Raw genomic sequence first — 57,671 nt, forward strand, 5'->3', positions numbered from 1 at the left:
TTCGTGGCGGGCCAGGACGTCGTCGAGGGCTGCGTCCAGTGCTTGGACGTCCAGCTCTCCGCTGATCCGGAAAGCGATCGGCATGTTGTAGACCGGGGAGGGGCCTTGTAGTTGGTCGATGAACCACAACCGTTGCTGGGCATACGACAACGGAACGCGCTCGGGGCGCGGCATGGCCTGCAGCGGCGAGCGAGCGGGCCCGCCACGATGCGAGTGCAGATAGTCGGCGAGACCCTCGACCGTGGACGCGTCGAACAGATATCGCACCGGTACTTCTCTGCCCAGCGCGAACTGCAGCCGCGCGCTCACCCGGGTAGCGGTCAAGGAGTTTCCACCCAGGGCGAAGAAATCGTCATCGAGCCCCGCTCGGCCCCGACCCAATACCTCCGCGAACACCTCGGCGACGATCTTCTCGACCCGAGTCTGCGGCGCCCGGAAGGGCGTGGCGGCAAACATCGGTGCCGGCAAAGCCTTACGGTCGATTTTGCCCGAGGAGGTCAGCGGGAACTCGTCGAGCACCACAATCTGCGCCGGCACCATGTATTCGGGCAACCACGCGCTCAACCGCTGCCGGACGGCGTTGATCTCGGTGTTGGTGTGGGGGGCATTGGCGTGGGTGGTGATCCGATGGTCTCCGGTGGTGGGCAGGTAGAGATCGGTCAGCGGTGGGGCGTGCCGGCGGTGGCGGTCGGTGGGGGTGATGAAAACGGCATCGAGGGTGCCGGGCTGGGCGCCCCAGGTAACGGCAACGTGGTAACCGGTGGTTTCGCCCAAGCGGTGCAGCTGTTCGGGTGTAGTGGTGTCGGAAGTCGCGGAGGACCGGGCGAGCGCGTCGGCCAGGGGTAAGCCGTCTGCGAGGGCGCGTTCGATGCGGACATCGGTGATCAGTCCGGTACGGGGGATGCCGGTAATGCGCACGGTGGCGGGATGTCGGGAGATCAGCTCGGTGTGCAGTCCGCGCAGCCCTGCGAATCGGGTCCACGCCCAAGAGGGTGCTGTTGCCAGTGAGCGGACCGGAGTGGGCGTTCTGTGGACGATGACGTCGTAGCGGTACCTGTTGAGTTCGTTGTCGGCCGATCCGCGTTTGACCTGTATGTCGATTCCGGCCACCGACGGACGACCGGCGGCCCAGCCGGTGAAGAACTCGGGGGCCAGCAGCAATTCGGGTTCGCTGAGCACGGCGAGCCGGACTTGCCGGCGGATCTCGGCGGCGTCGGTGGTAGCGGTGGTGGCGGTGCGGGCCAGCGCGACCGCCGTGTGAAACGCTGCCTGCAGGGTGTGATTACGGACGTCGCCGATGAACATTGCCCCACCGGGGGCCAGCAGATCCATAGCGGCATCGCTCACCTCGGTCAGATAATCCTTATTGGGGAAGTACTGGACGACCGAGTTGAGAATGATCGTATCGAAGTAGCCCCGCGGCAATGCCTCGGTGACGTGAGCCGGCTGGGTCAGCAGCTGGACTCGGTCACGCCACGGGATCTGCAACTGCTCGAGCGAGTGCGCGAGATTGTCGATCGCCACCGCTGACACGTCGGTGGCAACATAGCGCTCACACCGCGGGGCGATCTGTGACAACACCAGCCCGGAGCCCGCACCGATCTCCAACACCCGCCGCGGCTGCAGCGCGAGGATCCGATCCACCGTGGCCGCACGCCACTCCAGCATCTCCTCGAGCGGAATCGGATCATCGGTGTAGCTGCTGTTCCAGCCCCGGAAATCCATGCCGAACTCCGACGACGCCACCTCGGCGTCGTACAGCTCGTTGTTCATGTGCCGCCACTGTCCGACGATGTCGGCATCGTGATCGGTGGCGGTGTGATCGAGGGTGATGTAGGCGATGAGGTGGGCGCCGGTGCTACTCCGGTGCATGGTTGCGGCGGCCTGGGTGACCTGTGGGCAGGCCAGCAGCGTGTTCTCGATTTCGCCGAGTTCGACGCGTTGCCCGCGCAGCTTGATCTGGGTGTCGGCGCGGCCCACGTACATCAGGGTGCCGGTGGAGGTCCAGCGCACCAGGTCACCGGTGCGATACACACGCGTCCCGGCGTCCCCGTAGGGGTTGGCCACGAATCGTTCCGCGGTCAACTCCGGCCGGCCCACATAGCCGCGCGCCAGCGCGGGCCCGCCCAGATACAGCTCGCCCACCACCCCGACGGGGGTCGGGTTCAGCCGCGCATCGAGCACGAGCGCGCATATCCCTGGAATCGGGGTGCCGATGCCGACCGGCTGCTTCGACGACAGTGGCGCAAGGGTGGCGCCGATGGTGGTCTCGGTGGGGCCGTAGCCGTTGAACATCTGCCGTCCCGGAGCCCAGGCGGCCACCAACTCCTCCGGGCAAGCCTCCCCGGTGGTGACCAGTGTGCCCACCCGGTCCAGCCGGGCCCGATCCAGCGAAGACAGCACCGTCGGGGTGAACACCGCCGCGCTGACCTGCTGGTCCCGCAGGAATGCGGTCAACGCCTCCCCGGCATACACCTGCGGTGGTGTCACCACCAGCGCCGCGGCCGACCCGGCTGCCCACAACATATCGAAGATCGACGCATCGAAACTCGGCGCGGCCACCATCGAAATCCGCGCATCTGCGCCCAGCCCGAACACCGCCCGCTGCGCCGCGGCCAACCCCAGCAGACCGGCATGGCTGACCGCCACTCCCTTGGGGGCACCGGTGGATCCCGAGGTGAACATCGCATAAGCGGTGTTGTCCACCCTCAGCCCAGCCTGCCGATCGGCGTCGGTGATCGCCTCCGTGGACCGCCCGGACACATCCGGAGCGTCGATGCGCACTATCGGACGCGCCGCGGCCCCGGCTACCGTGTCGGACCCGTAGGTCAATACGCACACCGCCCCCACCGCGTCCAGCACCGTGGAGATTCGCTCGGCTGGGTGGGCGGGGTCCAGCGGCACATACACCCCGCCGGCCTTGACCACCGCCCACCACGCCACCACCAACTCCACACGGCGATCCATCGCCACACCCACCGCGCGCTCCGGGCCCACGCCCTCCTCGATCAGCACCCGCGCCACCCTTGTCGACCACCGATCGAGCTCGCGATACGACACCTCCCGGGCACCGTCGACGACTGCCGGCGCGTCCGGGCCGGCCGCCACCGCCGCCGCCAGCAACTGCGGCCCCAACCCGACCGGCGCCGCTACTCGGGCACCGGACCACACCGACAGCACCAGATCGCGCTCGCTGGTGGACAGCAACGACACCTCTCCCACCGTCACCGACGAGTCCGCCACCACAAGGCGGTCGAAAAGCATTTCCAAACGGGTTATGTGCCTGTCGATGTCGTCGGCGGCGTACCGATCCGGATTCCACATGAACTGAATTCGCGGCGTGCCATCACCCAATTGGGGATAGATGTTGATTGCGCAGTCTTGTATGGGGTAGGTGGTCAATACGTTGTACGTCACTTCGGAAGAACCGAAATGCAACGGGGTGGCGAAGTCGAGAATGTTGATCGCCGGGCCGAATTCGATGTTCATGTCGGGTCGGGTTGCCTGGGCGATCAGGTCCGGCCAGCGCCGGAATTGTTGGTGCCGCAGCGCGCCGACCAGGGACTCGGCTACCCGATCGGTCAGTGCGCCGATGGTGTCGCCGTCATGGACTCGAATGAGCAGCGGCACCATGTTCGAGACCATTCCCGTACATTTTTTCAGTGCCGCGGTCGTGCGTGCCGACACCGGCAGAGACAACGAAACATCTTGCTGTCCTGTGGTTTTCGCGATGAACACCGCTACTGTCGCGACAACCCTTGCGACATCGAGTCGGACAGGCCGGTTCTCCTCGAATCGATGCGTGTACACCAGTTCGCGAACCAACGGGTGGCGTGGTGCCACCGGCCTGCGCGTCCCGCCCAGGTCGGTGATATCCAAAGGTTCACGCACGACGGTTTTCCAGTACTCGGCATCGGCACGACTGCGCGAAGACTGCTGATACTTCTGATCCGCGTTGCGGATCAGATCGAATTCGGAGAAGTCGACTTCGCCGGTCTCGGGCGCTGCTCCCGAATAGACGGCCGCGATGTGCCGGACCATGGTGTGGGCGCCGTACCCGTCCAAGAGAACGTGGTGTGTGCGCAGGTAGAAATACGACAGATCGTCGGTGATGCGCAGCAGCGCAAACTCGGTGAGTCGGTCACGGACCAGATCGATCGGACGGCGGTAGTCGTTGTCCATCCAGCCGCGCGCAGCGGATACCGGGTCGCGCTCGGCGCGCAGATCGATACAGCGAATGGTCCGCGGAAACGAGCGATCGACTACGAAAACCGGTTCGCCGTCGTCGAGGGACAGCCGCGCGCACGGTGTGCCGAACCGCGTTGCCGCCGATTCGCACGCAACCATGAGCCTCTCGGCGTCGACATCGTGATCGATCGCCAGGAAAACGGCAACGTTGTAAGGGACTTCGGGCCGGAGTTGCTGGGCAGCCCATATCGACCTCTGAGCGGCGGTTAAGGACCCCAGCACCTCCGGATGGACACCGTAGTTGAGCATGATGGCGAATTCCGTGTAGGTCTTCGAAGCGTCGAATTCCGGCAACCAGACGACCGATTCGGTGATCTCATGCCGGCTGTAGCGGTGATCGCGATGGCGCACAGTGCACCCATAGCCGTGGTCACGAGGGCCGATGCCGATCGGTTCAATCGAATGTTCATCGGGCAGAACTGGCTACCGCGATCTGCGGGCTTCCGGGGAGAACGGCTGCCTGCCTGCGCAACTCGAGGGTGATCGCCGGGTCGGCGTACCGGGCCAACGCGCGCATCGCCGACGGGCCGTAGGCGCGCAACGAGCTGATCAACGCGTCGTGCCAGTACGGAAAGATCACCAACGGCAGCGCCGGCGCCAGCATGACGAGGTGCAGTAACGAAGGCGGACGCGACAAGTCGATGATCAGCAGTTTCGCGGCGGCGCGGGTGCCTTCCGCGAACACCCGGGCAGCCAGCGGTGGTGGCAGATGGTGCAGGGACTGCACGAACACGGCGAGGTCGTAGTACCCGTCGGGCGAGTCGATGGCGGTCGCGTCCATCTCGCGCACGGTGGCCCGCGGATGACTGCCCAAATCACCTGCGGCGATGGCAGCGACAGAGGCGGGTTCGATGTCGGTGACCGTGACGTCGGCGGTGGGATGCATCTCCAGCAGCGCGCGCGACAGCCCACCGTGGCCGGAGCCGAGTTCCAGGATCTTGGGCTCGCGCACGTCGGTGACCTCGTCGAGCACGATGCGCGCGAGCTTCCGATGTATCCCGAAAAACCGTTCGCCGCGGTCCAGAGAACGAATTATCTTGCGCTTGCGATCATCGACGTCGTCGCGGTCGAGGTACTCCAGACGATCGGTTTCCAACCACCGGTCCAGCCACGACGCATCCGGTCCGCCGCGCGGCATGCGGTTGATGTCGAAGGTATCGGTGGTCATAGCGTTCACCCCCGCGTTACGGGAACCGTTATCGGTGGATGTGGCCATTCCGGCTCGGCGGTTGGCTGCGACCAGCCGCATCAGGAACGAGGGCCGCGCGAGCCGGGCCGGCGGGTCGACGAAGTGCATCACTCGAAGGACCGCTTCGGCGACGGCCGGATCGTTCGCGGCGGCAGCCTGTGCCTTGTCTATGGGCCAGTTCACCAAGTGTCTCGGCACGCGACGCCATCCACCTCCCTGGGACACGGTGAAATCGGTGAACCGATTTCCCCGCCACACCGGGGCGATCTGTTTGGCGGTCGCTTTGAAGAATCGCCGGCTCACCTCTCCGTCGCGATCGGCCAGGCAGTCGTGCAGCGCGACGGCCTGCAGCGCGGCCATGGTCATGCCCTGCATATATACGGGGTTGAAGCTGCAGATCGCATCGCCCATCACCAGCAGCCCCGCGGGGAAGTGACGCAGCTTGTCATAGCGTCTCCATGTGCTGGCCGGGTAGTGCTGCGCAGACACCCCGCCGAGCGGCTCGGCGGACCGCAGCGCGTCGATCAGGGTAGGTGGCGCGAATTGCGCGGCACATTCGATTACGCCGGACAGGTCACGGGGAAGTTTGTACCCGCCTACGCCGAACAAGGTCAGGATCCAGGTGTCGTCCTCGTAGGCCACAGCCACCACCCCGGCCGGTCGTTCGGGCAGCGGACTGACCGAGAAACCCAGTTTCTCGCCGATCGTGCCCGCGGGGACCCGCAGAAATTGGCTGGCATAGTTCAGATGCACCGGGTAGCTCTGCTCGATCGGTCGCTCGCAGCCGAGGTTGCCGAGGAACGCCGGCGTATGCCCGGAGCGGCCCATCGCATCGACCACCAAGTCGGCATCCAACACGGATTCCTCACCCGTGTAGCGGTTGACCACCCGCGCGCCAGTAACCCGACGGTCCCGGTCGGTCGTGGGCTCGACGACGGCATGGCTGTCCAGAATTCTCACGTTCTCGATGGCGCGGACTCGCCGCCTGACATGGGAGTCCAAGAATGGTCGGCTGGGTTGATAGACGACCAGCGAGGCCGGGTCGGCAAACTTGTCCGCGACATCGAGCTCATGCCGGCCCAACCGGACATATACCTGCGATGGCTCATTGGCCAGGACTTTCGCGCCTGCCGCGACGAGTTCGTCGAGCACGCCGGGAAACAGCTGATCCAGGACGGTCGATCCCCTACTCAGCAGAGCATGGAAATGCCGTGCCTGGGGCACACCTCGCCGCTGCTCAGGACCGTCCGGCAGCGGATCCCGCTCGACGAGCGTGACCACCTCGTAGAAGTCCGACAGCACCCGGGCGGCGAGCAGCCCGGTCATACTCGCCCCGCAGACGATGGCTCGTTGTCCGAGTTTGCTCATAGCGCTCCCTGCCGCAACTTCGCCGTCGTCCTCCTCGGCGAGAACGTTGCCCGTCGACGCTTCGTCCTATTCAGCAAGCACGAACAGCAGGCATGCCGGGTTCAAATCGTCGAATCACCGGTAGCTTCGTCACGCCAGCTGATCTCGATCTCGATTTCGGTCTCGTCGCCGTCGACCTCGATTTCGAGCTCCACATGGACGCGCTCGGGGACGACGATGTCGATCGTGTCCCCGCCGGATCCCAGCTTCACCTCGGAGCCACCGGCAAGCGCCTGTCCGATCGCGATGAGCCGCTCGGCCACTTCTTCACGCGACAGTTCGGACTTTCTGTTGATCTCCAGCTTCGGCACGACAACTCCTGCCTCGATGCGAGACGGATCGATAACTGAACAATAGCTGGTGCGGGGGCGATGTCAGAGCGAACCGAGAACCCCGACTGTGCCGGTTTCGTCGAGGTTGTCGGCATCGTGCGCAGCCAAAACAGGCAACGGTCGGACGTGTCTGTGGGGCGCACGGCGAGTGCACCTCCGCGGCGGCACACAGGGCGCGGAATTCCCATCGGCGGCATTGAGATCCGGCATCTCTGCAGAAAGTGCCCAGGTGACACAGAGGGCGTCACTGGTCGTCCACTGCGTGGGCGAGTGCGCTCGAACGCGTGGACGTCCGGAGGTGGCACCGGTGACCGGAAACGGTGCACCTAAGAGGACCTCTTTCAAACCGTGAAGGTTTGAAAGAGCCCGCTTTGGTACGCCTAATCGGAACGCTTTCAAACACGCCGCGACCCCTGGAGCGGCTCATCGCCAAACTCGGTGAGCAGCCTGCTGGCGCTCAACGCACGAAGCTCGTACACAAGGTGACGTCGGCGAAACGTGAGCGACGGTCGTACAAGCCGAACCGAAAATTATCGCCGGAAGAGATACAGAATCTGGTTGCGCAGTACGAAGCTGGGTCGTCGATCGCTGATCTCGCTCGCCTGTTCGGAATGCATACGCAAACGGTTGACGCTCATCTGAAACGGCAGGGCGTAGAGAAACACGGGGCCTTCAGGCTGTCCTCTGAACAGGTCGATAAGGCAGTAGAGCTGTATGCCAATGGCTGGTCGACGATTGAAATCGCCAAGGAATTCAATATCACCACCAACACTGCCAACAGGAGCCTTATCCGCGCGGGCGTGACTCTGCGTAGTGCACGAGAGGGTCGATGGTACACGAAACGTAAGACAACGCGCCTCAAGAAAAGGAATAGCTGATCGACCAGGCCCCGGCTGAGCAGTAGCGATCCCTTACTGCTCAGCCGGATTTCCTCGGTCGCAGCCCCTATGCGATGTCTTCCAGAAGGTGATGCCCGATCAGCACCTGCCTATCTACAATTTGGGATACGTCAATATTTCGCCGCAAATCCTGCCATCTTTTCTAGGCATGCTTTTAGCGGCGCAGGCATAGTTTCCAGATTTACCGCATAGGCCGCAGCTCGATAGTGAGCCATCTTTTTCGTTCGCAGCTGGCCGCCGACAGCTGTCAGCTGAGCGACGAAATCAGGCCACTTCTCAAGCTCTGACTCAATATCGTCATGCCAGAGTGTAAAGTCTGCCGTCGACATCGAATCACCCTCGAACTTGGCGCCCGACGTAACACCGTTAGGAAGCCAATCAATGACTTCCTCTGTCTGTTTTCGATTACTCTCCAATGCTTCGAGTTGCTTCGACGATCCCGGCTCGTATTTTTCGCTACGCAACGAGCACATAGCGTCTCCATCGACAACTACATATATCGGCACCGCGAGCGCCTGCAAGATTGCACTGGGTACGCGAAGGTTCCCTTTGCCTCCCATGCAGAGCACTGATACACCCGCAGCATCAAGTGGCATCCCGCAGCGCTCAGCTAGAGCTTCGATCACAACCTTGTCAGTATCGCCCTCGACGAGTACAACACGATCGGAGAAGAATCCCTCCGAAAAGGAGGTAGGCAACTCCTTGGTTACGACCTTACTCACAGACTCTTCACTCTTGCCAATATCCGCGGCGATCTGAGCAAATGAAGTGCTTTTAATTGTCGATTGGTTGCCGACGATCCCGAATCGCCGCAAGGCTGAAAACTGCTCTGGACGTACGAAGTACGGGCTGTGGGTGGCAACAATCACCTGAACGTTCGGTTCCTGTGCCAGATTCGTCAGCACGCGAGCAAACGTTCGTGCTCTCACTGGGTGCTGGTAAATCTCGGGCTCCTCGATGCAGATGATCAGCGAGGGAAGTTGTTCCAACTCTGCGGCCAGCCGAGCATCGGCATCCTCGACCTCTTCGCCGTCCTGGATGACATGGCTGTCTGCGGCGCTCGCGGCGTCCGGAACCATCGCCTGCAGCATTGTCATCATGATCGCACGCTGCGTCCCGTGACCTTGCCGTGCGACATCATTCGCGATGCCGTTGACGATCACATCGGTCCTCACCGACACCGACGACCTAGGCTGCCATTCCGGAATATCAGGGGTGAACTTGATCGACGTTCCAGGAATGAACTGGTCAAGCCGCGCGTTGATCCGTGCTGCTTGGACATCCGTAGACTTGGCGACTCCTTCGCGAACAGACTTCTGCAACTCGTCAATCGCGTCGCTATGTTTCACGCGCCAGTCTGCGTGGGCCTTTTCCCCGGCCGCAGCCATCAGTGCTCCGACCAGTTCGTTTAGGGCAGTCTTCTTTCCGATGGCTCCTACTTCGCCAGCGATGTTCAACGCGGCCGGCACAAAGACCATTCGGCTACATTGGTTAATGACCGTTGTGCCAATAGCGCCGAAGAGATGAGAAGCATCAACGTCAGGGGTCTGTTCTAGCTTGTCTGCATTCGCCGGATCTGCCTCCCAATCTTCAAGCGCGGTTACTATGGCCGCCTTCGCTGCCTTCCCGCCAAGGTCGGGAAGCTCTGGAAATTTATCGCGCAACGCAATGTAGGCGGGGCGGTACTCGCCCACTTTCGTTCCGTCGCGTGCTTCCGCGAAACCTGGCCCTTGCATGGCGTTACCGACAATCTTCTCTTTTCCATCGGCCGCTGTCCAGGTGCGCCTAAAAGTCGCCTGCTCACCCAACCCGTACTTTCCGAGGCGTCGCCGGTCGGCGGGGGTGAGGGAATCGAAGGTCACCATGACAGATATGTAGCGCTGATCGCCTTCCACGACTGGCTCCGGCTCCGGCGAGCTTCCATCCCGATACACGTCGGCAATGCCGAGTCCGCCGCCCTTGAAAAACCAGTCGAGCGCATACACCACCGACGACTTTCCGGACCCGTTGGGGCCGATCAACGCCGTATAGTCGTCAAGACTGATATCCAAGTCTTGTATGCTCCGGTAGTTCTTTATATTGATTCGTCTGATATACACCTTAGGGCTTCTCCAATGAGTCCATTATCTCACACCCGCCGTTATCGGCCTTGCTGAGCTTTCCGCGACACCACTGGCGACTGATCGCCAATTTACGAAAATTGGCAGCATACGTACAAGCGGTTACTCGCGGGAGAACCACCGCGACTTCCCGCAGGCCGTATTTGGCGTGCGCGTCAGTCGCGTTGAAGAGCTGGTGACCGCATCAATATGGGGGAGTGGAGCTTCGCGATCACCAGGGAAACAAAACGAGATTTCGAACCCAAGCCGGCGGGCAGAGGAATCATGTACCCAGCGGATTGGTGCGGATGAGCCGATCGGCGCCGATTACGAACAGCGGCCCCGTTTTGGCTCCCGTCAACTACGCGAGCTGGATCAACTTCCAGTCGACACCCTTGCCGTCATACGGCGGCATGATGTTGCCTCGGACGCCGGCCGCGGTGGTCGACGGTGCAGCGACAACCTGCCAGACACCGCTTTCCGGACACACTGATCCTGTGTGAGCAATCATTCCAGCCTGACTCATGCCGAGCCATCCTTTCACTGACGAGCCGCGACGTCCGTCCGCCCGGGTGGTATCAGCGGTAAAGCTCTGATCACGATGTGTCCGACGTAACTGACATCCGCGCATCCGGCTGGTAATTTCGGCGCCCTACCGCCAAGTAGACGCGAAACCCCAGGACCAGAGCCCCACAGGCATCTGATCCTGGGGTTTGCTGTGTACCGAGGAGGGAGCCTACATCGGTATTGCTGATTGTGGAAAGTCTGTTTTCCCGTCTCGTCGATCACATTGACCTTGTGGTGCGCGAAATACTCGCAGATGTGCCGTGTGCGAGTAGGCAAAGCACGCTCCCATCAGGCATGATTGCCCGTTTCAAATTAAGTCAACCGACCGGTATTGGACGTACGATTCGTCCTAGGCTTGAATGAAAAACATGGCCAAATTGTCTATTGCTGTCTGGTTGCCATGGCGAATTGCGGACCATGGATGACCATTTGTAACCGAAAACGGGGCAGGAGTCTCTTCGTACGCTCGCGACCCAGGACAAGCCGACCGAGCCGGCGACCGTTGATGGCCTGGCTTGGCTCCGACCGCCGGCCTGAGCGAGATGCAGTGGCATCGCCCTCGACTGCTCGGCATACCTGGGTGGACGCGCCGTAGCAACAACATGTCGGGGGAGGGCAAGCGATGATGGGCACTCATAGCCACGAGCACGTTCATGATCGCCATACGGGACGTGGTCGGGAATCGGCGGCGGTTGGTATGCGGGCACCGTTCAGATCCATATGCGGCAGGATCGACGTTGCGGCGAAGGCTAACCTCGAAGTCGGGACGACATCCTCAGCCACTCGCTGCCGAGTGACGATAGCGGACCAGCTCGCATCGAGATCGGCAAACCTCGCCGCCGTCCCGGATGGTGCGGAATGTTGGTGGCGCGCCCCTCAATCGTTCTAAATCTCCGCTCGGCACCAGCCAAGCCGTTGCGAGCGTGCCGTTCTTGATGGGGATCAGGGTGAACAGGAGATCCAGATCATGCCTGAATCGGAATGTTGCCGCGACTATCTGCGCCTGGAATCACCGCGGGCGACTGCCAATCCGTCCGACATGCGTGCTTTGACTTGTACTGCCAGCGTGGCGGTGTGATCACGCAGGTGGAACACCAGGCCGACGCCTTCGTCATCGACGATCGAGGCGGAGACATTCAATTGGCCATGGGTGGCCAGGATGCAGCTCGCCGCGACCAGGTACTCGGCCGCTTTGCCCAAGCGAGTGGAATCAGCGGACTTCTCCAGATAGCTGGGGCGTTCATCCGTAGCGACCTCTTCCTGCACGTCATCGAAGCTGCCGAGGTCCTGCGTTTTCCGGTGGCGCCCAGCGGAAAGCCGTTCATCGGACCATGCTTGCGACACGCGCGAAGGCGGCTGCGATGTCGTCACGGTTCCGGCGGCCGGTGTCTTTATCAACCTGGTTGATCGACAGCGGACCTGGATGCGCAGTGAACAGGACCTCGGCACCGTGAAACCGTCGATGGCTCTTGCCGACTGCGGCGTGCCAGGCTGGCCAGGCCTGCGACTTGCCCATGACGATGACCGCGGCGAGGTCACCGGGCAGTAGGTCGACCACCTCCTCCAGGTACCGTCGCGCCCGCCGAGCTTCCGATCCCAATGTTCGCCGGCCTTTCGCGGGATTGGCGACCCACCACGGAATGACGTTCCACGGAACATAGTCGGCGTACTGGAGGGACGTCTCCTCGCACAGTTTGTACACGTTGTGCGCGGTCTGGTCGTTGTTGTGCAGGCTGATGAAACCGGATTCGCCATCGGCCGCGCCGGAGGGATCTTGTAGCAGCATAAGCACTTTTGCCCCATCCGATGCTGACCAGGGATCGAAGTACGGGATGCTCTCGCCGGTGGCGGTCCGCAGTTGATCCACCCAATGGTTCAGTTCGCCGATCGGGCCGCTGTAGCGGTCGGCCAGCCGCTCCTCGACGTTTTGGGGCATCACCAGCTTGCTCAACAGCTCACCGCGGTCGTATGCGAGCCGGTTTTTCACACCACGGTAGGAGGGAGAGGCCATGCCGTTAGTGTCGGTATCTGGCTGACCGCCGTTAGCGCCGCACGGCACGAATGCCGCCAAGTCGGTCGGTTCTATGGATCTCTACAAAGGGGGCTGGCCGCAGAGAAGGCTTCACTTGGAAACGATAGTTTGACCTTTCTATTCTATGCCTAGACGATCAAGTCGACATCCTTGGCTTCCGATACGGCGTCGCGCAGTAGCCTTTCCAGCTTTGATAGCTTACTCGGAATTATCTTAAAGAGTGCCCCATCCTTTACGGCAACACCCAGGTCGATAGCGAATGGACCTGCGCCGGAGCTAGCTTCCGAAACGCGTTCCTGGTTCACTTGAATTTCCTTTATGGTGCAGATGTGTATGCCATTCTTAACCATATAAGCCGAAGCGCCCGGCCTGACTGTTACAGAGACATCGGCGAGGCGTCCAATACTGCGCACGCCGGTTTCGCTATTCAACCACGAGCGATCAATGGTGCCGACTTCTGCGGCCTCGCGTTCGACTAAGCCGTTCAGGTGATAAATAGCTAGAGTGCGAAATAACCACAAATCATACCGGTAAACCGTCTCAGCAATCGCTCGCAGCGTATCAATATCTACTATTTCAGAGTCCGAGCCGTGGGCCACGTCGTTGCGTCTGTTAGCGAGATCATCTAGAACAGATTCAGCCGTCGTATACAAACCGATCAGAACACCAAATGGGAACTCGCCAAAACCCTCCTTGTCGACGGCTGAATCTTTCAGTTTGAAATCCAGTCTCGATAACACTTGACGCACGGTCCCAGATCTAAAGTTAGAGGTGTGCTTCGCCATGGCCTCTTCGTTGAGCGCGATGATGCCATCGAAGCAGGTAACTAAGTCGTATATCTCATTTCTCAATGAAACCGCATCCAGAGGCGTCACCTGCGCCATATCTTGCAAGCGCTTTAACGTCAGCGTGAGGTGTTCTCGTTTCAGTACCTCGGGCAGACTGTCATATGTTGAATACAGATCTTTCATCAATCGCGTGGTTACCGTAACCAGATCTCGAATAAAACGTTCGTGCGTGCTGTAAATCTGGACGATAGCGAACGAGTAGTATTGACGACGCCAAGACGCCCCTGCAAGTATCGGGGACATTGTCGTCGCAATCACCGAGACTGGATCAGGCGAATCCGCAGAAATCGCCCCCCGCATCTCCTCAAGACCACTCACGAGATCAAAAAATTCAGACAAGTCCTTCATTGATGCATGGAGCCGCAGCACCGGCGCCCGCAGGTCTGTGGTGCTCAATACACGAACCCCTCAAGGAACTCAGCGAACAGGATGTCTCGCTTTTCAGCGTCTCTAGCATTGACTTTACGTCCATCAAATTCTGCCGCGTGCTTTCGATAGAAATTCGGAAGTGCCTTGCGTATATCCCCACGCCGCCGCTCCAGCGCATCGCTCTTGTCCAAAAGATTGCTAAAAGCACGCATAATTGGGTCATAAGCTACCACCGTCGGATCACTTATCCAGAGCCACTCATCTGCGCGTTTTCTGTATAGCCAGAACGCTTTAGTCCCGAGGATACTCAAAGCTAAGTCGGACGCATCCCTGAATAACTCTTCCATCTGGTGGATCGTCTCAATTGGAAGTTTATTACCCGAAATTAGGAATTGAGTAAGAAACGCGTCAAGCCCTCCCGTCCTCGAAAGCCTGGATCGCTGACGATGCGCAAAGAATCGAAGGACGAGTTGCGCGTCCTCCATAATTCGATACTTCTTGTTCTTTAGCAGCTCCTTTGATGGCTGCCAAGTTTCCGGAGAGTGTAGCTCCTCGGAGGTGGGAATTGGGATATCCCACATCTCGCAAAATGACTGATGTCGCGAAAGTCTGATGCACGCTCTATTCAATGGTCCAGGGTGCAAGGCATTTCGCTGCTCTTGCGGCGACAGATCCTCGCCACCAGTGTTGATCCGCTCGAATACAAGTTGTTTTAGCCGCTCGGCTTCATTCTCATTTTTTGCTGTTTCGTGCAGGAGAACAATTGAAGACAGATACCGCCTGTCAATGCCACGCCGAACCTGTTCTGGAAGTTGACTATACTTCCGGCCGTTTAGTTCTGGCCATTCCCGTAGACCCTCAAGTGCGAACTTATCATCATAGAACTCCGCAATGGTTGTTAGACGCTGCTTGCCGTCCATGACTTCGAATCTAGAGAGCTGAGCCTCATACAAGAAGACTGGAGGTACCGGAACATTTATAATAAAAGACTCGATCAGTCTAGATCGCTTCTCGGCTCCCCATCTGGGGCGTCGTTGAAAGTCTGGTTGCAGATCGTAGTCAGCGCTTTGCACTAACGCGGGAACTTGCTTCAGTTGGTACCTTGCCTGCTCTACAACAATACGTATCTCGCCCCGAACATATTTATCGTTAATTGCTTCGTCGGTACTTGCGCTTTTTGGCACCAGCCCATGGGCGGAGACTCGCTCGATGCGTTCACCGGGAAGTAGCTTGTCATTGGACACTGGCAAAGCGGGGCTCCTCTTCTACATACAGGCAAGCTCACGGCATGAAATGGTTGCGAGCTTGTGCAGCGGTAACGGCCGCCAGCCGGAGCAGCAGTGACCCAGCTTCAGACATCGCTGCAGGTCCCTCCTTGCCCTAGTACCGAACCGAGCGTACCCGCTTGTCGGTGCTCGGCTGTACGTTGGGTCCTGTCGGCGAACCAGCCTGACATTGATACTCCAGGAGGGGCACATGACCATTCCCGTTGGGCCAGAACGACACCCACGTGATCTCGCCGCCGCCTGTTTCGTCGTGCTCACCGAAGAGTTCTTCGATGCAGATGGCCGACCGGTCCCGTTCGAGCTGCCCGACAAGAAAGACACTCAGGATGACCCGTTCGACCAGCTAATCCGCGATCGTCTGGATGCAAGACTCCCATCGGGCGTAAAGGTCCTCTCGTCAGGCAAGAAGCTCGTCAGTCCGGACCTTGTCGTTGCGCGCCCCGAGGAGACATCGCTCCTCATCAACGGTGGTGAGGAGATGGACATGCGTCGCATCATCGCAATAGAGGTGAAGAAGGTGAACGCTGACTCTGCGGGGAACGCAGCGCGTGCGAGTGGGATGGACTACAACTCGACACCGCCGTGCTCGCACGTCACTATCCACTCGAAGACGGGTCGTCTGCTGGCTGTTCCGGCTTTCTATCTGTTTGCGATCCACTCCCAAGTGAACGACAAGTACATTCTCCAGGGCCTCGCGCTTGTCAGCGGCGCGATGCTGAACCAGGATGTTGAGTTGTATACCAGTATTACGGGCGTTCGGCAGAAGAGCATCCAGCTAGGCACTTTCGGCGATGGCCTCGACCGGCAACGTCCGATGCTGGTGTTTGCTAATCCTCTCGGCTGGAGCTGGTTGCGGGAGCAGCCAACTCTGCTGCATGAGCGAGACGACCTTGCCGACGAGCAAGACGATTTGCACCGCGTCCGACAGGTGATCCGAACCGGACGCGACGGCACCAAGCACGAGTTCTGGGCCTACCGTGGGACGGCCGGCATAGTCGAAGAGGCTGCCATTGACCCGTTCCCCACGCCAGCGAATCGCAAGACGGAGACATCCCCTCGCGGCAAGTTCATGATTGAACTTTAGTTCGCCCGTCAACCACACCGAGCGCTTTGCATGCCTGGTTTGCCTCGTCCGTTGCGCGAATCAGGAGCTCAGCAATGGATTCCGTACATGTCGGATCCGTGTAGGCAGCGAGAATCGCGCCGCGGACCACGGATTGAACGTCACTCCATCCAACAGTGACGTCCGCGTCCTGACACTCTCGAAGCTCAGCAATGACTCGTTCAAGTGTCGGGCGCGGCCCGGCAGTGGTCTTGCGACAGACCACGATGGAGTCCAGGTTGGAGGGATTGGTTGCGGCGCTCTTCGGTGCAGCGACGCTCATTTCGCCCTTGACCGGTTGGACTGCGGTGATGACCAGGCCAGCGGCTCTAAGCGCTCGCACGACCGCTTCCCACCCTGATACTCGCGCTTGGTGGAAGGTAAAGGCCAGCAGCCCTTCATCTTTCATGACGCGCGCAACTTCACGCCAAACCGCTTCTATTGCCGAGGAAAACTCGTCAGCATCAGCCGATTGAACCTCCGATGAAGCCCGGGTGGTCTCTGTATCGGGGTAGCCCTCGAACGGCTTCAGCCGCCGCAGCCAGGCATGAAAGAAGTCGGCAAGTTCGGAGTAGTGCACGTTGTCGAAGTACGGCGGATCGGTGATCACCAAATCGACACTCCGGTCCGGCAACTGGGTTCGATCGGAAGATCCGCAGACCACCAGTGCAGCGTTTGGGTCGTCCATCAGCGTCGAAAAGGAGGCCGCTAGTGAGTGGCCAAGTGGTCGCGACAGCCCAAACGTGCGTTCGCCATCAACGATGTCATGTGGCTGCTGTTTGTACTCCCAGGCTCGAAGCAGTCGACTGTTGAACAGGGTTGAGAACGAGCCAGATGAAGCCGGCGTGCCCCACGGGTGGGCTTCGAGTGGTGCACGTTCTGGTTTGAGAATGTGATGCGAGAACATATGGCGGACTGCGCCCGTGCCTTCGCCCTTGTACGAGCAGAACAGGTTGTTGAACTCTAGGGTGCCCGAGAACAGTGCGATGAGAGCTTCTCGCTCCGCACTCACAGGAAGGTCCCGTATGGCGGCCCCCAAAAGACCTAACGAATAAAGCTGACGAGCGTTGAAGAATTGTCGCCAATCCTTGTAACCCCACGATATTGCTTGCCTCGTATTGTAGCCGTGGTCTAATGATCCAATCGGAAGAACGAGTTCATCGCTCGTGCTAGCTAACAACGCTTCGGCTTCGGCGTACAGCTCACGATCAAAGTCATCAATCGGCTCATAACGCTTCGTGCCATCTGCGCCAAGTACTAGCTTGGCATACATTTCCATTTGTGGTGGCATGCCCTTGAGCGCGTCGATAACTTTCGTGGCGTGGCCGGCGGGGCAAGTCATTTTCGCGCCAGAAACCGGGCCGTCAAAAGCGCCCGACCAATCGCAGTTGTGACATTTGAATCCGGTGTCACGTGACGTATCGACGACATTGACCGCATGACACAAAGGGCACGTCGCCTGAGCCCGCGGATATTTCTTGGGATATGCGTGGCGGGCAAATATGTACTGGTTGAACAATTTGACCGGAGGAGTCGACGAAGGGCAACGAGGGCAGGATGCAGTTCCGATCCAGAAGTAGTAGAGGACTGTCTCTTTGTTATGGTTAACGTGAAGTCGGTCGATCTCAGATCGCACCTTGGATTGCACCGTCTCATAGGCGGATTCAATTGCAGTGATGTCCCAGTTCGCGACCGCTTGGCGCTGTACAAGCGTAGCGACCGGGTTTATATCGTATCCGATAGCTCGACAGCCCATCTTGGCTGCTTCGACAAGTGTTGTGCCGGATCCGGCGAACGGATCAAACACGACAAGGTCTGGCCGGTTGACCGCAGTTCTGTATAATTCTTCAGCCTCGGACTCCGACTTAGCCATCGCCGACGCGATAATGCCGCGGAACACCGTGCCAAGTCTCTGGGCCCACCACTTGTGTGTATGCGTTGCTGGCCGATGGACTTCTTTTCGCCACGCTTCTTTTTCGGCAGCGGCTGACACCACGCCAGCTGGAAATCCGATCTCAAGGCTCGTGCTAACGTCACCTCGACCGGATTCGGGAGGATTGATTTCAGTACCATCATCCCACAACTGGAGCAACGAATTTCCCGCCGACGTTGGTGTCGCCACAGAAAACCCTCTTCCCGTCGAATTTTTCCGTTTATTGTACTTAATTTTTACGCGACCGAGTGCCTGCCTTTTTACCGTGCACGCCGGGACGGCGCAAATTGTGCCACATTCGGCCCATACCGGTTCACTGGGCCGCCTGCTCCGCACCTGGCTAACGGGCAGCACGCACGCCTGCCTTGACAGCTACCAGGTGCCGAGCCCGTTAACCTTCCGGCTGGCCGCCGGTGATGAGGGTGAGCCGGCGCTTGGAGCCACGAGGGGCGCGAGAGTGAGATCGGCTTCCGATACCAGCATCCCACCGGGGTCTGGCTGTCGCGGCACGACGCACCAGGCGAGGAACCCGATACTCAGTATTCCTCTGCCCGAAGGGCGGGCCTATGCGCAGTTGTCGCTGGAAGAGGCCCGGACGCTCAACGCCGAACGAAGTGCCCGGAGCGCGCAGGCGGATGTCGACCGGCACCGCTAGTTTCTGAACGATTGAGTATCTGCGCGCAGCGTGTCCGAGGAATGCCGGCGATGCCGAGCGATCTGCCCTGCGGCCTTGTGGCGTGCCGGTACAGCGCTTGGCTGGTCGGCGTTCTACGCTTCCCTCAACAAGCATTCCGATGATCACAGAGGACTACGAGTATGGCCAGGAAGGTCATCGTCGAGTTGATCGACGACTTTGACGGCAAGTCGAGAGCAGAGGAGACGGTGTTCTTCAGCCTGGATGGCGTGGAGTACGAGATCGACCTGTCGACTAAGAACGCTGGCAAGTTGCGTGGGCTCTTCGAGCAGTGGACCGAACCTGCTCGCAAGGTGGGCCGAATTCCTCGTGGTAAGAACAGCAGGACTGGTACCCGCGCTGTGGCCGATAGGGAACAGACGAAGGCGATTCGCGATTGGGCTAGGAACAACGGCTACAACGTGTCCAGCCGCGGGCGGATCCAAGCGGACATCATCGAGGCATACAACAAGGCGAGTTAGTGCAGGACATCGGCTGAGCCGGCGCTGCGAGTACCACTGATTGGCGCGGCCAGGCATCTGTCACAGAAGCCTTGTCCTGCAGTTTCTTTGGTGGTTTCGTGGTCACGAAGCTGCTCCATACGTTTCGGAGCAGTGTCGTGACACGAGGGGGATCGTTCATGTTGGTATGTCCTGAATGGTGCGTGGACCACCGCGAAGCGCCAGACGCCAACGCGCCGGACGAGGACGCAGCGCACTGGGGACCGAAACAGACGCTTGTCATCCCCCCTCCGCCGGGAGCGGACGAAATGTCGGTCGTGGTGCAAGCCTGCGCGTTCGATGATTTCGGAAGCCGTTGGTGTTGTGTCGATCTGGTACTTCCGGATGAGGATTGGGTCCAACTACCGCAGCCCCTGGCGTATCAGGCCGCGACGCTCCTCGTTTCAGCGGCGGACACTTGCGACGCCGTGGGATCGGTCGCCGGCCCGCGCCCCTCGTGGTGTGAATCCGGAAGCAGAACTCATCCCGACGATGGGTCGGCGCTCCACAGCAGCCCCAAGACGCTGCTGCGAAGCGATGAGCCGCCGGAGCGCGACTTGCTGAGCGTCCAGGTGTTCGCCGACGACGAAAAAGGCTTTCGCACTACAAACATTGACTTGTGGTTGCAAAGCGGAGTTGTCACGTTGACAGCCGATCAAGCCCGATTGCTTGCATGCCTGATCCAGGGCGAGGCGAAGCGTCTTCCGCCGGTGAAGACGTAAACAGTGTGCCGCAAGGTCTTTCGACTGGCGGCGCCTGAGACCCGGCGCCCCCAGCAGCTCGTCTGTTGACGTCGATTTGCTACGACAGTCGCCGCTTCGGCCACAACCCGCAGAGTTCAACTCGCACCAACGCGGGTGCCCGTATCCTGGGCGGTACAGCGGTACTCCGAGGCAGCTCACCTCGCCGCGCTGGACCGCGCTCGCCCTGGGAGGAAGGCCCATCATGTCGCGATCAAGCCTTAGAACTGTTTGCCGCACTATCGCAAGCGCCACAGCGGCGGCAGTGGTTTTCCTCGGCCTCGGACTATCGAGCCCAGCCGCAGCGCACGCGAAGTTCGACGCAATGGATCGGCTCGAAACAGCGAGGCAAGCACACAACCTTCTCGATGCGGGGTACACGGTCCCCTGGAGCGACTGCACCTACTACGTATCCTCTGCACTGTGGCTCGGCGGTCTCGCACCGACAGATGAGTGGACTCCAAAGACAAGCGATCCAGCAAAGCTTGCATCTCAAAAAATGCTCAATCCTGGCCCCAGCAAGGCAGCCGCCAATGCCGATGACTTCACCAAATACATGGAACGCACACGCACGGCCGAGGTCAAGCTGATCACATGGAGTGATCAAACCGCATCAGGAGCGGAACTGGGTGATGTTATCGCTTACCACTGGGAGCAGGGAAAAGCGGACCATATTGACCACCTGGCAATCGTTACCGGATTCACAAAAGATCACCACCCGACCGTCAGTCAGCATTCTCCCACGCAGCGTGACCGCTATTGGTCATGGTCATTGGAAGCGAACAATTGGATCGAGTTCGCCCGCCCTGGGTCACACGCCTACTTGATTCATTTTTTGTAAAATTGTATTCTATTGAATAAATGGAGAGATATACCGAAAGCCCATTAACAGGACCTGCTGCTGATCTAGCACGATCATTCGCCTATAATGTCAATTATCAGCCCGATGGCGAGACGGGCGTATTCTGGATACTTACGCCTGTCAAAAACTTGGCTGCCGCAGGCGATCCGACGGCCTCGCACTTGTGGTATCTCGTTCCCTTGCGAATGCATGGAGGGGCTACAGGTTTCCTCGATCTACGCGTGCTTGGCATAGAATCGTTGTTTCTACTGGGCCTGCTGGTTGTCGCGCCAGCGCTCTCATCCAATCGCGGGCCAGAAGTGCGACTCACCGCGACCGTGGCAGCCATTTTCGGTGTCACTTTTGGCATTTCGATATTTGCGTGGAATATTATGGTTTGGGGTTTCGATAATAGCGACCCGCTGCAGTATCTACCGCTCACCGCTACAGCCGGTCTCGCGATAATCGGGGTAGCTCTCAGCACTTATCTGAGAGGGCGCAATAGAAAGTCGGAAGCGGCTGCGCCCGACGATGGACGCGCTTTAGAGAAAAAGTAGCGGAAAGTTTCGGCTGCAACCCGGTACCCCGCGCTTGTTGACTCCTCCTGGCAAGGCACCTGAGCGCCGCCTGGCTCCCATTTAGAAATCCACTGCCGGGCCGGTCGCGTCATGGTCCCGACTGAGCGTCCATACGAACCCGACGCCGCTTCTGGGAAAGGCCCACCCGTCGAATCCGACTCTGACTGTCTTGCCGGGCACTGAATCTGGGCTGCGTTCGATCCGAGCGGTACGACTGCTGGCGATGAAGTCCAGGACTCTGACGCGTTCGATGTCGCAGTCGCTGTAGTCGAGCTCGACGGTGATGCCGCGGGTGGGTTGCTCAATGTCGATGTAGAGCAGGTTGCCTCGCTGTTCGGTGACGGTTCGATAGGTGTAGGCGACAGTCACCGGTTCCTCGGCCTGCCTCGCATCGAGGCCGAGGTCCACGCTGTACACCTGCCCGCCTTTGCGGGCGGCGCGACGGATCGGTCGTTCTACGCCGTCCACACTGAACTGAACCAACTCGAACGCCGCGGGTTTGGTGGGATCGACCCCTGGCTTCGGAACAAGCACCCATGCCGAGGTGCCGTCGTGACCGTTCGTAAGGTCGAGGTATTCACGGCGGTTGGCGACGACAGCAAAGTGCCGGCTGTGATGTTTCGGCACCACCGTGTACTCCCAGCGCACGCTGACGCCGAACAGATTTGAGTCGGCCGACTCAGCATGAGCATCAGGTTTCGCCCCACCTACACCAGAAAGCGGCGTCAGTCGAATCTCGACGGTGGCGTCGTGCCAGCGTTCGGGGGCACGCACTGCTTGGTCCCGAACATCTTGGTAGACCTCGTCGGCGAAGGTGGCGTCACCGAGCCTGAGCGCCAAACTATTTCGGATGATGTCGTCGAGAGTCTCCGGGCTGGCGACGCGGGCCAGATCTTGGTTGCCGAAGGCGAATCCGTCGATGACTGCATCGCGCATGGCTGGAGCAGAGTCCGCGAGAACCCGCTTCAGTCGGGCGGTGTCCCGCTGATCGCGGTCCTTCCCTGTGAAATAGTCGATGCCGAGGCCGAGCACGCCGGCCACGAGCAAGGTTCCGCCGACCTCACTCCAGGGAAAGAAGTTGAGCCATACCAGATTTGGTAGGGACGGTAGCTGCTTGCCGAAGACCATGAGCGCCACACCGCCACCCGCCACAACGATCGCGACGATGATGGTCTGCAGTTTGTTGATGCGCTCAAGATTGTCCTGCATAACTTACCTACATTGTAGCAATACAGGATCGTCATGCCAACGCTAAAAGCGCAGGGCCGCAACGGAATACGGTCCGTTGCGGCCCTCTCGTTTGGCCATTGCTAGCCGTTTAGTCGCCGTCGCCGCCCATGGTTCACCTCCCGCCACCCCGGAACGCCTGGCCCGAAATGGCCAAGCAGGCAATATCCTAAATTGGGATATTCGCTTTCGCAAGGTGCGGTTGACCTTGTGGAAAAGTCGATATATTCGGCCGAGTACCAGCGGTTATGCGGCTTCCTTCGGCAGTTGCGGCGCGAAGCTGGGCTGACACAGGTGCAGGTCGCGGAGCGGCTCGACGTGCCTCAATCCTTCGTCAGCAAGTACGAATCTGGCGAGCGGCGCTTGGACGCCATCGAGCTGCTGCATGTGGTGCGGGCACTCGACTCGACGCTCCTGCGGGTCGCCACGTTCATCGAGGACGAGGCGTAGCAGGGCCCTCTGGATGTATGGTGCGCCGGCTAGCTCTCTCAACGTGGATCCGCCATCGCTACAAAAGACCGGCGACCAGGTCTCCGTCACCTATGGCCAGCGCCGCCGTCGCGTCACATAGACAACGCGAACCTCGGACGGGTCGAGCGGCCGATCCACCACCGGCCGCACAGATTCCGGCGTGATGCGATCTTGCTCGTACTCCTCCTCCAGATACTTCGCCGAATATTCGTCGTGCTGCCTGATGGTGTCGATTAAGCGGGCGACGAGGATGTCGAGGCGCTCGACTTCAGCCTCGGCCGCGGTGAGGCGCTCGTGGAAGTTCACGGCTCGGTGTCCGCACCACTGGCGCAGGAGCTCATGTCGAGGCCGAACTTTCCGACGGTAGTAGGCGTACTCCCATTCAGGAGGCGAAAACTGTTCCCCAGACCCGTCATACGCCTGGTACGTGCGCCCCCGTTTGCACAGCTCCCGCTGGTCTGACTCCTCTTGAACAACCAGTTCGAGGATCGGCGTCGGGTTCTGGCGACAGGCGAGCTCCGCGACAAGTTCCCCTGCGGCCGGTGACAAGTAGACCGTGCCTTCTGCTTGGAACCAAGCAACGGTCTTGGTCACTTCCTCGATCGACGTACCGAGAATCGCCTCTAGCGCAGATGAATCGCGAACTTCGATGTGGTCTCTGAGCGGCTGCCCCTCGATCTCGGCAACCTCATCCGGAATGAGCAGCTTGAAGACCTGCGCCACAGCCAGCAGCATGGTGTCATCGCTCGGGTTGAAGTCGTCCTCATTGAGACGCTCCCAGTTCGCCCACCACCAGTCATACTTTTCGACCTGCGCCCACGGCCCCTTCAATCGCGCACCAGGGACGTTCTCGCAGGCGCCTTGCTGATCCCCGTCCAGAAATTCAATATCCACGCGGGAGGTGGTCCGCTTTCGCTGGATGTCCAGAATCCGGACCCGCTGTGACGGCGCGAAATCCCGAACCCGGTAGATGTACTCGTCGCCGATCTCCATGGTTGTCAGCATGACGCGCCTTGGGCTGGCGTGTCGGCGTTACCGGAAGACGAACCGGGCCTCCAGCCACTTGGTGCCTACTTCGCGGTCCCGTCGACGTATGCAGTCACCGCCGGCTTGTCGTAATCCTGGAACAACACGGCGAACGGCGTTGCCGTTGAGGGGATTTCGTAGACCCACATCATGCGCGAGCTGAAGCCTGGCTGTAGGTTCGCGTTGCACTCGGGGTTGCCGACGATATAGGCGAGGTCGTGGACGGTGTCGAATTCGCGGCGCTGGGTGTCGTACAGCTTATTCACGATCGGATAGCCACAGGTCAGGTCCATCGACTTGGTCCCGGTGTTCTCGACATTAGCGTCGACGACGATGAACTTGCCGCCAGCTTGCGGCGAGCGATCCTCAGCCCCGTAATACGTCTTGTTTGCGCGCAGAAAGTTGGTCGTTGTCACCGACGTGACGGTGATCTTCGCCGAATTCAACACCGCAGGGGTTCCTTGCGGAAGCAAGTTCGATCCGGTCTGCGCGGCGGTCGTCGCGGCGGCCGTGGGGGCCGTCGTAATGGCATACCGCTGCGACGATGTGACTGGTGCCGCCGAGGTGCCGTCCGAATCGGAAAGTGCGATGAAGACGGCACTTGCGACGCCGGCGCCGGCGACGACTGCTAGCACGATCGACAGCACAAGCACGCGGGTGCTGTGCCCGATGGCGGGTGCTGAGGCGGCTGGTTCGGTATCCGACGACATAGAGTGGTCACTCCACTGAGTAGGGATTGAGCAACTGTCTGTCGTTCGGGGCCAAAGAGAACGTTACGAGCACCACGGCCCTCACGTGCGTCCAACAAGACAGAGGTCGACGTCGATCACCCTGTCCGGCAGTCATCTCGTTCTATGCCTCAACTGTTCCTGACCCTTCGGAGGCAACCTCCACAGTTGCGGTCGCCCGGTCCGCATGAGCTGTAGCGACTCCTGACAAGCGAGGCATACGTGTCTCGTACAGCTTGTTATCGCGAAGCATCGCCCAGAGCACGTTGGAGCGTCGGCGCGCCAGAGACAAGACGGCTTGGATGTGGTGTTTGCCTTCCCCGATCTTCCGGTCGTAGTACGCCTTCGAGGTCGCGTCGTAGCGCACGGCCTGATAGGCGGACAGATAGCAGGCACGAAGGAGCCGGCGGTCGTACCGATACGGGCGCCGGTGCTTGTGCCTCCGGTCGCCGGAATCCCGTGCTACCGGGGCCAATCCGGAAGCTGCGGCCAGTTGGTTAGCGCTCGCGTACAGGCGCATGTCGCCCCCGCTCGCAGCGATGAATTCGGCGCCAAGCGTGATACCGAAGCCAGGCATACTCGTAATCAGGGTTGCGTAGCGATGCCGGGCGAAGCAGGTCGCGATTTCGTCCTCAATCACGGAAGCCCGCGTCTTGAGCTCCAAGATGTCCCGTGCCTGGTCTCGAACCAGGGTGGACGCAACGTTTCGTCCGGGAAGCAAGACCTGCTGCGCAGCAGCAGCTTCGACTGCCTTGGTGGCAACCTTGAAGGAGATGCGAGCGCCGGCCTCACGTAGCCATTCGGCGATCGCCGTCACGCCAGCGTCCCGAACGGAATCTGGGGTGTTGAATTGAGTCAGCAGAAGCAGCGCCCCCTGAGAGTGCGCGAAATCGAAGGTCGATTCCAACGCGGGAAACGATTCCACCAACAGGTGCCGCAGCCGATTGACCGCCCGAGCGCGATCCTCAACCAGGGAAGTCCGCTTGGTGATGAGCAGACGCAGCTCCGCGGTGACGGGATCGACAGCCCGAAGCGGTTGGAGGTCGTGTCGGATGCGGGCGTGGTCGGCGATGATCGCGGCATCCTTGGCGTCGGACTTTTGTTCGCTCGGGTACGTCGACGCGACGAAATGGAACGTCCGACCGGGCAGGTAAACGACCTGCCGACGCTTCTGATGTAGGAGGGTCACCAAAACTGTTGCTGCACCACGATTTATATCGACCGCCCAGGTGACCCTGCTGTTTGTTTGAAGGGTCGTCACTGCGTCGATGAGCGCCAGGAGGTCGGCTTCGGTGTTGGCGACTCGCTGCGAAAATAGCTTGGCGCCACCGTTGTCGATGACCACGCAGTGGTGGGCGCGCTTCCCGACATCAACACCTGCCCAGAGCTGCCGCCTACCCATACGTCGTCCTCTCCGACTTACACGTTGAGCGGTGGCCCGTGCGTGATGAAAGTAGCGATCCGCGCCGTCCTACCAAAGCAATGGGGCCACCGGTGGAGCAACGGCATGAGCTCCATCCGATCAGCCATGGTCGGCAGTGCGTGACCAGCCATCATCGATGCTCCATGAACTATTCGGCGCCGTGCGGGTCGCGTATTGGGCTGCATTACAAGATCTTTCAGATGACAGAACGGGTAGCACGACTTGTAACCTCGACCTGCGACGGCGTGCCCACGACCGTGCCGCTCCGAGCGACCACCTTTACGCCGCAGTGCGATCGATCATGTTGTTCACGGTCCGCCCGCATGCAAGCTGCGGTGAAGCCGCGCGGACGAGACTGGCTGGCGCGATAGGTCACACGCTTCAGCGCAACACGGTTCAGCTCGTCTCCAGTTCTGCGGGCTGCGCGGCCAGTCCGCTCGGGATCGCCTGGCGCCGCCGGTCACGTAGCCGCACCGCAAGTTGCTCCAGTTCTTCATATACCGCTGGATTCTCCAATCGAACACGCTCGGAATCCATCCACGCTCGAAAAACGCTGCAGGCACGTAGAATTCGACCACCGACGGTGCGGTTGACGACCTCTTCGTCGAAGATCCTCATGTTCACGCCGGCCGCGAGGTACTCCAGATGAGCGAAGTAGGAGGTCAGCTGGTGGAACTCTGCGCTGTCGATGACCGCGGCCTTGCGCGCGAAGTCGGGGTCTTGATGAATCTCGGCGTACAACTCGTGTTGCCGCTGCAGCGTCGAGGTGATGTAGGTGACCGTGGCACGTTGCTGTTGACGGCGATTCTCCCGCCTGGTCTCGTGCACCAATCTGCCGAGGCCGGCGACCGCCACCAAGAGCGTCAGAGCCGGAACAACCGCGAGGAATGCGCTCATAGCACCAACGATCGCGGACGAGGTGGCCTCACACAAGAGCTGATCTCTCGCGACCGTCGCGCCCGCAACACCGCAGGGACACAATGACTCTCGCAATCAGCGCCTTCGCGCTCCTCATCTCCATCGGGTCGATCGCCGTCTCCACCACCATGGCCGTCAGACAGCAACGACTGTCGCGAAGCGCAAACCACATCCCCACCATGTCGAACCTGATGGCAGAGTTTCGGTCCCCGAAGTTCCACGACGCCCACCGCACGGTGATGGCTCTGCCGAAGCCGCAGGAAGCAGGAATCGGCTTCTCCGATCTGCCCGACGAGGAGCGCGACGCCTTCGTGAGTGTCGTGTACTTCTACCAGATGATCGCTACCCAGATCGCGATGGGCGTCCTCAATGAGGAGGTGATGCTTGCCCAGATTCGCGCGCGAATCGTGGCCATTTGGGACGCGGTCGAACCTTATGTCGAGGCAGAACGGCTGAACAATCCGTACGGCGACAAGCACATGCTCAGCTTGCTCGAATACTACGCAGGCCGTGCGCGGCGCCTCCCCGACGATTCCGCGCGGACACTTCTGAGCCCGGATTCGCTTCCAACCCTCCCTACCAGCGAGGGCAGCATGCCTGTGCGCGGAGACGAGCCCGACCGTGCGAGACCACGGTCAGAGCCTTAGCGCACGAGGAAGCTCCATCGGACCGGTTCATAGACAATCTGCTGTGCGCAAAGGCCGTTGTGCCCAGAAACATCTGCCCGCAGCAGTGACGGCCCTATCAGGCATCGGCTTCAGTTTCCGCCCAGCACTGACCGTCCCACCACCGTTGGCGGCCGGGGTCGTCGGGCGACCGATACCAGCCTGGTGGTGCGGTTGGGGCAGGCAGATCGCGGACTTTGCTGGCCTTTGTCCGCGCGGTGGTGCGACCAGCCTCGGCCTTTCGTCTGTCAGATCGCGCCAGTAATCCGCAGTAGACGAGAAAGACCGTAACCAGCCACAGTGGTATTGCCAGCCAGATCATTCCGCTTGCAAGGGCTGCGGCCGCTCCACCACCGACGACCAATACAAAGAAGGCGATACCGATCTCAGCGTCGCGACTAGCGGGGGCCGCAGCGGGAGAGCCCGTCCGAGCGGAGGACACGAGTTGTTGTCGGGGGAGGCGGTTCGGGCGCGCACCGATAGTCTTGGTGTCGTATATGCCAGTGCCGGGAAGGCGCACTGTCCGCTGCACACGGCCGTCCGCACGGCGTGTCACTCGAACGGGACCAGCACCGGCACTGACGCCGAACCCGGATTTCGATGCGGTGATACGCACCGGACCGAACTTTCTCGTCATGCGAACCATCGACTCCCCTTGGCAGATGAACTCGAAAGTCTGTGGTGCGAAGCCATTCAGACTAATAGCACACGGGCTGAGATTGATGATACTGCCGAATACGGCGCAGACACATACACTTGGTCAACCGACCGTGCCCTTTGAGGCGTCGTGGAGCCAAAAGGCATGACGACTGGCGATATCGGCGTCGCTATGCTCGATACGCCCACATAGCAAGAAGTTTCCGCACCTCCGGCACCTTCGCGTGGGGCCGCAGGGTGGCAGCGGTTTCATCCAAACGCTTCTGTAGCCGGGCAGAGGCCAGATCAGAGATCGTCGGCAATGTTCCGGTGAGCACCGAGCATGCCTGCGAGACGTCGCCATCTTGAATAAGGTTGTGCGCCAAGTGCAGCTGCCATGACGCGCGCTCCCGAGGCCATGCGGCCGACCGCTCGATCGCATCTCGCAGATGTGTCGTGGCGGCCGCATAGTCGCCGAGACGCATATACGCCTTGCCCGACACCCCGCTCATCTCGGCTTCGGGCAGGTACACCCAGTCAGGGTCGTAGCCCCTGGTCGATTCGTAGGCCCGGAAGGCTCTCCCGATCGCCTTGGCTATTTCGGCCCTGTCACCGCGGGCACCATGAGCTTCGGCCTCCCGTAGCGCCATCAGTGCCCGTAGCTTGGGGCCACCTGCCTTAAGCGCGGCCCGCGAAGCAGCCTGTGCATACTGGGTCGCTCGTTGATCGGGAGTAGTGTTCGAGCCGAACCGATTGACCATGAGGTGGCTCGCGTTGCCCAGGGCATGTGCAGCAGCGACGCCATCGTCGGCCGCCGTGGCGGTTTGAGCAGCTTCTGCGTAGTACCGGCCGGCACTGTCCGGATCTCCGGAGTCGTAGTGCACCCAGCCTGCCGCGACCATCATTTCAGCGGTCACGCTCGCCAGATCGCTCCCCACGGCGTCGCTGTAGCTGCCCACATTCAGTAGATGCTGTGCGTAGCGGACCTGCCCGGCCGCCACCGCACGCAGACGATCGCCACCGATGACGAGATCGAGGTCATGGATCTGGTTCACGCTGTCGGAAAGCGCGGAAACATCGGCCGCTCCCACCTTGAGCGTCGATCCAGAAGCCGAGTCCGTGGCGGCCCGCGACGTTCCTGCGCCTACCACCGCCATGCTGCCAGCGCCGAGGGCACCTACTCTGAAGAACTCGCGTCGCTTCACGGCCGCCTCCTCTTCATCCTCCACCACCAGTATGTCAAGTGGCACGCCCAGCGCACGAGCTACGCGGCGCAACGTTCGGACATCGTGAATGGCAGGTCCGTCGTGTTCGAGCTGGGAAATCCCCGGCTGCGTGACGTGAATCAGGGCAGCGAGTTCCGACTGGGTCATCCCGATGGACTTGCGAATGCGCCGGATCACTTCACCAGTTGTCATGTGCACGGCCGATCCCCGTCCTCAAAATGAAAATGCATCTCGGGAAGTTGCGCGAAAGCAAACCCATTGCCGGGCAACGAGTTTAGCCACACAGCGGACCATATACCGGTTTCCGTATATTCAAAAGAAGGTGGGTATTTGCGGGCAGAAGTGCGGCCATTACGCCATATCGTCGTGAACGCACCCGACACCGGGGTGACGCCTCTCTCTCCTCCAACGGCGCGCCAGTTCGCTTGAGAGGCAGGCGAACTGACGGCGAAAGCCCCCGGTGTCGGGTGCACCGCCGATCCCGATACGAACCGAGGTCCCGAACATGCAGTCGGCCACTATCACTCAGTCGGGCGCCACCGTCGAACCGGAATTCGAAGCTGCAGCGAGCCGAGCCGCCCTGCTAAGGGCACTAGACCGTGGTGCGGCAGAGCAGACGCCGAACGGCACCTGGCACGGGGTTGGCGCTGCGACCGCCAGCGCCGCGCCGACCAAAGCCGACAGGCATCGACGGTGCGGAGCGTGATGCCCAATGCCAGCCACCTACGGGAGCCGGCGGCAGCGCCATATCCGTATCGAATCCGGTGCCCTCACACTCGACTACCAGGCGAGTGCGGAACAAGTCCGCGATGTGGCACGGGAGCTAACGCAACACTGTGCAGGCCTTACCGTCACGATCGACGACAAGGTCTGCCTCGATCTGCCGCACCTTCCATGCGCGGGACTATGGGCATGACAGCCGCCGTCGACTCCTCAGTGAGCGCATTGGGTACGTCCCTACTGCGTTGCGCCGGAGAGCAATTCGCCGCGGCGCATCCGGTCAACGACTGCATCCGACGTCAACTCATCGCGTGCTTCGGGATGCTGCCAGTAGTAGCGGATCAGGTACAGCAGAAGCGACGGGTCCAACGCCAGTGTCCACGCGGCGACGTCGATGGATTGCTCCAGCAACCCCTGCTGCAGTCGGTCGAGAAAACCACGTCCGTTCTCAACATCAACTCGTGCACCTGCCGTGGGGTAGGTGCGCACCGTATGAGCGTTGTTCACTATGTCTGGCAGCACCGCACCGACCTGGTCCCACGACAACGTCCGGACCGTACGGCCCATGCCCTGCGATATCCCGCCCGGGGACAGAACGACGTTGTACCGACGATGACGACCAAACAGAAAGAACACGAGGAACGCGATCACCGCCAGCACGACGGCGACGATGACGATCCCTCCGACGTCTATCGCCGAGCCGGCCCCGTCGTCATCGCTCGAAAGGTGACGAACAAACAGCGCTCCGCGGACGACCAGAAAGATCGCGCCTGTCACGAGCCAAAGCATCAGGACCGGGCGCCACGAAGATTTGACCTCGATCAACAGTCCGCTCGGGCCGACGTGCAGGTTGGCCGGCAGGCTCTTTCGCCGGACGCGCAAACTGGGCAACAGCATCAACACGAAGCTCGCCGCCACGACTCCACCAAGCACGCCATAGAACGCCCTCAGCGTGTCTCCATGGGTTGCGAAGTCGATAGCGTAGGGGATTGCGATCAGGACACACAAACTAAAGAAGCCCAGCGCGAGCAGCAGTTTGGCCGGAGGACGCTGCGGGCCCCATTCGCTCGGCCACGGAAGTAGCGGTGATTGGATCCTCGTGTTCGCGGACAACCGGCATCCTCCTGGTTCGATTCCTGCGTCAGGCTACTTGAAGGGCTGTTCAGCGGCCCATGCCCCGAACGAGCCGCCGAAAAAGCCACCCATGGCCGCTCCGGCGCCAGCACAAAAGGCTGACCCGATCGGCCCGGCCGCTGAGCAAGCCCATGCCCCGGCTTCCGCTCCAGCAAGGCCGCCAGCCCAGCCACCTGCCGTCCCGCCGGCTGCGTTGGCTGCCGCCTCGTCTAAAGGTTTGCCGTGACTCCAGTCGTCATAGTTCGTGTAGATATTGACCGCCGCGCCCAACGGGACACCGCCAAGCATCTTCCCGTCGGACTTGAGCAACTGGCTCAGCTGGGCTTTGCTGGCTGCATCGGTGGCGGAGTCCATCGCCCCGACAAATGCGTGCCCGGCGCCCGGCGTCCCGGAATCCAGCAACTGAAGTGCTCGGGCCTGCGATGCCTGCGAATCCGCCATCGCCGCCTGCGCCTGGGCGGCCAACGAGTTGCCAGCTGCCTCGGCGAAAGGAGCCGACCCTGCAGTCATCCCGGCGAACCCCGTCGCGAGCGGATGCTGAATCACGGTGTCCTTGCTCGAACCGTACAAGCTGTTCCACTCTGTACCCGCCCAAAGCTTGGTGTTGTCCCAAATCGTCTGCTTGGGCGCTCCGGTCGGCGCTTGGTTCGGGTCATATTGGAGTACCGAGCCATCGGGGAACTTGGTGACGATCCGACCATCAGCCAGCTGGGCCGTCTGCGCCGTCTTGCCCTGCGCGTCGGTGGTCGTGATCGTGCCATCGGGATTCATAACGGAGCGCATGCCAGCCGAATTGGCCGTGCCGGCCAGTTTGGGCTGCCCATCCGGGCCAGGGACGTACTGTTCGAACGCGCGGAAGCCGTCTGGGCGTTGCCATTGGCGTTCGATGACGCCACCAGGCCCGAAGCGGTCCGTCGTCGTGCCGCCGTTCTGCGGGTACGACTCAGACACCTTCGTGCCGCGCGAGCCGTCGGCATTGACCGCGTACGTGCTGGTCTTACCGTTGCCCTCGGGCACCTTCTGGAACTGCTGCGACTTGCCGTCCGCGGCTGTCACCGTGACACTGGTGATGCCAGCGCTGTCGGGCTTCGTCGTGACCGTGGTGATCGGCGGCTGATTCCCGGTGGTTTCGGTCATGACAGTGGAGCCATCCGGTTGCTGCACCGACGTCGAAACGGTCAGCGTCCCATCCGGGTTCGGCGTCGTGGTGGTCGTCGAGCCGTCGGCGTTTGTCACCGTGATCGGGATGCCTTGCTCCAGCTGCAACGCGCCGCCAAGCACGGGCGGAAGCTCACCTGGTTTCGCAGTATCTGGATGGGTCAGGCCTGGGAACATCGCCCGAATCTGCTTGGGCGGCAGCTCGTACATGGCGACATGGTTGAGCGCCTGGTTCGCGATGTCGATCGCCGCCTTTGCACCGACGGCAGTGTTCTCCGCGTGCTGCAGGGCACCCAGCATCGCAACATGTTGCTGCTGGGCTTCGTAACCCACCTGCAGCGTTGCCATAGTCACATTGGCGGGTTCCTGCTGCGAGTTGCCGGCCGCGGCTTGGATCGCCTTTCGCTTGGCCTCCGCGGTCACGGTGCCATCGTCGGCAACCTCAAAGCCCATGCCCACGATCAGGTTTCGCTTATCGATCACGAACTGTTTGGCGTGTGCCAGTTCCGTCTGCTGCGTCGTGAACGCGGTCTTGAGGCCGGCGATCTTTTCCATCAGGTGGCTGCCTGCGGTCTTCTCGCTTGTCACCCGCGACGCGGCCGCATCGGCGCCGGCACCCTTCCACGACTCGGCAAGGTCATCCTGCGTGGTCAACATGGACTGCAGCAGCTGATCGCCCTTGGTGACGACCTTGTCGAATTGTGTTGCGCACGAGCCCAGCACGTCCGGCTTCCACTTCTCAACATCGGAAATCTTCAGCGTCGGACGGCCCGGCTCCGGGCTCACTTCAGCCCACCCATCTCACGTAGCTTCGTGGCGAAGTCGTCGTCGGTGATCTCGTACTTGTCGCCGACACCCTTTGCGATTTCGGCCATCTCTTGCGGCCGGGCAGCGAAGAAGGTTAAGCCCCCTTTGACCTGGTCTCGCGCCGAGTAGATACTCGCTCCGAGGTCAACACCAGGGAACAGGTCGCTCGCTTCGGCCGGCTCCGTCAATCCGTCTCGCAGCCTGTTGATTTCGCCGGACAGTCCGTCCAGCCACTTCGCCCACGCTCGCAGAGCGTCCGGATCAACCTTCATCCCCACTGGTTCCCCTCCCTGACCACAGCCCGAGGCGTGCCGCCCACGTTCAAGCGGTCAGATTACCAGCGGGACTGCGGCTCGAACGAAGTTACCGATCGGAGCTCGTTAACCGTGCTGGCGTGACTTGAGGTGACGCCACCAGAAGGATTTTGGAGCTTTCGAGTCAGGAATTATCCATCGATTATCTGTCGATGTCTTGACCGCTCTGCTCATCTCCTCGTCGAGCGACGCCAACGCTTCGGCAATGCGATTGTCATCGACACCCGCGAGAAGCTTCCACGTGGCGAACTCAAGCTTGATGAAGCGGACAGCGTGAAGGGCCCATTCAAGATTGTCGCGTTGCGTGTATAGTTCGTCGATGGCGAATCGCACTTCCTCCACGGCGCCTTCGTCGTCTCCTGGAACTGAAGAAAATTTCGGCACTCGCCCCGCAGCGACCGAGATATGACTGTCGAACTCCTTCGTTAGTGATTCGATAAAGCCGAGTTCGGGCTGCTGCTCAATAGAGCCAACCACGGCAGCCAGTTCGTACAGACAATCAATGATACGAGCGGGAGGAGGCATGCCTTGACTTCCGGACGATAAGTTATTGGCTATTTCCAGCGCCTCCATCCACACGGCCAACGCGCGGGTAGCATGGAGGAAGTTACCGAACCGCAAGGCGACGATATCCGATGCGGCCTCGACAAGAGTAGATACGCAGCGAGCTTCGATCGATTCCACCGGAAGCTTACTGTGTTGCAGTTTGGTGAGCTCCGCTGTCCACTGGTCAAAAGGTACGAGGTTAAACGCTGTGCCATCCTGTGGGAATGCGGCATCGAGGGCATCGGAAAGAGCTGTTGCGATATCCGCCATCAGACCGACCACTTTCCGGTACGTACGCTATCGACAAATTTGAATTCACTACTCGGCACGAACGCAGTTCGCGGTACGATAACTTTGGATCCAGCGATTGACCTCGGTAATGTGTTGATGACCAGCATCACGCCAGTTTCGCGTTCAACTTTCACGATCGAGCCCCGGCTGCTAAATTGAAGTATTTCATTCTGATTTGTATTATTTGCAATTTCGGCCAATTTGTCAACGATTGCATCGACGTCGTTCTCATTGAGATCGAACGCCTCCGCGAGCGAGCTGCGGTGGCCACCATTGACTTCATGGAGCAGTATGTGGTCGAAGAGGGTGCTCTCTGGCTCGCTGAACGAATTAAGTGCTTGATACTGTTGCTTGTGACGGATCAGCTCGACTTTCGTCACAGGAGGCGTTGTAATCTGCCTCGCCTGTAGGTAGTTGACGACGTGTTGTACGGCTCTTTGGCCAGCGCCTGCTCGAACATGGAGTGAACCGTCCAGGTTGGTTGTGGTTCGGAAACGGAGTCGCCTATTGCAAATTTTGGCACGCTGACGCCATTCAGGATTGCTTTCGCATCGAGCGCAGTATGTAGGCGTCTTCCATGAACCATCGTTGCGGTGAAACATGATCTTCACGCCTTTAGGCACTCGCAACCGGTAGGAGCATGCGGAGCAGGTCACGTCCTCGTCCGTTTGCGCATCGAGCCACGTTTTGCAACTGCGGCAGTTCGTCGGGGTAGATAGCCCTTTGCTCTGGAACCATTCTGGCGGTGCACCCTGGAAATGCCGCTCACCTTGGCAGCCCCTGTTTCGGCACGTGTAGGTATAGGACGGCAGCTCGGGCATCAGCGCAGCTCCGTTACGTGCGCCACGTCGAGCCAGAAGCCTTCCGGGGTGGGACGGTGCAGCAGCAGCACCCTTCCTGAGAAGCGTGGCGTGCTGCCGTTCGGTGCCGTCACGGCGCTGCCCGCGCGGCAGATTCGTCGACCACCCGAAGCCCAGAACAGCATCGGGGTGCCGTCCTTGCGCTCTTCAACGTCCAGCTGTAGGGCTGGACGACCGGGAAGTTGGTGCAATCCGGTCGTAAGCCGGTCGACATCGCGGTCGGTAATGGTTGGCCAGGCAACGTCGCCGAGGGCACGTGGTGTGCGGGTGCCGAATACGTGCTTGATTGCGCCCGGTCGGTCGCGGTTGACCTTCGGCACCCGAGCGATCACGGCACTCACGCGAGTAAGAAGTTCTTTCACCTTGTTGGTGTCCATTCCAAGTGCCTCGCACAGTCGGTCGAGGCCCGACAGGCTGGCGCGGTGGAGCGAAAGCAGCGGAGCACGCTGCTCATCCAAGTAGGGGCCGAATGCCCGGCCGCAGAACGCCACCACCTGATACAGGGCGATGAGTTCGTTTGATCGGCACAGCTGATCGGCGGTGAGGTCGAAAGGGCTTGGGGCGCCCGTCATTTGGTCAAGGCTCACGCGGCTTCGCATCAGGACCGAGAGTGTGCTGTCCGAACACGCGAGGGCCACAATCCAGAACAATGTTCCCAGCCGATCCGGTGTCGGCTTCGCCAATTCAGCTTGAAGCCGCACCGCGTACGGGAGATATCCATCGCCGATCCATGGACCGACGGACCTGCCGGCGGAAGTGAGATTGGCGTCGGTGTCGGCAACGCCGAGGCGCATGAGGTAGCGGCGTTCTTCGACGAGTTGCGTCAGTCGGGGGATTGTAAGCAGAGCGCGCCGTGACGGGAGGCGAAGCCTGGCTAGGCCCTCACCGATTTCAGCCGGTGTTCGCCAGCCCCGCTCGAAGGTGTAGTAAGCCAGCGACAGGAGCGACGCCTTTGCTAGTGGCGTGCGTACAGGCTCGTATTCGAGGTCTGGACTGTTCAGCTTTTCACGGCCGAACTCGGTGTATGGCGCACCAACGTCGGTCGTGATGATGCCGATTCCGGCGCGGCGTCGGCCGACACGGCCGAGCCGTTGTTTGAGGGAATTAAATGGAAGCGGTGTAACCGTCGGCAGGCTTCGGTCACCGACAACGACGTTCTCATACCCGCTGTCCATGGTGACCGCGAAGTCCAAAGTGCCGATCGTGACACCCATTTCGATCACGCTGGTCGCCACCACCACGTACGGCTCGGCGCGTTGCTCGACCTTGGCAAGTGCCTCGGTAAAGCGAGCCATCTCGGCCGGGTTCTTGGTCTGCTTGCTGGACAGCTCCAGTACCGCCAGCGGCGTACCGTTGCTCTGTAGCCGGGCTTCCTTGAGTTGCTTCTGAATAACTACGGCGTCGCTGTTTGACCCGGACAATGAATTGATCGCCACCAGCAGGCCATGGGCCCGACGCTCGTCGCCGAACAGATCCGCAATGATCCGCTCCCGCAGGGCGTGGTTCGGTGCTGGTAGGAGCGGTGAGTCTTGGTTTCGGCGAATCAGCAGGTCCGTGACCACCTCGACGATCGACTCGCGCATCGTCCGGCCGGTGGTGCTGATGTAGATCGGGTGCCGCTGCTTGTTCGCGACGATGATGTTGTCCGGGGCGATGCCCAACAGGTCGGGGATGGAGGTCGTGTCCACCGTCGCGGACATGTAGTCAACCTTGACGCCGGCCTGTCGGCAGATGGTGATAGCCAACTCGACGTCAGGATTCTGCCCGATTGTCTCGTGGGCCTCGTCGATGATGACGCGATCACGTAGCGGATCAAACTCACCTGCACGGGCGCGCAAGGTGAAGATACCGGTCGTGACAAAAATAATCGGCGCGTCAGGCCGCAAGGTCTTACTCGAACTGACTGATCCGAACAAGAAAGGCGTTCGCGGACCGAGCTGTTGCGAGGCGAAGAGCTTGCGAAACGTTTCGTGCATGTACGCACCCTGCTCGTCGGCAATCATGACTCGCGGCTCGACAACCCACACTCGTGGCACCGTTCCAGGGCGAACTTCTCGGAGGTCGGCACATTGCTGTAACCAAACATGCGGTGGTGCGACAACTGTCTTGCCGAGCCCTGTCGCAGCCACTAGGAAGAACGGCTTGCTAGCCATTGCAGGGAGGTACTCGTCGATAGTCAGCTTGTCTGTAGTGATCAGCTCTTGGAGCGCTCTCGCAACCTGAAACGGACAGATCGTTGACCCAACCTCGGTGCGAAGGGTGTAATTCGGCGGAAGGCCGTAATCCGCAGCCTTCATTACTAGCTGCCGTCCTCATCGTAGGCAATCTCGATAGCGAACGTTAGTTCGGACAAATCACCGACCATGTCAGCACCGGTCGTTTCGATCTCGCCAGCAGGTGCGAGCTTTTTGGCACTGGTGAGTTTCAGTTCATTTTGAACCAATTTCATCTGCGCAGGGTCGTCATAGACCCAGTCGGCAAGAGTTACCTGTCTCACGAGGACCAGCTGCTCGTCATCGAGTAATTGCGCAAAGTCGCGTGCTGCGCTTCGCAGTCCGGGATTCACACCCTGCCTCCACTGGTCGGGTGCGCCCATCTCCGGGAACTCGACGACCATGCGACCATGTTCATCCCAATCTATGTCAATATAAAAGTGGAGAACCCATTCGTCGCCCTCGGGGCTGCGTTTGCCATAAGAATGAAACTTCTGTATCCATCGGTTATCGTCGGCCAGTCCAGTGTCCACCAGCCGATTGATTTCACCGTCAGGCCATCCTATTTCAGCTAGGGCAGCTTTAATATTGATCTGCAAGAGCTTCAACCGGGCGAATGTCGCCGTATACGTCGATGTCCTGGCCATTACTGCTCCTCAGATGCTGTAGCGGCGAAGTTGGCCACTGCATGCTCATTGGCGAGGAGACCTTTCGCTGCCGCAATCAGATCGGCAATGGCGACATGACCATCGGTGTCGATCTGACCTTGTTTGGCATGCCACACGACCTCGCGGACCCCATAATCCTGAAGCAGGCCTCGGACGTATTGGTCGCGAGCGTCGTTCAACGCGTCGACGAAGAAGGATGTCGATTTACCCGGGAACTGCTCCACGAGCTCAGCGATGTCCGCGGTCGGCAGCTGCGGCAAGACTGCTCGCAATATCTCAATCATCTCACCTGCGTCGGGCCGCCAGTGGAACAGCTTCATCCTGCCGGATCGGCGCAGCGGGCCGTAGAGTTTCGTAAAGTCGTTGCCAGTCAAGAAGACCGGGACTCGCATGTTGGGCGATCCAGTGACCGAAGCCGGCCGATCGCACAGATGCATCAGTTCACCGATGACGAGCTGGCGGTTGACGGTGTACTGGACCATCGCACCCCAGTCACCAAGTGCTGCGTCGATGTCGTTGATCACGACCGCCGCGGCGACAACACCTTCCGCCTCCATCTTCTGCGCTGCATTGAGATAGGTCTTGCGTACGAGGCGAGCAGGGTCGTTGGCGCGGTCGCTCTCCAGATCTGCGCTGCTGATAGGCAGGACAGCCACACCGACCTGCCGCAGCACGGTATCGAGTTGGAAGCTCTTGCCCACGCCGGCCGGACCATGGATTCCCAGCAGTAGCGGGGTGCCGGGCGCGGGCAGACGCATGAGGTTCCGAACCAGATGAAGCTCGACTTCGGCCCGGAACCGAGGAGAGACATGGACAGCGCTGTTCATCGGAGAGTCCCGTCTTGGCGATAGGCATCAAGGTTCCTGTTGAGTCGTGCGAACCGATCGCGCAACCGCGGTGGTCGGCGCTGCTCTACGCGCCACACCTCATGGCCCGCACCATCGGCTTCCGACTCAGCGGGTGGTGGGCTTGCCTCACTCGGTAAAACAGCTGGGCTGTCGGACAGCTCGGCTTTGGCCGTGGCAGCCCCTGCAGGGAGTTCATGATCATTCTGTCCGATATCAATCGGGTCGATCTGCCGTGCTGCTTCGTAGATAGCACGTGCCTCGTCCTCTGAAGTTACCGGATTACCGCTGATGTCCAATCTTCAGCTCTTTCCATACAAACCGATAGGTATATTATGCCCATGGTCCGAGAATGGCGGCCGATGGCGCACTCGATCTATGATCCGTCCCCCATCAGGTTCCGTCTACGCGACGGTCGATACTGTCATGTTTTTGTCACTCAGCTCGCCTGGTCGCAATCGATCGACGGTGCAACAATCGTCTTTAGCCTCTAGACATATTGGAGCAACTCTGTCGTGACTGACTCTCTCTTCGTTGAGCTGAAACAACTGCGCCGTGGACATGGACTTCGCTCCCATGACGTCGTTGAACGAATTGGCCCTCATCTTCGTCAGATTTGCGGCATAAGTTCGAGTGACTCGCCAGCCGAGGCGCGAGGGAAACTTACTCTGAGAATCACCCAAGACTGCGGCCGACTACCGGAGCCCTTCGGTTACGTCGCGTCAGTGGCCTTTGCGCTCGATAGGGGGAGTAATCGGACCGAACGTCGGTTTTTGCACCAACGGGTTAAAGATCTTGCCGCCAGCTTCGATCGCGACCCGAGGACGGCCTTGCGTCGTATCGATCAAGCCTTGTACATGTTGGCAGAGTTAATGGCAGGCCCGGTGAGAGCGCTAGACACCGAGTCCGACTCGATTGCCAACGCTGGATGGTATACGGAACACCTGGGGGTGACGCTTCACCTCACCGACGGTGCTGTTCGGCTGATTGAGGAACGGCGGATCGTCGCGACTGCGGAGGAACTCGATGAAATTGTTGTTTCGTATAGCTTTTCCCAAGCGCAGGGCAATCCTGATACCTTCATGGAACTCGAAGCTGTGATGGGTTTCGGTGGTGAACTTGTCGAGGAGCGCCGGGTGGGTCGTTCACACGTGGATTTCACGGTTCGTTTACCCGAGCCTATCGGCATGGGGCAATATCACGACTACAGTATTGTTATTGCGTCTTCGCTACTTCCGCGGTCAATTCTTCCTTACTACGTCGTCACGCCCTGGCGTAACCTCCACTCTCTGCGGATGCGGTTATGTTTCGGACAGGACGTCCCTAAAGCTATTTGGCGAATCAACGGCTTACCTCCAGCCGTTTTGGGAGAGTTGGAGACTTCTGACGACTTGCTGTCCGCTGACAGCCTGGGCGAAGTGCAATCGGAATTCCATCAGCTACGCCTCGCTTTGAGCTATGGTGTTGGTTGGCTTTACTGACGAGGGTCATTAATGCGCAAGTTTATTCTGCAAGACAAGGCGCTATAAGCCGGATATTGGATCGAACGGTATGAATTATGGCCAGCACGTCACGCCAACGCGCTATTAGCGAAACCGGACAATTACTCTCTCGACTGTTGAGCAACGAGGGGGCGTATTCTCGTAAGTGGCGAGTGGCTGGGAGGCGCCTTCGATCCGAACAGGTGCCGCAAGCCGCCGTTTCCCACGTCATCGCCCAGTACCTCTGGGACGTCGGTGAGTACCCCGACACCGACACCGATCTACCCCGTAAGATTCGAGATAGGATCCGCCGCGCACTGCTCGGCGAGAACCTCTCCGGCGAAACGCTGAACTGGTTCATAGGTGCCTTTGACATGACAGATGAAGACTCCCAACGGCTTTGGGCATCCTTCTCGGGCGATGCCGTCAGTCGGAACGAAGGCATCACGGACACGGTCCCCGTAGAACGGCCGCACGGCAAGCGGCAATGGCACCGAACGCTCACACTGTTCGAACGCTACTTCTTCGCCGCCGACGGGACATACAAGCTGCGCCGCACCTTGCAGGTTATTCAGGCGATCGAGGACGGCATCGACAGCTACCTGTTTAACCACGAACCGTACGCGCAGCGTATCCATGTTCTGTATGGCGGCCACCTAGGCAACCATTACGAATACGGCTTCGGTCTCGTGAGCGACGACATTGCGTTCGGTCGGCAACTGAACACCGGGCAGCGCACTGCTTTCGAGTACGAAACGCACTTCGAACCAGGTGCCCACTTCGTCACCGAAGTCCGTAGGCCTGTACGAGCGCGCGTCGAAAACCTGGACTTCGCTATCCAATTCACGCCAGACCGCCTCCCCTCTGCCGTGTACTTCTGCGCCTGGCCCGACCACTACGAAGGCGAACCGGTACTCCAGGAACCGCTGACGCTCAACGACGGTGCGGCACACCGCTTCGTTCCTTATGCCCAGCAATCTGTGCTCGGTTTTCGGTGGACCTGGCCTAACTTGTAGCTCTCGGCTCGTCCTTATGGCGCAGTTACGGCGCACGCCGTAACTGCGCCTTTGCGTTGTTTCACTTCCTTTCGGGCGCACCGGAGTTCGGTATCCGGCGCTCGGAAAGGAGGTGAAGTCTTATGGTAGAAGGCCATTTTCACGCTGGAGCCCGGCGTCGTTCCGGGGCTCCGCTTCTTGCGCGGCTACTGCATGCACTGCTGATAGTGACGCGACGCGGGTGACGACGAAGACCGGAACTAAACGGGTGTCACATATTGCCATGCAGTGAAATGCGCTGGCGCGCCCGGCCTTCGTCGTCTTGACGGGCCTGGTGCCGGAGGGCCATCCGGCACCAGGCCCACTCACGCCATCCGAATTCATCTCTCGGTCCAAGCCTTCCAACACCTAACCAAGGAGTGCCGCATGGCCTGTCCCACCGTAGCCCCATCCTCCGCGCCCGACAGGCGGATCAGTCGTCCCTTCCGCGCCGGCCTCGCCGCGGGTGCGGCGATCAGCCTGTCGCTGGCCACCTTGATCGGTATCGCCGGTTGCACCACGCTGCACGTGGCCAAAGCGCCAACCGCCATCACCATCGTCGCCACCGCTACCAGCGCCGAACCGCGGGCGGCCCTGCCGGATTCGCTCGCCGCCGAGCTGACGAACATTTCCAAGCAGTCCAAACGCCCTGGCGACGCCACCGTGCGCATCGTGTCCTCGACCACCGGTGCCGTCGCCACGACGGACCTGACGCCCCTTCGGCCGAACGGCCAAGTGCAGCACGCCACGGCCGACGCCGAGCGCCAAATCGCCGCGTCGGTAAAAGGACTGTCGGACCAGCTGGCGGAAGCGCGGGCCGATCAGTCGGGCCTCGACCTCCTCGGACTGCTCGACCGCGCCAGCCAGGTGCCCGGCGACATCGAGGTGGTCTCCTCAGGCATCACCACGGCCGCACCGGTCGATCTGCGCGTCGTCGGCTGGAATACCAAGCCGGACAGCGTCATCGACAGCATTGGCCGCCAGGGCCGTATGCCTCACCTGGCCGGTCGTCACGTGACGTTCCATGGCCTGGGCATTGCCGCCGGTTCGCAGCCAGGCTTGCCGCCGTTCGCCCGGACGCTGGTCGAACAGCTGTGGGCCGGGATCTGCCAGCGTGCCGAAGCGGCCAGTTGCACTGTCGCGCATGATGCCTCGTCCGGACTGGCACCGGTGGCGACCTTGCCGGTCCCCGTGGTCCCGGTGCCGGACGCCATCACGGAAGGCGGCTGTCCGGTCTGGGCCAGCTTGTCAGACCAGACGCTGCATTTCTCCCCGGAGAGCGCCGTCCTGCCGGCGAATGCCGACGATGCGCTTCGGCCCATCGTCCAGTCTGCCGCTGCGTGCAGCGTCCAGTCCATCGACATCACCGGCCACATCGCCGACACCGGCAGCGGACGGGACGACCGTGATCTGTCCGGCCAACGTGCCCGATCGGTGGCGGATCGGCTTCTGGCGCTGGGGCTTCCAGCTCAGCAGCTTGGCACCGTCACCGGCAAGGGCGCCAGCGAGCCGGTGGTGCCGGACATCGTCGGCGGCGTGCTGGATGAGCTGCGGGCCCAGCAGAACCGGCGCGTCGAAGTCACTTATCACCGCGGCGGCCAGTGATGTCCGGCCACCGTTCTACTCCCTCAGAACCCTCATCCCTTAACCAGATTGGAGATCGCACGATGACCATCCAACCGACTGCACCCAGCAATGGGCACTTCGATCACCACGACGCCATACCCGTCGCGATCACCACGCCGCCGGCGACCGGCCCGCGTCCGGCGTCACCGCCACCGGGCGTGCCCAAGCGCGACATCGCCTTGTCGCTGGCTACCGGCAAGCCGATCCCGCGCGAATGGCTACCGCAGGTGCTCGCCCTGGTCGATGAACAGCAACGCATCGGCGTCACCCGTGATCCGGACACGTTCAGCCAGATGGAAGCTCTCGTCATGAGCAAGGGCATGCTGGCCGCCGAGGAAGCCCGCGAACGCGGTGCCGACCAACTCGCGCAACTGGCATACCAGGCCGCCACGATCAAGGGCGAAATGACCACGGTGCGCGCCGAACTGGATCGCCTGGACGAGCAGCCGGTCACCGGCATGAACGGCGACGTCATCCCAGCACGCGACGCGACCGAGCGCATGAAGACGGTCAGCGCCAGAGTCACCGAGGAACGTGACGCGGGCAGCCTGAAGCACCGCCGGGTGCCGGTGTGGCTGTACCGGTTCTCGACGTGGGCGGGGCTGCTGGATTTCCCGGTACTGGTCTATTTCCTGGCGCAGGTGTTCAACGTCGATCTGACGGGCATCACGAGCGGGGACGGCGCGGCGTGGGGCGGCAGCCTTATCCCGCTCGTCACGTCGGTCGTGTTCGCGTGTTTGGGCACTGCGGCCGTGGCCATCGGCTTGAAGTTTTTCGGCCGCGACCTTAAGGGCTACAAGGACGCTGACGGAGCAGTCGCTCTACCTGTGGGCTCGGCGCGTATCCTGCCGCTCCTCTTCGTGGGCTTGGCGACCGCACTCGCCGTCGGGGCGGGGATCGTTATGGCCTACCGGATCATCAGCGACAGCGTGGCGGCGGGCGGCGGCATCACCGGCGCGGCCATTCTGGGCGTGTTCTTCGCGCTCATTGTGATCGTGGTGAACGTGGTGGTGTTCGCCACCAAGTTCCGCGACGGCTCGCTCCAGACGGACGAGGTGGGGCATCTGGCGGCGCAGCTGGAGCCGATCGAACAGCAGCAGCTGGCGCTGCAGCGCCAGCTGGATGGGCTCTCTGCGCAACTGCCGAGGCTCAAGCTGAAGGCCGAGCGGGTCTTTGCCTCGACGCTCGCCAAGATGGGCGCGCCGATCAAGGGCGCCGACCAAGTGCGGCTGCTGGCCCGCTCGTACCACCAGGGGTGTGGCCCGGAGGCGGTGTTCGCACACCAGGACGGCAGCCCGAGCGCCAACTTGCTCCGGCCGCCCGTCGCCGTCGACCGGTCTATTCTGATCGAGCTGATGGAGCGCCTGGACGAACTGGTGGCCGAGGCCACCACGTCCGCCACTGCCGACAAGCCGCGTCGGACGTCCTCAGGGGGCGCGGCCCTGGTGACGATCACCTCTACCGACGTGGACGACACCGATGACCTCGGTGGTGAGTGGTGAACATGGACTTTCCGCATAACCACCGGGTGATTCTCAACGAGTTGCAGCCCCAGGTACCGCAGGGCGACGATCTCGAAACCTGCAGTGAGCTGGTCAATTTCGTGGTGAGGCGCAGTTTGCGCCTCACCGGCGAGATCGAACGCTTTGCCGGCGAACGAGAAGATCTGGCACCGACGAGCAGCCGACTGGCACTGGCGTTCGCTGGCCTGGTCGCGAACGAGGCGATCGAGTGGGTGCGGCGGTGGCCGCGGTGAGCGGGGACTCGCCGTCCGGCATGGTCGAACAGTTCAAGCGGGCCTGTATCGGCATCTTGCTGGGCGTGATCGCGATTTACTTCGCGGTCAGTCTGATTCAGTCGATGTGGCCGACGCTGGCGGTGATTCTGGGCGCGATCGGCCTCGTGGCCATGGTCGTCGTCGGCATCATCATCTGGCGAAAGATGCGTGCCGGGTGGTGAACGAAATTTTTCAAACAAACCAGATTTTCCACCTCTGTTAATGATGGCCGTTTCGGTGTTGTAGTTTACGCAAACCCTATTGCCTGGGGAATTAATTCACCGCATAGTAGAGACATGATCTGGTGAATATATTCACCGGCTAGCCCGGCGATCATCTTCGCTGGTGGCGACCAATATAAACGTAATTCGAATAGGAGGACTGCTATGTCTAAAACAGGGCGATCAAATTACCGCCGGAGCGGCCGAGAGCGGCGGCATCAGGCGAAACTCGAACGACGGATTTATGTGCGAACTGTGAGGCGCGAGCACCCCGACATTCGTCTGCTGGGAAAAGCATTTCTCGCGTTGGCGCTGGCTGATGCCTCCCGTACGGCTGACGCCAAGGCCGAGGCTCGCGCCGTCGTCGACACCGACGCGCACACCACTGGGGAGGAGGTTCACCATGACGACTGACCAATCCGAACTGCCCGTAGATGCTGACTCGTTGGTGTGGCAGCACTTGTTCTGGCCCAGTCCGTTTCGCGAAGCCTCGGCGACGTCGCTGCTGCGGCACTGGGCCGCGCAGAAGCACGCGCCGCAGCTGATCCTTGAGGCACGCAGCGACGCCAGCGGTGTTGAGTACCTGGTGGGGAGCCAGTTGCGTCATGCCCTGCCGATACGGCGGTCGGTTGAACAGTTGGTGGGTGGCAGTGTCGTCACGCCGTTCGACGCCGATGAACGCCGGGAGATGCGCACCGCCCGCCGGGTGAAGCTGACCGCGACGGATTGGCCGCTGGAACCGGTCGATCGGGTGGCGTCGAGCCGCTCCATCCTGAGCGCGCTGACAGCCGTGAATCGTGGCGAGCGCCTGGTGATTCAGGTAATCCTGGGGCCACGCCGCCAGCCGATGCTGCCGCCTGTCGAACCCCCGGCCCATCAATCGGTGGCCTCGAAGGTCTGGAGCGGTCTGTTGCCTGACCGGCGCCCGAACGCCCGTCAGGCCCTCGTCCGCAAACTTGGCCAGCATGGCTTCGCGGCCGTCATTCGGATCGGCGTCGAGGCCGGCACCGCGGAACGACGTAAATCGCTGCTGTTGGGTCTGGCCGCGGCGCTGGGGACGGTGGAAACCGCCGGGGTGCATTTGAAGCTGGCGGGGGAGAAGGCCGCCAGCATCAACCAGCCGAAGTCGGGCTGGTCGATGTTCATGCCTGCCCAACTGGTCAGTGTGCCCGAACTTAGTCACCTGCTGGCGTGGCCGGTATCGGATAAGGATGAATACTTCCCGGGCCAACCGCCACTGCACCCCCGGCCGGTACGGCCTTCAGATGCGGTGCAGACCGGTGAGCGAACCATCGCCACCGCGAACGCGCCGGGCGTCACCGCGACGATCGGTTACAACGTCATCGACAGCATGCGTCACACCTGGGTGATTGGGCCGAACGGCACCGGCAAGTCGACGCTGCTGCTGAACCTCATCGTGCAAGACCTGGAGGCGGGCCGCCCGATCGTCGTCATCGAACCGAAAGACCTTGTGGCCGACGTTCTGTCCCGCATCCCCGAGGAGCGGAAGAACGATATTGTGCTCCTCGACCCCCTCGATAGTGCCCCGGTCGGTATCAACCCGCTCAGCCGATCGTTCGGTGGGAGGAGCGATGGCCGGACCCCGGAAGTCGTGGCGGATTCGCTAGTCGGCACCTTCCAATCGCTCTATGGCGACGTCGGCCCGCGCAGTCTGGACATCCTTCGAAACAGTCTGGAGGTGCTGGCCAAGCGCGACGACGCCAGTCTGGCCATGTTGCCGCTCCTGCTGACCAATCCTGGGTTTCGGCGGTCACTGACGCAGCGGGTGATCAAGGAAGATCCATTCGCGGCGGGGCCCTTTTGGCAGTGGTTCGACTCGTTGTCACCCGAAGGCGTGGACAACAAGATCGCGCCACTCAGCAACAAGCTGCGGCCACTGCTGACCAAACAGCTCAGAGCAGTGCTGGCGCAGCGCAATCCGAAGTTCAACATTCGCCAAGTGCTGACCGAACGCAAGGTGTTGCTGGTACCGCTCCAGAAGGGCGTCATCGGGCCGGAGTCGGCGCAACTGTTGGGAGCGATCGTGCTGGCCGAGTTGTGGCAAGCGATCCGGGAACGCGCCGGCACCCCGGAGGAGTCGCGGATTCCCGTACTCGTCTATATCGACGAGGTACAGGACTACCTCAAACTGCCAACGGATTTGGGCGATGCCCTGGCTACCGCCCGCTCCCTCAAAGCCGGATTCCACATGGCGCACCAATACGAGAAACAGCTGCCCCCAGCGATGTTGGACGCCTTCCGTAACAACGCCCGGAGCCGCATCACCTTCCAGCTCCAAGCAGGTGACGCCAAGAACATGGCCGAGGGGCAATCCGTCTTGGTACCCCAGGACTTCGGGACACTGCCCGCTCACCACGTCTACGCCAGCTTGATGCGCGACAATTCGGTGCAGCCATGGGCATCCGGCGTGACGTTGCCGCCCCCACCCGAGATCAGCGACCCAGAGGAGATCCGCCGGTTAAGCCGTGAACGCTACGGCCAGCCGCTGGACGAGATTGAACGCGGATTCGCTGAGCTGCTCGATCAGGTCAACGGTAGCAGCACCTCGATAGGTGGGGCCGGCGCGCGGCGTAGGAGGCAAGCGTGAGCGGATTGGCGGGCGGCGGAGCCGCTTCTAACAGAGGCCATCTCGATGGCCGTCTCGCCTCGACCAACATTCCTGCATTCTCGCCGGTCAGCTCCAAGTTCCGCGTCCCGCTGGACGCGAATGATGGTGCCCATTCGGGCACCACACACCAACATCCGCCGCGACGTCGTACCCGCCAGCCAATCCGTGATCTGTCCGCCATCGCCAAGCAGTTGAGTGAGCGCGATTGGGCCATTCTGCGGTCCGTGGCCGAGCATCGGTTCCTGACCGTGCGCCATATCGAGTCGTTGCATTTCGGCGATCTGACACCCGGCTCTGGCCGGCGCAAAGCGCAACGAGCGCTGGCTAAGCTGCGACAGCTCCGTGTGCTGAACAACCTGACCCACCGGGTCGGAGGTCTGGCCGGGGGCAGCGACGGCATGGTGCACTACGTCGACGACATCGGGCAGCGCCTGCTTCGGCGGGAGTCCGGAGCCGTGGCCCGGCGGCGCTTCCACACCCCGACCGAACGGTTCTTGGACCATCAACTGGGGATTGCCACCGCGCACGTAGCGCTTGTGGAGGCATCCCGGCACGGCCAACTGGAACTGCTGAAGTGCGACATCGAACCTGTGGCCTGGCGTGACTACGTTGGCATCGGTGGCGCGAGGCTGACACTCAAGCCGGACCTGTATGCCGAAACCGCGTATCCGCCCGGCAGCGAGTACGTCGACGCGGCGTTCATCGAGATCGACATGGGCACCGAGAGCATCCCGACGCTCATCCGTAAATGCCATGAGTACGAGGCGTACTGGCGCCAAGGGGCCGAGCAAGAAAAGAACGAGGGCGTCTTCCCGCTGGTGGTGTGGAGCATCACCCCTGAAACGCCGTCCAAGGCCGAGAGGCGACGCGACGCCCTCGGCCGGGCCATCGACAAGGACCGCAGACTGCGGCCGGAACTGTTCCGGATCATCGCGCCGGAACAACTGCCCGAACTATTGCAGAAAGGAGGTGAACTATGAAGCAGCACAAACTAATTCAGTCGCCCGAGAACGCGGCGCCGCACCGTCGCTATCGCACCATCATGGCCGACCCACCCTGGGACATTCTCCAGCGAGGCCACCGCGGCGCAGATCAGCATTACCCGCTCATGACTGTCGAGCAGATCAAAAATATGCCTGTTGTCGATCTTGCGGAAGACGATGCGTACTTGTGGCTTTGGGTGACCAACGGTTCATGGAGGGCAGGCTACGACGTCATGGAAGCCTGGGGCTTCACCTATCGTTCCCCACTGACCTGGGTGAAACCGCGATTGCAGCTCGGGCAATACCTGCGCAACATGACCGAACACGTCCTGTTTGGCACACGCGGGAAGGCCAAGGTCAACTTCCGGGCGCAACCGACGTGGTTCATCGCGCCGGTGCAGGAGCACAGTCATAAGCCGGAAGAGCAGTACGCGATCATCGAACGCGTCAGCGGCGGCCCCTACCTGGAGCTGTTCGCCCGCCGGGCGCAACCAGGATGGGACGCCTGGGGCAACGAAATCGACTCGAACATCATGATTCCCGGCTATCCGGTGCCATCCGATGCGAAGCACCTTCGACAGGAAGCTGATCAGCCTCGCGCAGCGCCGGAGAAACTCGCTACCTGAGCGGACATGCCTCATCGGTGTCCTGCGGCCGTTTCCGTAAGCGCAACAAGCGCTTGCCGGCCGCTCGCACCGAGGAGAAGGACCATGTCCGAACCGAACCGGGAAGTCACCCTGGCGATCCGGATAGACACGGCGCGGCACACCCAGCTGACCTGGATTGCCGATCTCAGGAAGCGCAGCCTCAAGGCTGAATGCTTCGCCGCCGTGGACGCTTGGATCGAGGCTGCCAAGAACGATCCTGACCTGATGGCCAGGGCCAACGCCGCTCGCGCTGCCATCGAAGAAGAAGCACGCACGCGGCAGGCAGCCATCAACAATCTGTTCACCGCCACACCACCCCCGCCACCCGACGATGAGGACACCGCCGTCGTCATCCCCGAGGAGGCGGAACCCGCCACCGAGGCCGCCGATGCGACCGAAGTGACGGACACGACGGAAGACGCACCGGCACAAGGCGCTCGCCGCAGTCGGGGTCGTCGTGGCAGCCAACAGGCGGGAGGTGAACAAACGGACAGCTGAGCCACGCTCAGCGCCCGGTGTAAGAGGCCGGCGGACAGCAGATCGAGGAATGCACAGACCTCGCTGCTGTCCACCGGCCAAAACTCAAACGTAACCGAAAGGAGGAAGATCATGAGTGAGAAATTCCAGAATCCACAACGTAATTCGGGCGAGGTGATACCGCCCGCCGAACCGAACCACGACCGCAAGCAGCGCCTCGCATGGGACGTGAGTGAGGCGCTGCTCCAGGCGGTTTACGACGCCGCCGAACGCTCCGGCGAGGATGCCCGGTCAGCCGCGGTGACCGTCGCGCTGCAGCAGGTGGAGCGGACACACGTTTTCGACGTGGCCGACGAAGACGATCAGCACGTTCTAGCGTCGCAGGCCGACTATGCGGCCGCCCGGCTTGTCGAACTCATCGACGCCTGCGACGAGCTGACTACGAGCGATCTCCAAGGCGCCATCGAAGCATTGGCCATGCGGCTCGTCCATCACCAGCTGCCGGTCGGCGGCGTCGAGCAGACGGAAGGCGGTGATCATGAATGAGCGGTTCCCAAATCCACACGCACACAACGACTACCAGCCTGACATTGACGCCCAAGGCTATGAGGAGTCGAGCCGCGAACAACCGCCACGTCTCAATCCGCGTATCTACGTCACCCGCGGCTTGCCGCTGCGGGCCGAGTTGACCGACGGCACCTGGCTGGACATGGCCCGCGACCCGGCCACTATCGCTACCGAACTATATGCGGTCCTCGGCGATGACGAGGCGCATGCCGGTGCTCCGCTGTATATCTGGGACTATCAGGACTTCGGCGCGTTCGACGTCAGGACCGGCGCGATCGGACTCGAAGGCACCGACAGCATCGAACTGCTCTCGCAGGTTGCGCATGGCCTCACCGAACACGGTCCGGCCTACGCGGCATGGGCGAAATTCAACGAGGACGACCCCCGCCTGTTTGACCACTTCGAACGCGCCTACCAGGGGCACTACGAAAGCGTCGACGGTTACGTCCGCCACCTGCTCGCACCGCTCGGACTGGATGAAGTCCTGAAAGACGCCTTACCAGACCAGCTCAAACACCTCGCCTACATCGACTACGAGGCGATCGGCGAGCAACTGCTGGCACAAGACGACATCGTGGCCGTTCCGGCAGAAGGCGGCGGCGTGTGGATATTCGACGAGCGAGCGTAGGCAGTCGATATTAATGACTTCGTCAGAAAATAGCCTATCGGGAAATTGTTGTAGAAATTGTAAAAGTCACGAAAAAGCGTTGAAATAATTCCCCAATTGGAGGTATTATTCAAATACGAATGGGGACAAGAAAATGAACGAAGATTTGCATGTTAATCAAACAAGCGACATCGCCAGATTAGGCAGACTGCTTCAGCTGAGACGGGAAGCGCTCGGGCTTTCGGTGCGAGAAGCTGCGCGGCGTGCCGACGTCGATAAAGGTACTGTCTCTCGGATCGAACAGGGGCAGATCCCGAATCCGAGGCCGGAAAACATAAAGGCTATCGCGAATGTGCTGCGCGTGCCGGTAAGTGACCTGTTTGCAGTGGCCGGTTGGATGCCTAAAGGTGAATTGCCGACCTTACGGCCGTATCTGCGCACGAAGTACAACCTCACCGCCGAGGAGATGAAGGACATCGAGAGGGACTTCGCGCGCATCGCACGGGAGAAAGGTATCAGTTTCAATGAATACGACGGCCCGATCGACGGTGAAGATGAGGGGTAGCTAGCGGGGGAGAAACGCACCGCCTTCAGCGATTAATAATTCCTTAATGGCAGACTAGAGGGAAAGAAAGGAGTAGTGCGCAACTATCAAACGTTAATTTGTAAGGAGGTGACGCTCAATGCGAGACGGACGACCAATCTCTAACAAACCGGTAATATTGCCAGTTCGGCAAGGAGGGGAGTATTCGCAACGGCAGCCCAGTATTTTGCGTGAACTGCGTATCCGGATCCCCCGCCGCCCAAACGTAACCTACTCGGAAGCGCTTGTGATCGCCGAGCTGCAAGCGGCTACGCTCCTGGAGCTGTGCGAGGTTGACGCGGCACCGGTTTTGAGTGAGATCGTCACCAACCTGCCAAAAGTCCGCGTTGAGCACGCCTTTCAGAGCGCCTCGGGCGCAAGCTTCTGGGATCGCGAACGAAGCGAATGGGCGATCTATCTCAACCGCGGCGACTCCCGTCGTCGTCGTCGGTTCACCCTACTCCACGAATTCAAACACATAATCGACTACGGGTACCGACACGTGCTGTATGCCGGTCCTGGTCATAGTGACTCGGACATCGAGGCCGAACGCGCAGCCGACTACTTCGCTGGCTGCGTCTTGGTGCCGAAGAAGTTCCTCAAGCGTGCATGGGGAAACGGAATACAAAAGGTCACTGACCTTGCACATCTATTCCGGGTCAGCGAGGTTGCGATTGAAGTGCGTCTTCGTCAAACCGGATTGGTCGATTGTTCGCACCGTGAAGAGAGCGGCGTTGTGCGGCATGCGATGGGATGGGCAGTGAACTGTCAGGGCCGTCACGGCGGCAGCTGGTGGCAGGACGCCTTAAACGTCGACTTGGTTAGGAGTTTGCAATGAATATTACTGAAAAAGCGGTTGATCATCGAAACGATAGAGCACTCGCCGTGCTGTTTCTGTCCATGGCGTCAATGCCGGTTTCGGCCGCACGTGGCGGCGAGCCGCTGGCAGTTCAGGTGCAACGCGAGAATGGAAGAAAAAAGGCAGCTGAGCTGAATTCTCATGTCTCACGTGAGTTCGTCGAGATCGGTGTTGCTGCGACAGGCCACCGCAAGCGACCGGCGATTGTTGAACTACTCCACTATCTGGACGAGAACCCCGGTATATGTTACGTCATATTCTCGGCGACAGGCCGGGTGTCACGCCGATTTGAAGACTTCCGCGAACTGATGACCCAATTCGATGCCCGTGACGTGGTCGTGGTGCTTCCGTATGGCGATCCTTTGATGCCTGCGGCTGTTCGCGAAGCGCTCTGGCGCACCACTGAATGGGTCCGGGAACGGAGTCTGGCAGCACGGGCGCAACGTCGCCAGAAAGCGGCATCTGCCACCTAACACCCCTGAATAGCAGGTAACGATATCGGAGGGAAGATATGACACGAAACAGATTCGAAGCAGTGGGTCCGAGCATGACCGTGGCAGACCAGCCGCTGAAAACGGCCGTGTCCTATCCGCGTGTGTCGACTAAGGAGCAAGCCGAGAAGGATGGCGCCGATCCGGATGGGTACTCCCTACCGGCGCAGCGAGATGCCAACCGTAGGAAGGCTGCATCGCTCGGCGCGGTCGTCGTGAAGGAGTTCGTGGAACGCGGCGAGAGCGCCAAGACCGCCGATCGGCCGAAGCTTCAGGAGATGCTGTCTTACATCAAGGAGCATCCGGTCGACTATGTCATCGTTCACAAGATTGACCGGTTGGCGCGCAACAGGGCCGACGACGTCGAGATTCATATGGCGATCAGAGCTGCTGGGGCTGAGCTTGTTTCGGCAACGGAAAACATCGACGAAACCCCCTCGGGCATGCTGCTGCACGGCATCCTCAGTTCCATCTCTGAGTTCTACTCTCGCAACCTCGCCACCGAGGTGCTGAAGGGCATGACCGAGAAGGCTCGCACCGGCGGTACGCCACATCGAGCTCCCATTGGCTACCGCAATGTCGGCATCATCAACGAACAGGGAGTCGAGATCCGCACCGTGGTTGTTGATCCCGAGCGCGGACCCCTGATCGCGTGGGCCTTCCAGGCATATGCCACTGGAGAGTGGACACTGAAGCGATTGGCGAAGGAACTGGAGATCAAGGGGCTGACCACCCGGCCCACCCCAAAGCGTCCATCGAAGACGGTTGAGTTCAACAAGCTGCAAGAGATCCTGCGCTCGCCGTACTACAAGGGGGAAGTGGTCTACCGCGGCGCCACGCATCCCGGCCGGCACACCCCCTTGGTCGATTCGGTCACCTGGCAACTGGTGCAAGCCCTGCTGACTTCACGGGTCAACGGCGAGAAGCAGCGCGAACACCCGCACTACCTCAAATCGACCGTCTTCTGTGGCGGCTGCGGCAGCAGGCTCATCGTCACCCACGCCAAGAACCGGCACGGCACGGTTTACCCATACTTCGTGTGCCTGGGCCGTCATCAGAAGGTCAACGACTGCCAGCGCCGCGCCGTTCTAATTGACCGTGTAGAGGAACTGGTCGAAGAGGAATACAAAGCGGTCCAGCTGATCCCCGCACTGCGCGAGCAGATCGAAACCAGCTTGCGTGGTGAGCTCTCCTCCAGCCGGCTTGCTGCGAATCGTGAGGCACGCGAGCTGGACCAGCAGAAGAAGCGCCTGCTCGATGAGCGTGGCAAGTTGCTACAAGCCCACTATGCCGGCGCGATCCCACTTGATCTGATGAAGCAGGAGCAGGACCGCATCGCGGAGCAGCTGGCGCGCATCGAGGTCCGTTTGGAAGCAAGCGTCCTCAATATCGAGGTCGTGGAGAACAACCTCCGCACTGCGCTGAACTACGCCAGCAATTGCTACGCGGGTTACCTGGAAGCCAGCACAAGCGTCCGCCGCCTGTTCAACCAGGCGTTCTTCGAGAAGGTCTACCTCGAACAGGATGAGGTTCGCGTGGAGCTAGCCGAACCGTTCAACACATTGCTCGGCGGCGAGCTGATCGGTCACGTTGCGAGCCACGCCGAAGCCGCAGCTCCTGCGACGGAGGTCGACTCCGCCGACCAACGGCTCGCCGAGGACGGAGTAGCGCTGATGGACGTCATCCGCAACGGGTCGGCAGCTCGTGCAGGAACGAAAAAACCTGCACCGGTTGGTGCAGGTTTGAAAGGCAACGGTCTGGTGCGCGAGGGGGGACTTGAACCCCCACGTCCGAGGACACTGGAACCTAAATCCAGCGCGTCTGCCAATTCCGCCACTCGCGCGTGATGGTACGACCGTCCAAACTCTACCGGCCCGGGCGCGGATCGCGAAGCCACGCGGGGGTGTCGCGTACCCGCGGGTAACACGAACTGGGATTATAACGATTTGGCAACTCCCAATATGAGGAACCCTCAACTTTCTGACTTCCGAGTAACGCTGCCACCTGGGGCTTCAAACATGAGGGAGAGTCATGTTTGGCGGTGTTCTTGTACGATCGTACCGAAATACTCGACGGTAGGGATGCGGGGGCCAGGGAAACGTGAGGCTTTCCTCATGATTTTGTGCGAACCTGAGGCTTCGTCAGGTCCTCAGGGGTGAGGGACGCCTGTGCACGCAAGAGCGGGCCCCGCGGGGTGAGCCGCCACGAGAAGGAAGTCGATACGTCTTGACGATCAACGAACGCACCGGGACCGGAACTAACGCGAAGGTCGCTGGGGGAGTTTCGGATACGGGTATCAAGTCGTCGCTGCTGGATCGCCTGCTCGGTGGTGAGAAGTACGCGCTGGCCTTCGGTGGCCAGGGTGCGCAGTGGCTGCGGGAGCTGGAGGAGATCGGACGCGACAGCGCGCTCGAGCCCGAGTTGACCGCGCTCGTTCACGAAGCGGATGAGCGGCTGGAACCGGTGGCGGCGCAGCTGCTGGTGGTCCGGCCCGTCGGCTTCGACCCGATCGCGTGGATGCTCGAGGACGAGCTCGCCGACGGCGAGGAAGGCGAGGAGTCGGCGGCGCCGTCCGCGCAGGCGCTGCGTTCCGCGGCGGTCTCGATGCCGGGTGTCTTTTTGGCGCAGGTCGCCGCACTGCGGGCGCTGCGGATGCAGGGACTGGATCCGGCCGAGCAGGCGCCGACCGGCATCATCGGTCACTCCCAGGGCCTGCTCGCCGCCGAGGCCGCGACCGCGCAGGGCGCGCGTGACGCGGAACTGCTCGCGCTGGCCCAGTTGATCGGCGCGGCGGCCACACTGGTCGCGCGCCGGCGCGGTCTCATTCCGGTCGGCGACAAATCGCCGATGGTCGCGGTGTCCAATGTCGACCCCGACGAGCTGCGCGCGGTCGTGGCCGAGGTCTCGGAGGGTGTGGACCCGAACATCGCCGCGGTGGTGTCGATTCGCAACGGCCGCCGGCGTGCGGTGCTGTCGGGCACCGTGGCCCAGTTGGAGCGGGTGCGGCAGCGCTGCGCCGAGATCAACGCCGAGCAGAGCCGCGATCGCGATGCGAAGAAGCGTGGCGGCTCGGTGTTCGCCCCGGTCTTCGAGGACGTCCAGGTCGAGGTCGCTTTCCACCACCCCGCGCTGGCCGAGACCGTCGAGCTGGTCTCGGCCTGGGCCGCGCAGTGTGAGATCGACACCGAACTCGCCGCGCAGTTGGCCCGCAGCATTCTGGTCGACCCGGTGGACTGGGTGCAGATCGTCGACGACGCCGTTTCCGGTGGCGCGCAATGGATTCTGGACATCGGCCCGGGTGATCTGCTGAGCCGCCTGACCCAGGGGTCGCTCAAGGGCACCGGCGTGGGCATCGTCGCGGCCGCGACCCGGCCCGGTCAGCGCAGCCTCTTCACCCCGGGCGCGGCCCCGCAGGTCGCCCCGTCCTGGGATGCGTTCGCGCCCAAGCCGATTCGTCTCCCCAACGGCCGGATCGTGGTCGAAACCGCCTTCACTCGCCTGACCGGCCGGTCGCCGATTCTGCTGGCCGGTATGACCCCGACCACCGTCGACGCGAAAATCGTTGCCGCCGCGGCGAATGCGGGTCACTGGGCCGAGCTGGCCGGTGGCGGCCAGGTGACCGAGCAGATCTTCGCCGATCGGGTCGCCGAGCTGAAGACCCTGCTGCAGCCCGGCCGGGCCGTGCAGTTCAACTCGCTGTTCCTCGACCCCTACCTGTGGAAGTTGCAGCTGGGCGGCAAGCGGCTGGTGCAGCGCTCCCGCACGGCCGGCGCCCCGTTCGACGGCGTGGTCGTGACCGCGGGCATCCCCGAACTCGACGAGGCCGTGGCGCTGATCGCCGAACTGACCGAAGCCGGCATCACCCACGTCGCGTTCAAGCCCGGTACCGTCGCGCAGATCCGCGCGGTGCTGCGCATCGCCGACGAGGTGCCGGACTACCCGGTGATCATGCACATCGAGGGCGGTCGCGCGGGTGGCCACCACTCCTGGGAGGACCTCGACGACCTGCTGCTCGAGACCTACGCCGAACTGCGCAACCGCGCGAACGTCGTGGTCTGCGTCGGCGGCGGCATCGGCACCCCGGAGCGGGCCACCGAATACCTCACCGGCGAATGGTCGGTTTCCTACGGCTACCCGACGATGCCGCTGGACGGCGTGCTGGTCGGCACC

48 protein-coding genes, 1 tRNA gene and 2 pseudogenes (1 of these 51 running past the window's edge) are annotated in these 57,671 nt (G+C 61.1%); 25 read left to right on the top strand and 26 right to left on the bottom strand.

All coding sequences use genetic code 11. The features are described from left to right. The 3 genes and pseudogenes from IG65_RS0127665 to IG65_RS0127675 form a co-directional block, all read right to left on the bottom strand. On the bottom strand, positions 1-4,599 hold a 4,599-nt coding region (locus IG65_RS0127665; protein WP_030517886.1), incomplete at its 3' end, for a non-ribosomal peptide synthetase. Between the two features lie 55 nt (positions 4,600-4,654). Then, complete coding sequence (locus IG65_RS37205; RefSeq protein WP_081879817.1) at positions 4,655-5,416, bottom strand: class I SAM-dependent methyltransferase; 762 nt, start codon at positions 5,414-5,416, stop codon at positions 4,655-4,657. A 1,496-nt stretch (positions 5,417-6,912) separates the two neighbouring features. After that, positions 6,913-7,155: pseudogene (locus IG65_RS0127675) on the bottom strand (amphi-Trp domain-containing protein); the annotation flags it as partial. A 377-nt stretch (positions 7,156-7,532) separates the two neighbouring features. Here IG65_RS0127675 and IG65_RS38005 point away from each other — a divergent pair. Then, positions 7,533-8,054: a hypothetical protein gene (locus IG65_RS38005; protein WP_156055796.1), complete on the top strand. Its 522-nt coding sequence runs from the start codon at positions 7,533-7,535 to the stop codon at positions 8,052-8,054. 131 nt (positions 8,055-8,185) lie between these two features. On the opposite strand, the gene IG65_RS0127685 is transcribed toward IG65_RS38005, so the two are convergent. The 5 genes from IG65_RS0127685 to IG65_RS37210 form a co-directional block, all read right to left on the bottom strand. Beyond that, positions 8,186-10,174, bottom strand: a complete 1,989-nt coding sequence (locus tag IG65_RS0127685) for an ATP-dependent endonuclease (protein WP_081879808.1) — start codon at positions 10,172-10,174, stop codon at positions 8,186-8,188. Between the two features lie 1,560 nt (positions 10,175-11,734). After that, positions 11,735-12,085 (bottom strand): hypothetical protein, encoded by a 351-nt coding sequence (locus IG65_RS35190; protein WP_197039947.1) that lies wholly within the window; start codon positions 12,083-12,085, stop codon positions 11,735-11,737. Then, positions 12,063-12,752: a hypothetical protein gene (locus tag IG65_RS36150; RefSeq protein ID WP_156055798.1), complete on the bottom strand. Its 690-nt coding sequence runs from the start codon at positions 12,750-12,752 to the stop codon at positions 12,063-12,065. Before IG65_RS36150 ends, IG65_RS35190 begins: the two co-directional genes overlap by 23 nt. 149 nt (positions 12,753-12,901) lie before the next feature. Then, complete coding sequence (locus IG65_RS0127700) at positions 12,902-14,017, bottom strand: MAE_28990/MAE_18760 family HEPN-like nuclease (protein ID WP_146165338.1); 1,116 nt, start codon at positions 14,015-14,017, stop codon at positions 12,902-12,904. Further along, complete coding sequence (locus IG65_RS37210) at positions 14,014-15,234, bottom strand: DUF262 domain-containing protein (RefSeq protein ID WP_167356716.1); 1,221 nt, start codon at positions 15,232-15,234, stop codon at positions 14,014-14,016. Before IG65_RS37210 ends, IG65_RS0127700 begins: the two co-directional genes overlap by 4 nt. A gap of 232 nt (positions 15,235-15,466) precedes the next feature. Between IG65_RS37210 and IG65_RS0127705 the strand changes: the two genes are divergently transcribed. Next, on the top strand, positions 15,467-16,360 hold the full coding sequence (locus IG65_RS0127705; protein ID WP_146165337.1) for a hypothetical protein: 894 nt from the start codon (positions 15,467-15,469) through the stop codon (positions 16,358-16,360). Here IG65_RS0127705 and IG65_RS37215 read toward each other — a convergent pair. Next, positions 16,344-18,470: a DNA methyltransferase gene (locus IG65_RS37215; RefSeq protein WP_081879818.1), complete on the bottom strand. Its 2,127-nt coding sequence runs from the start codon at positions 18,468-18,470 to the stop codon at positions 16,344-16,346. The genes IG65_RS0127705 and IG65_RS37215 overlap by 17 nt on opposite strands. Positions 18,471-19,127: 657 nt before the next feature. Between IG65_RS37215 and IG65_RS0127710 the strand changes: the two genes are divergently transcribed. The 4 genes from IG65_RS0127710 to IG65_RS38010 all read left to right on the top strand — a co-directional run bounded on the left by IG65_RS0127710 (position 19,128) and on the right by IG65_RS38010 (position 21,622). Beyond that, positions 19,128-19,466, top strand: a complete 339-nt coding sequence (locus IG65_RS0127710; protein ID WP_030517893.1) for an Lsr2 family protein — start codon at positions 19,128-19,130, stop codon at positions 19,464-19,466. A gap of 287 nt (positions 19,467-19,753) precedes the next feature. Beyond that, entirely contained in the window at positions 19,754-20,206 is a 453-nt protein-coding gene (locus IG65_RS0127715; protein ID WP_156055799.1) for a hypothetical protein, read from the top strand. A gap of 343 nt (positions 20,207-20,549) precedes the next feature. Further along, a complete protein-coding gene (locus IG65_RS37220; protein WP_167356717.1) occupies positions 20,550-21,065 on the top strand; it encodes an amidase domain-containing protein in 516 nt (171 codons plus the stop codon). Positions 21,066-21,085: 20 nt separating this feature from the next. Then, positions 21,086-21,622 carry a hypothetical protein gene (locus tag IG65_RS38010; protein ID WP_156055800.1) on the top strand — a complete coding sequence of 179 codons (537 nt, stop codon included), beginning with the start codon at positions 21,086-21,088 and terminating at the stop codon, positions 21,620-21,622. 81 nt (positions 21,623-21,703) lie between these two features. On the opposite strand, the gene IG65_RS0127720 is transcribed toward IG65_RS38010, so the two are convergent. Further along, the gene (locus IG65_RS0127720; protein WP_030517895.1) at positions 21,704-22,852 is read right to left on the bottom strand and encodes a hypothetical protein; all 1,149 of its coding nucleotides are present in this window, start codon (positions 22,850-22,852) and stop codon (positions 21,704-21,706) included. Between the two features lie 192 nt (positions 22,853-23,044). On the opposite strand from IG65_RS0127720, the gene IG65_RS0127725 reads away from it, so the two are divergent. Then, positions 23,045-23,320, top strand: coding sequence for a helix-turn-helix domain-containing protein (locus tag IG65_RS0127725; protein WP_231509469.1), 276 nt, complete (start codon positions 23,045-23,047; stop codon positions 23,318-23,320). A gap of 90 nt (positions 23,321-23,410) precedes the next feature. Here IG65_RS0127725 and IG65_RS35195 read toward each other — a convergent pair whose 3' ends face one another. From IG65_RS35195 to IG65_RS0127750, 4 genes are all read right to left on the bottom strand, one after another. Further along, positions 23,411-24,334, bottom strand: coding sequence for a hypothetical protein (locus IG65_RS35195; protein ID WP_231509471.1), 924 nt, complete (start codon positions 24,332-24,334; stop codon positions 23,411-23,413). 77 nt (positions 24,335-24,411) lie between these two features. Further along, positions 24,412-25,077, bottom strand: coding sequence for a DUF4352 domain-containing protein (locus IG65_RS0127735; RefSeq protein ID WP_156055801.1), 666 nt, complete (start codon positions 25,075-25,077; stop codon positions 24,412-24,414). 142 nt (positions 25,078-25,219) lie between these two features. Beyond that, positions 25,220-26,497, bottom strand: coding sequence for an IS110 family transposase (locus tag IG65_RS0127740; protein ID WP_063833787.1), 1,278 nt, complete (start codon positions 26,495-26,497; stop codon positions 25,220-25,222). Between the two features lie 417 nt (positions 26,498-26,914). Beyond that, on the bottom strand, positions 26,915-27,415 hold the full coding sequence (locus IG65_RS0127750; RefSeq protein ID WP_030517900.1) for a DUF4760 domain-containing protein: 501 nt from the start codon (positions 27,413-27,415) through the stop codon (positions 26,915-26,917). Between the two features lie 83 nt (positions 27,416-27,498). On the opposite strand from IG65_RS0127750, the gene IG65_RS0127755 reads away from it, so the two are divergent. Beyond that, the gene (locus tag IG65_RS0127755) at positions 27,499-28,083 is read left to right on the top strand and encodes a DUF4760 domain-containing protein (protein ID WP_051756993.1); all 585 of its coding nucleotides are present in this window, start codon (positions 27,499-27,501) and stop codon (positions 28,081-28,083) included. A 97-nt stretch (positions 28,084-28,180) separates the two neighbouring features. Here IG65_RS0127755 and IG65_RS39895 read toward each other — a convergent pair whose 3' ends face one another. From IG65_RS39895 to IG65_RS37230, 10 genes are all read right to left on the bottom strand, one after another. Then, positions 28,181-28,747 carry a DUF4236 domain-containing protein gene (locus IG65_RS39895; RefSeq protein WP_081879811.1) on the bottom strand — a complete coding sequence of 189 codons (567 nt, stop codon included), beginning with the start codon at positions 28,745-28,747 and terminating at the stop codon, positions 28,181-28,183. 181 nt (positions 28,748-28,928) lie between these two features. Then, positions 28,929-30,155 carry a helix-turn-helix domain-containing protein gene (locus IG65_RS0127760; protein WP_156055802.1) on the bottom strand — a complete coding sequence of 409 codons (1,227 nt, stop codon included), beginning with the start codon at positions 30,153-30,155 and terminating at the stop codon, positions 28,929-28,931. A 765-nt stretch (positions 30,156-30,920) separates the two neighbouring features. Then, positions 30,921-31,796, bottom strand: coding sequence for a hypothetical protein (locus IG65_RS0127765; RefSeq protein ID WP_030517903.1), 876 nt, complete (start codon positions 31,794-31,796; stop codon positions 30,921-30,923). 33 nt (positions 31,797-31,829) lie between these two features. Beyond that, positions 31,830-33,761, bottom strand: coding sequence for an RHS repeat protein (locus IG65_RS36155; RefSeq protein WP_051756996.1), 1,932 nt, complete (start codon positions 33,759-33,761; stop codon positions 31,830-31,832). Next, complete coding sequence (locus tag IG65_RS0127775; RefSeq protein ID WP_030517904.1) at positions 33,758-34,060, bottom strand: hypothetical protein; 303 nt, start codon at positions 34,058-34,060, stop codon at positions 33,758-33,760. The genes IG65_RS36155 and IG65_RS0127775 overlap by 4 nt, the downstream gene beginning before the upstream one ends. A 102-nt stretch (positions 34,061-34,162) precedes the next feature. Then, positions 34,163-34,912: a hypothetical protein gene (locus IG65_RS0127780; RefSeq protein ID WP_156055803.1), complete on the bottom strand. Its 750-nt coding sequence runs from the start codon at positions 34,910-34,912 to the stop codon at positions 34,163-34,165. After that, positions 34,912-35,313 (bottom strand): hypothetical protein, encoded by a 402-nt coding sequence (locus IG65_RS38015; protein ID WP_146165333.1) that lies wholly within the window; start codon positions 35,311-35,313, stop codon positions 34,912-34,914. The genes IG65_RS0127780 and IG65_RS38015 overlap by 1 nt, the downstream gene beginning before the upstream one ends. Before the next feature lie 440 nt (positions 35,314-35,753). Then, a complete protein-coding gene (locus tag IG65_RS0127790) occupies positions 35,754-38,090 on the bottom strand; it encodes a DEAD/DEAH box helicase (protein ID WP_030517907.1) in 2,337 nt (778 codons plus the stop codon). Between the two features lie 2 nt (positions 38,091-38,092). Continuing rightward, positions 38,093-38,653, bottom strand: coding sequence for a hypothetical protein (locus IG65_RS0127795; RefSeq protein WP_030517908.1), 561 nt, complete (start codon positions 38,651-38,653; stop codon positions 38,093-38,095). Continuing rightward, positions 38,653-39,501, bottom strand: coding sequence for an AAA family ATPase (locus tag IG65_RS37230; RefSeq protein ID WP_081879813.1), 849 nt, complete (start codon positions 39,499-39,501; stop codon positions 38,653-38,655). Before IG65_RS37230 ends, IG65_RS0127795 begins: the two co-directional genes overlap by 1 nt. 743 nt (positions 39,502-40,244) lie before the next feature. Here IG65_RS37230 and IG65_RS37235 point away from each other — a divergent pair. The 6 genes from IG65_RS37235 to IG65_RS0127830 all read left to right on the top strand — a co-directional run bounded on the left by IG65_RS37235 (position 40,245) and on the right by IG65_RS0127830 (position 45,619). Continuing rightward, positions 40,245-41,000: a hypothetical protein gene (locus IG65_RS37235; RefSeq protein WP_156055804.1), complete on the top strand. Its 756-nt coding sequence runs from the start codon at positions 40,245-40,247 to the stop codon at positions 40,998-41,000. 203 nt (positions 41,001-41,203) lie between these two features. Further along, a complete protein-coding gene (locus tag IG65_RS0127810) occupies positions 41,204-42,016 on the top strand; it encodes a hypothetical protein (RefSeq protein WP_051757003.1) in 813 nt (270 codons plus the stop codon). Positions 42,017-42,421: 405 nt separating this feature from the next. Continuing rightward, the gene (locus IG65_RS36175) at positions 42,422-43,639 is read left to right on the top strand and encodes an OmpA family protein (protein WP_051757005.1); all 1,218 of its coding nucleotides are present in this window, start codon (positions 42,422-42,424) and stop codon (positions 43,637-43,639) included. 62 nt (positions 43,640-43,701) lie between these two features. Beyond that, positions 43,702-45,162 carry a hypothetical protein gene (locus IG65_RS0127820; RefSeq protein ID WP_030517913.1) on the top strand — a complete coding sequence of 487 codons (1,461 nt, stop codon included), beginning with the start codon at positions 43,702-43,704 and terminating at the stop codon, positions 45,160-45,162. After that, entirely contained in the window at positions 45,156-45,416 is a 261-nt protein-coding gene (locus tag IG65_RS0127825; RefSeq protein WP_146165329.1) for a hypothetical protein, read from the top strand. The genes IG65_RS0127820 and IG65_RS0127825 overlap by 7 nt, the downstream gene beginning before the upstream one ends. Continuing rightward, positions 45,404-45,619, top strand: coding sequence for a hypothetical protein (locus IG65_RS0127830; protein ID WP_231509473.1), 216 nt, complete (start codon positions 45,404-45,406; stop codon positions 45,617-45,619). The genes IG65_RS0127825 and IG65_RS0127830 overlap by 13 nt, the downstream gene beginning before the upstream one ends. A gap of 222 nt (positions 45,620-45,841) precedes the next feature. Here IG65_RS0127830 and IG65_RS38680 read toward each other — a convergent pair whose 3' ends face one another. Then, positions 45,842-46,063 carry a hypothetical protein gene (locus IG65_RS38680; protein WP_197039949.1) on the bottom strand — a complete coding sequence of 74 codons (222 nt, stop codon included), beginning with the start codon at positions 46,061-46,063 and terminating at the stop codon, positions 45,842-45,844. On the opposite strand from IG65_RS38680, the gene IG65_RS0127840 reads away from it, so the two are divergent. The 10 genes and pseudogenes from IG65_RS0127840 to IG65_RS39900 form a co-directional block, all read left to right on the top strand. Then, entirely contained in the window at positions 46,062-48,266 is a 2,205-nt protein-coding gene (locus IG65_RS0127840) for a type IV secretory system conjugative DNA transfer family protein (RefSeq protein WP_030517916.1), read from the top strand. The genes IG65_RS38680 and IG65_RS0127840 overlap by 2 nt on opposite strands. After that, positions 48,263-49,267: a replication-relaxation family protein gene (locus IG65_RS0127845; RefSeq protein WP_231509475.1), complete on the top strand. Its 1,005-nt coding sequence runs from the start codon at positions 48,263-48,265 to the stop codon at positions 49,265-49,267. The genes IG65_RS0127840 and IG65_RS0127845 overlap by 4 nt, the downstream gene beginning before the upstream one ends. Beyond that, positions 49,264-49,896 (top strand): MT-A70 family methyltransferase, encoded by a 633-nt coding sequence (locus IG65_RS0127850; RefSeq protein ID WP_051757009.1) that lies wholly within the window; start codon positions 49,264-49,266, stop codon positions 49,894-49,896. Before IG65_RS0127845 ends, IG65_RS0127850 begins: the two co-directional genes overlap by 4 nt. A gap of 84 nt (positions 49,897-49,980) precedes the next feature. Continuing rightward, complete coding sequence (locus IG65_RS36180) at positions 49,981-50,415, top strand: hypothetical protein (protein ID WP_051757011.1); 435 nt, start codon at positions 49,981-49,983, stop codon at positions 50,413-50,415. A 111-nt stretch (positions 50,416-50,526) separates the two neighbouring features. Continuing rightward, positions 50,527-50,940: a hypothetical protein gene (locus tag IG65_RS0127860; protein WP_030517920.1), complete on the top strand. Its 414-nt coding sequence runs from the start codon at positions 50,527-50,529 to the stop codon at positions 50,938-50,940. After that, the gene (locus IG65_RS0127865; RefSeq protein WP_081879814.1) at positions 50,933-51,589 is read left to right on the top strand and encodes an antirestriction protein ArdA; all 657 of its coding nucleotides are present in this window, start codon (positions 50,933-50,935) and stop codon (positions 51,587-51,589) included. The genes IG65_RS0127860 and IG65_RS0127865 overlap by 8 nt, the downstream gene beginning before the upstream one ends. Before the next feature lie 133 nt (positions 51,590-51,722). Continuing rightward, complete coding sequence (locus IG65_RS0127870; RefSeq protein ID WP_030517922.1) at positions 51,723-52,133, top strand: helix-turn-helix domain-containing protein; 411 nt, start codon at positions 51,723-51,725, stop codon at positions 52,131-52,133. Between the two features lie 265 nt (positions 52,134-52,398). After that, complete coding sequence (locus IG65_RS0127875) at positions 52,399-52,989, top strand: ImmA/IrrE family metallo-endopeptidase (protein ID WP_051757013.1); 591 nt, start codon at positions 52,399-52,401, stop codon at positions 52,987-52,989. After that, complete coding sequence (locus IG65_RS37240) at positions 52,986-53,483, top strand: recombinase family protein (RefSeq protein WP_081879816.1); 498 nt, start codon at positions 52,986-52,988, stop codon at positions 53,481-53,483. Before IG65_RS0127875 ends, IG65_RS37240 begins: the two co-directional genes overlap by 4 nt. 74 nt (positions 53,484-53,557) lie before the next feature. Continuing rightward, positions 53,558-54,616 (top strand): annotated as a pseudogene (locus tag IG65_RS39900) (recombinase family protein); the annotation flags it as partial. A gap of 643 nt (positions 54,617-55,259) precedes the next feature. Here IG65_RS39900 and IG65_RS0127885 read toward each other — a convergent pair. Then, positions 55,260-55,344, bottom strand: a tRNA-Leu gene (locus IG65_RS0127885). Between the two features lie 383 nt (positions 55,345-55,727). Between IG65_RS0127885 and IG65_RS0127890 the strand changes: the two genes are divergently transcribed. Beyond that, positions 55,728-57,671: the 5' end (the start) of a type I polyketide synthase gene (locus IG65_RS0127890; protein WP_030517925.1), read on the top strand. 7,404 nt of this gene lie beyond the right edge of the window; the window shows 1,944 of its 9,348 coding nt (coding positions 1-1,944); the start codon lies at positions 55,728-55,730; its stop codon lies beyond the right edge, outside the window.

This window comes from Nocardia sp. NRRL WC-3656 (genome assembly GCF_000720265.1).
GTDB classification, from domain to species: Bacteria; Actinomycetota; Actinomycetes; order Mycobacteriales; family Mycobacteriaceae; genus Nocardia; species Nocardia nova.

Coding starts and splice junctions, on each gene's coding strand:
- IG65_RS0127705 (WP_146165337.1), top strand. CDS start 15,467: ATGACCATTCCCGTTGGGCCAGAACGACACCCACGTGATCTCGCCGCC.
- IG65_RS0127865 (WP_081879814.1), top strand. CDS start 50,933: ATGAATGAGCGGTTCCCAAATCCACACGCACACAACGACTACCAGCCT.
- IG65_RS35195 (WP_231509471.1), bottom strand. CDS start 24,334: ATGGAGATCGGCGACGAGTACATCTACCGGGTTCGGGATTTCGCGCCG.
- IG65_RS0127795 (WP_030517908.1), bottom strand. CDS start 38,653: ATGGCCAGGACATCGACGTATACGGCGACATTCGCCCGGTTGAAGCTC.
- IG65_RS0127715 (WP_156055799.1), top strand. CDS start 19,754: ATGTCGGTCGTGGTGCAAGCCTGCGCGTTCGATGATTTCGGAAGCCGT.
- IG65_RS0127720 (WP_030517895.1), bottom strand. CDS start 22,852: ATGCAGGACAATCTTGAGCGCATCAACAAACTGCAGACCATCATCGTC.
- IG65_RS0127860 (WP_030517920.1), top strand. CDS start 50,527: ATGAGTGAGAAATTCCAGAATCCACAACGTAATTCGGGCGAGGTGATA.
- IG65_RS0127780 (WP_156055803.1), bottom strand. CDS start 34,912: ATGGCGGATATCGCAACAGCTCTTTCCGATGCCCTCGATGCCGCATTC.
- IG65_RS37230 (WP_081879813.1), bottom strand. CDS start 39,501: ATGAACAGCGCTGTCCATGTCTCTCCTCGGTTCCGGGCCGAAGTCGAG.
- IG65_RS0127740 (WP_063833787.1), bottom strand. CDS start 26,497: ATGGGTAGGCGGCAGCTCTGGGCAGGTGTTGATGTCGGGAAGCGCGCC.
- IG65_RS36180 (WP_051757011.1), top strand. CDS start 49,981: ATGTCCGAACCGAACCGGGAAGTCACCCTGGCGATCCGGATAGACACG.
- IG65_RS0127760 (WP_156055802.1), bottom strand. CDS start 30,155: ATGACAACTGGTGAAGTGATCCGGCGCATTCGCAAGTCCATCGGGATG.
- IG65_RS36150 (WP_156055798.1), bottom strand. CDS start 12,752: ATGGCCTCTCCCTCCTACCGTGGTGTGAAAAACCGGCTCGCATACGAC.
- IG65_RS0127750 (WP_030517900.1), bottom strand. CDS start 27,415: ATGAGCGCATTCCTCGCGGTTGTTCCGGCTCTGACGCTCTTGGTGGCG.
- IG65_RS37205 (WP_081879817.1), bottom strand. CDS start 5,416: ATGACCACCGATACCTTCGACATCAACCGCATGCCGCGCGGCGGACCG.
- IG65_RS0127820 (WP_030517913.1), top strand. CDS start 43,702: ATGACCATCCAACCGACTGCACCCAGCAATGGGCACTTCGATCACCAC.
- IG65_RS36175 (WP_051757005.1), top strand. CDS start 42,422: ATGGCCTGTCCCACCGTAGCCCCATCCTCCGCGCCCGACAGGCGGATC.
- IG65_RS37220 (WP_167356717.1), top strand. CDS start 20,550: ATGGATCGGCTCGAAACAGCGAGGCAAGCACACAACCTTCTCGATGCG.
- IG65_RS38010 (WP_156055800.1), top strand. CDS start 21,086: ATGGAGAGATATACCGAAAGCCCATTAACAGGACCTGCTGCTGATCTA.
- IG65_RS39895 (WP_081879811.1), bottom strand. CDS start 28,747: ATGGTTCGCATGACGAGAAAGTTCGGTCCGGTGCGTATCACCGCATCG.
- IG65_RS0127735 (WP_156055801.1), bottom strand. CDS start 25,077: ATGTCGTCGGATACCGAACCAGCCGCCTCAGCACCCGCCATCGGGCAC.
- IG65_RS0127850 (WP_051757009.1), top strand. CDS start 49,264: ATGAAGCAGCACAAACTAATTCAGTCGCCCGAGAACGCGGCGCCGCAC.
- IG65_RS38680 (WP_197039949.1), bottom strand. CDS start 46,063: ATGGTGAACCTCCTCCCCAGTGGTGTGCGCGTCGGTGTCGACGACGGC.
- IG65_RS0127790 (WP_030517907.1), bottom strand. CDS start 38,090: ATGAAGGCTGCGGATTACGGCCTTCCGCCGAATTACACCCTTCGCACC.
- IG65_RS0127755 (WP_051756993.1), top strand. CDS start 27,499: ATGACTCTCGCAATCAGCGCCTTCGCGCTCCTCATCTCCATCGGGTCG.
- IG65_RS0127710 (WP_030517893.1), top strand. CDS start 19,128: ATGGCCAGGAAGGTCATCGTCGAGTTGATCGACGACTTTGACGGCAAG.
- IG65_RS37240 (WP_081879816.1), top strand. CDS start 52,986: ATGAATATTACTGAAAAAGCGGTTGATCATCGAAACGATAGAGCACTC.
- IG65_RS0127840 (WP_030517916.1), top strand. CDS start 46,062: ATGACGACTGACCAATCCGAACTGCCCGTAGATGCTGACTCGTTGGTG.
- IG65_RS0127870 (WP_030517922.1), top strand. CDS start 51,723: ATGAACGAAGATTTGCATGTTAATCAAACAAGCGACATCGCCAGATTA.